Annotated in this window: 48 protein-coding genes and 1 riboswitch (1 of these 49 running past the window's edge); of the genes, 37 read left to right on the forward strand and 11 right to left on the reverse strand. The window is 36.7% G+C overall.

The window, feature by feature from the left end; genetic code table 11:
* Both ACTQ5K_RS16100 and ACTQ5K_RS16105 read left to right on the forward strand, forming a co-directional pair.
* On the forward strand, nucleotides 1–377 hold a 377-nt coding region (locus ACTQ5K_RS16100), incomplete at its 5' end, for a hypothetical protein (protein ID WP_441994072.1).
* Complete coding sequence (locus tag ACTQ5K_RS16105) at nucleotides 347–1,531, forward strand: MFS transporter (RefSeq protein ID WP_048719354.1); 1,185 nt, start codon at nucleotides 347–349, stop codon at nucleotides 1,529–1,531. The genes ACTQ5K_RS16100 and ACTQ5K_RS16105, both read left to right, overlap by 31 nt.
* 55 nt (nucleotides 1,532–1,586) lie before the next feature.
* Here the strand turns inward: ACTQ5K_RS16105 and fabF are convergent, their stop codons facing one another.
* On the reverse strand, nucleotides 1,587–2,819 hold the full coding sequence (gene fabF / locus ACTQ5K_RS16110; RefSeq protein ID WP_048719327.1) for a beta-ketoacyl-ACP synthase II: 1,233 nt from the start codon (nucleotides 2,817–2,819) through the stop codon (nucleotides 1,587–1,589).
* Nucleotides 2,820–2,925: 106 nt separating this feature from the next.
* On the opposite strand from fabF, the gene ACTQ5K_RS16115 reads away from it, so the two are divergent.
* Nucleotides 2,926–3,759 carry a helix-turn-helix transcriptional regulator gene (locus tag ACTQ5K_RS16115; protein WP_031536056.1) on the forward strand — a complete coding sequence of 278 codons (834 nt, stop codon included), beginning with the start codon at nucleotides 2,926–2,928 and terminating at the stop codon, nucleotides 3,757–3,759.
* A 49-nt stretch (nucleotides 3,760–3,808) separates the two neighbouring features.
* On the opposite strand, the gene ACTQ5K_RS16120 is transcribed toward ACTQ5K_RS16115, so the two are convergent.
* Nucleotides 3,809–4,663: an SDR family oxidoreductase gene (locus tag ACTQ5K_RS16120; RefSeq protein WP_441994073.1), complete on the reverse strand. Its 855-nt coding sequence runs from the start codon at nucleotides 4,661–4,663 to the stop codon at nucleotides 3,809–3,811.
* 175 nt (nucleotides 4,664–4,838) lie between these two features.
* On the opposite strand from ACTQ5K_RS16120, the gene ACTQ5K_RS16125 reads away from it, so the two are divergent.
* Entirely contained in the window at nucleotides 4,839–5,186 is a 348-nt protein-coding gene (locus ACTQ5K_RS16125) for a winged helix-turn-helix transcriptional regulator (protein ID WP_031536065.1), read from the forward strand.
* 35 nt (nucleotides 5,187–5,221) lie between these two features.
* Here the strand turns inward: ACTQ5K_RS16125 and ACTQ5K_RS16130 are convergent, their stop codons facing one another.
* The gene (locus ACTQ5K_RS16130; protein WP_031536067.1) at nucleotides 5,222–5,950 is read right to left on the reverse strand and encodes an amino acid ABC transporter ATP-binding protein; all 729 of its coding nucleotides are present in this window, start codon (nucleotides 5,948–5,950) and stop codon (nucleotides 5,222–5,224) included.
* Entirely contained in the window at nucleotides 5,937–7,385 is a 1,449-nt protein-coding gene (locus ACTQ5K_RS16135; RefSeq protein ID WP_235250788.1) for an amino acid ABC transporter substrate-binding protein/permease, read from the reverse strand. Before ACTQ5K_RS16135 ends, ACTQ5K_RS16130 begins: the two co-directional genes overlap by 14 nt.
* A 480-nt stretch (nucleotides 7,386–7,865) precedes the next feature.
* Between ACTQ5K_RS16135 and abc-f the strand changes: the two genes are divergently transcribed.
* Nucleotides 7,866–9,500 carry a ribosomal protection-like ABC-F family protein gene (abc-f, locus tag ACTQ5K_RS16140; RefSeq protein ID WP_031536071.1) on the forward strand — a complete coding sequence of 545 codons (1,635 nt, stop codon included), beginning with the start codon at nucleotides 7,866–7,868 and terminating at the stop codon, nucleotides 9,498–9,500.
* Nucleotides 9,501–9,530: 30 nt separating this feature from the next.
* Here abc-f and ACTQ5K_RS16145 read toward each other — a convergent pair whose 3' ends face one another.
* Complete coding sequence (locus tag ACTQ5K_RS16145; protein WP_031536072.1) at nucleotides 9,531–9,743, reverse strand: DUF5316 family protein; 213 nt, start codon at nucleotides 9,741–9,743, stop codon at nucleotides 9,531–9,533.
* Between the two features lie 124 nt (nucleotides 9,744–9,867).
* On the opposite strand from ACTQ5K_RS16145, the gene ACTQ5K_RS16150 reads away from it, so the two are divergent.
* Genes ACTQ5K_RS16150 through ACTQ5K_RS16160 form a run of 3 tightly spaced genes read left to right on the forward strand, consistent with a single transcriptional unit; the run spans nucleotide 9,868 to nucleotide 12,765 of the window.
* Nucleotides 9,868–10,833: a S66 family peptidase gene (locus ACTQ5K_RS16150; RefSeq protein ID WP_031536074.1), complete on the forward strand. Its 966-nt coding sequence runs from the start codon at nucleotides 9,868–9,870 to the stop codon at nucleotides 10,831–10,833.
* A gap of 22 nt (nucleotides 10,834–10,855) precedes the next feature.
* Complete coding sequence (locus ACTQ5K_RS16155) at nucleotides 10,856–11,926, forward strand: UvrB/UvrC motif-containing protein (RefSeq protein ID WP_441994074.1); 1,071 nt, start codon at nucleotides 10,856–10,858, stop codon at nucleotides 11,924–11,926.
* Between the two features lie 14 nt (nucleotides 11,927–11,940).
* Nucleotides 11,941–12,765 (forward strand): GNAT family N-acetyltransferase, encoded by an 825-nt coding sequence (locus ACTQ5K_RS16160; RefSeq protein ID WP_031536078.1) that lies wholly within the window; start codon nucleotides 11,941–11,943, stop codon nucleotides 12,763–12,765.
* 49 nt (nucleotides 12,766–12,814) lie between these two features.
* Here the strand turns inward: ACTQ5K_RS16160 and ACTQ5K_RS16165 are convergent, their stop codons facing one another.
* The gene (locus ACTQ5K_RS16165; RefSeq protein ID WP_235250784.1) at nucleotides 12,815–13,351 is read right to left on the reverse strand and encodes a CueP family metal-binding protein; all 537 of its coding nucleotides are present in this window, start codon (nucleotides 13,349–13,351) and stop codon (nucleotides 12,815–12,817) included.
* Between the two features lie 256 nt (nucleotides 13,352–13,607).
* Nucleotides 13,608–13,693: riboswitch (cyclic di-GMP riboswitch) on the forward strand.
* A 107-nt stretch (nucleotides 13,694–13,800) separates the two neighbouring features.
* Between ACTQ5K_RS16165 and ACTQ5K_RS16170 the strand changes: the two genes are divergently transcribed.
* The 9 genes from ACTQ5K_RS16170 to ACTQ5K_RS16210 all read left to right on the forward strand — a co-directional run bounded on the left by ACTQ5K_RS16170 (nucleotide 13,801) and on the right by ACTQ5K_RS16210 (nucleotide 25,900).
* Nucleotides 13,801–14,781: a sensor domain-containing diguanylate cyclase gene (locus tag ACTQ5K_RS16170; protein WP_235250782.1), complete on the forward strand. Its 981-nt coding sequence runs from the start codon at nucleotides 13,801–13,803 to the stop codon at nucleotides 14,779–14,781.
* Nucleotides 14,782–15,061: 280 nt separating this feature from the next.
* Nucleotides 15,062–16,174, forward strand: coding sequence for a sugar ABC transporter substrate-binding protein (locus tag ACTQ5K_RS16175; RefSeq protein ID WP_235250780.1), 1,113 nt, complete (start codon nucleotides 15,062–15,064; stop codon nucleotides 16,172–16,174).
* A 131-nt stretch (nucleotides 16,175–16,305) separates the two neighbouring features.
* On the forward strand, nucleotides 16,306–17,826 hold the full coding sequence (locus ACTQ5K_RS16180; RefSeq protein WP_031536087.1) for a sugar ABC transporter ATP-binding protein: 1,521 nt from the start codon (nucleotides 16,306–16,308) through the stop codon (nucleotides 17,824–17,826).
* A 16-nt stretch (nucleotides 17,827–17,842) separates the two neighbouring features.
* Nucleotides 17,843–19,009 (forward strand): sugar ABC transporter permease, encoded by a 1,167-nt coding sequence (locus ACTQ5K_RS16185; RefSeq protein ID WP_441994075.1) that lies wholly within the window; start codon nucleotides 17,843–17,845, stop codon nucleotides 19,007–19,009.
* A gap of 206 nt (nucleotides 19,010–19,215) precedes the next feature.
* A complete protein-coding gene (locus ACTQ5K_RS16190; protein WP_235250778.1) occupies nucleotides 19,216–20,202 on the forward strand; it encodes a sugar ABC transporter substrate-binding protein in 987 nt (328 codons plus the stop codon).
* Nucleotides 20,195–21,625: a sensor histidine kinase gene (locus tag ACTQ5K_RS16195; RefSeq protein WP_441994077.1), complete on the forward strand. Its 1,431-nt coding sequence runs from the start codon at nucleotides 20,195–20,197 to the stop codon at nucleotides 21,623–21,625. Before ACTQ5K_RS16190 ends, ACTQ5K_RS16195 begins: the two co-directional genes overlap by 8 nt.
* A gap of 11 nt (nucleotides 21,626–21,636) precedes the next feature.
* Nucleotides 21,637–23,184 carry a response regulator gene (locus ACTQ5K_RS16200; RefSeq protein WP_441994084.1) on the forward strand — a complete coding sequence of 516 codons (1,548 nt, stop codon included), beginning with the start codon at nucleotides 21,637–21,639 and terminating at the stop codon, nucleotides 23,182–23,184.
* A 66-nt stretch (nucleotides 23,185–23,250) separates the two neighbouring features.
* A complete protein-coding gene (xylF, locus tag ACTQ5K_RS16205) occupies nucleotides 23,251–24,330 on the forward strand; it encodes a D-xylose ABC transporter substrate-binding protein (protein ID WP_349204831.1) in 1,080 nt (359 codons plus the stop codon).
* Nucleotides 24,331–24,424: 94 nt separating this feature from the next.
* Nucleotides 24,425–25,900, forward strand: a complete 1,476-nt coding sequence (locus ACTQ5K_RS16210; RefSeq protein ID WP_349204832.1) for a protein adenylyltransferase SelO — start codon at nucleotides 24,425–24,427, stop codon at nucleotides 25,898–25,900.
* Between the two features lie 439 nt (nucleotides 25,901–26,339).
* On the opposite strand, the gene ACTQ5K_RS16215 is transcribed toward ACTQ5K_RS16210, so the two are convergent.
* Nucleotides 26,340–26,858, reverse strand: coding sequence for a cysteine hydrolase family protein (locus ACTQ5K_RS16215; protein WP_349204834.1), 519 nt, complete (start codon nucleotides 26,856–26,858; stop codon nucleotides 26,340–26,342).
* A 289-nt stretch (nucleotides 26,859–27,147) separates the two neighbouring features.
* Between ACTQ5K_RS16215 and ACTQ5K_RS16220 the strand changes: the two genes are divergently transcribed.
* The 4 genes from ACTQ5K_RS16220 (at nucleotide 27,148) to ACTQ5K_RS16235 (ending at nucleotide 31,982) form a co-directional block, all read left to right on the forward strand.
* Nucleotides 27,148–28,176, forward strand: a complete 1,029-nt coding sequence (locus ACTQ5K_RS16220; protein ID WP_349204836.1) for a TFIIB-type zinc ribbon-containing protein — start codon at nucleotides 27,148–27,150, stop codon at nucleotides 28,174–28,176.
* Nucleotides 28,173–29,030: a TPM domain-containing protein gene (locus ACTQ5K_RS16225; protein WP_048719339.1), complete on the forward strand. Its 858-nt coding sequence runs from the start codon at nucleotides 28,173–28,175 to the stop codon at nucleotides 29,028–29,030. The genes ACTQ5K_RS16220 and ACTQ5K_RS16225 overlap by 4 nt, the downstream gene beginning before the upstream one ends.
* A 33-nt stretch (nucleotides 29,031–29,063) precedes the next feature.
* Nucleotides 29,064–30,071, forward strand: a complete 1,008-nt coding sequence (locus ACTQ5K_RS16230) for an SPFH domain-containing protein (protein ID WP_031536107.1) — start codon at nucleotides 29,064–29,066, stop codon at nucleotides 30,069–30,071.
* 132 nt (nucleotides 30,072–30,203) lie between these two features.
* On the forward strand, nucleotides 30,204–31,982 hold the full coding sequence (locus ACTQ5K_RS16235) for a helix-turn-helix domain-containing protein (RefSeq protein ID WP_031536109.1): 1,779 nt from the start codon (nucleotides 30,204–30,206) through the stop codon (nucleotides 31,980–31,982).
* Nucleotides 31,983–32,110: 128 nt separating this feature from the next.
* Here ACTQ5K_RS16235 and ACTQ5K_RS16240 read toward each other — a convergent pair whose 3' ends face one another.
* On the reverse strand, nucleotides 32,111–33,322 hold the full coding sequence (locus ACTQ5K_RS16240) for a M20 family metallopeptidase (protein WP_349204838.1): 1,212 nt from the start codon (nucleotides 33,320–33,322) through the stop codon (nucleotides 32,111–32,113).
* A gap of 85 nt (nucleotides 33,323–33,407) precedes the next feature.
* Nucleotides 33,408–34,964 (reverse strand): AbgT family transporter, encoded by a 1,557-nt coding sequence (locus ACTQ5K_RS16245; protein WP_251628346.1) that lies wholly within the window; start codon nucleotides 34,962–34,964, stop codon nucleotides 33,408–33,410.
* Nucleotides 34,965–35,191: 227 nt separating this feature from the next.
* Between ACTQ5K_RS16245 and ACTQ5K_RS16250 the strand changes: the two genes are divergently transcribed.
* Together ACTQ5K_RS16250 and ACTQ5K_RS16255 are read left to right on the forward strand one after the other, a co-directional pair.
* The gene (locus tag ACTQ5K_RS16250) at nucleotides 35,192–35,320 is read left to right on the forward strand and encodes a hypothetical protein (protein ID WP_285846453.1); all 129 of its coding nucleotides are present in this window, start codon (nucleotides 35,192–35,194) and stop codon (nucleotides 35,318–35,320) included.
* A gap of 28 nt (nucleotides 35,321–35,348) precedes the next feature.
* A complete protein-coding gene (locus tag ACTQ5K_RS16255) occupies nucleotides 35,349–36,287 on the forward strand; it encodes a magnesium transporter CorA family protein (RefSeq protein WP_251628348.1) in 939 nt (312 codons plus the stop codon).
* Nucleotides 36,288–36,341: 54 nt separating this feature from the next.
* Here the strand turns inward: ACTQ5K_RS16255 and ACTQ5K_RS16260 are convergent, their stop codons facing one another.
* Complete coding sequence (locus tag ACTQ5K_RS16260) at nucleotides 36,342–37,157, reverse strand: AraC family transcriptional regulator (protein WP_251628350.1); 816 nt, start codon at nucleotides 37,155–37,157, stop codon at nucleotides 36,342–36,344.
* Nucleotides 37,158–37,272: 115 nt separating this feature from the next.
* On the opposite strand from ACTQ5K_RS16260, the gene ACTQ5K_RS16265 reads away from it, so the two are divergent.
* Entirely contained in the window at nucleotides 37,273–39,276 is a 2,004-nt protein-coding gene (locus ACTQ5K_RS16265; RefSeq protein WP_031536120.1) for a beta-galactosidase, read from the forward strand.
* Between the two features lie 502 nt (nucleotides 39,277–39,778).
* Here ACTQ5K_RS16265 and ACTQ5K_RS16270 read toward each other — a convergent pair.
* Nucleotides 39,779–40,693 carry an ArsR/SmtB family transcription factor gene (locus ACTQ5K_RS16270; RefSeq protein ID WP_031536123.1) on the reverse strand — a complete coding sequence of 305 codons (915 nt, stop codon included), beginning with the start codon at nucleotides 40,691–40,693 and terminating at the stop codon, nucleotides 39,779–39,781.
* 292 nt (nucleotides 40,694–40,985) lie between these two features.
* Between ACTQ5K_RS16270 and ACTQ5K_RS16275 the strand changes: the two genes are divergently transcribed.
* The 13 genes from ACTQ5K_RS16275 to ACTQ5K_RS16335 all read left to right on the forward strand — a co-directional run.
* Complete coding sequence (locus tag ACTQ5K_RS16275; RefSeq protein WP_441994078.1) at nucleotides 40,986–42,437, forward strand: alpha-N-arabinofuranosidase; 1,452 nt, start codon at nucleotides 40,986–40,988, stop codon at nucleotides 42,435–42,437.
* A gap of 1 nt (nucleotide 42,438) precedes the next feature.
* A complete protein-coding gene (locus ACTQ5K_RS16280; RefSeq protein ID WP_441994079.1) occupies nucleotides 42,439–42,675 on the forward strand; it encodes a DUF6171 family protein in 237 nt (78 codons plus the stop codon).
* Nucleotides 42,676–42,863: 188 nt separating this feature from the next.
* Nucleotides 42,864–44,603, forward strand: a complete 1,740-nt coding sequence (locus ACTQ5K_RS16285) for an ABC transporter ATP-binding protein (protein ID WP_031536128.1) — start codon at nucleotides 42,864–42,866, stop codon at nucleotides 44,601–44,603.
* Nucleotides 44,600–46,402, forward strand: coding sequence for an ABC transporter ATP-binding protein (locus ACTQ5K_RS16290; protein WP_031536130.1), 1,803 nt, complete (start codon nucleotides 44,600–44,602; stop codon nucleotides 46,400–46,402). Before ACTQ5K_RS16285 ends, ACTQ5K_RS16290 begins: the two co-directional genes overlap by 4 nt.
* Before the next feature lie 240 nt (nucleotides 46,403–46,642).
* Nucleotides 46,643–47,740, forward strand: a complete 1,098-nt coding sequence (locus ACTQ5K_RS16295) for a threonine aldolase family protein (protein WP_031536132.1) — start codon at nucleotides 46,643–46,645, stop codon at nucleotides 47,738–47,740.
* A complete protein-coding gene (locus tag ACTQ5K_RS16300) occupies nucleotides 47,740–48,162 on the forward strand; it encodes a GNAT family N-acetyltransferase (protein WP_031536134.1) in 423 nt (140 codons plus the stop codon). Before ACTQ5K_RS16295 ends, ACTQ5K_RS16300 begins: the two co-directional genes overlap by 1 nt.
* A gap of 254 nt (nucleotides 48,163–48,416) precedes the next feature.
* Nucleotides 48,417–50,495, forward strand: coding sequence for an ABC transporter permease subunit (locus tag ACTQ5K_RS16305; RefSeq protein WP_235250725.1), 2,079 nt, complete (start codon nucleotides 48,417–48,419; stop codon nucleotides 50,493–50,495).
* Nucleotides 50,467–50,964: a GNAT family N-acetyltransferase gene (locus ACTQ5K_RS16310; RefSeq protein WP_235250723.1), complete on the forward strand. Its 498-nt coding sequence runs from the start codon at nucleotides 50,467–50,469 to the stop codon at nucleotides 50,962–50,964. The genes ACTQ5K_RS16305 and ACTQ5K_RS16310 overlap by 29 nt, the downstream gene beginning before the upstream one ends.
* 428 nt (nucleotides 50,965–51,392) lie before the next feature.
* Nucleotides 51,393–53,222, forward strand: coding sequence for a methyl-accepting chemotaxis protein (locus ACTQ5K_RS16315; protein ID WP_441994080.1), 1,830 nt, complete (start codon nucleotides 51,393–51,395; stop codon nucleotides 53,220–53,222).
* Between the two features lie 233 nt (nucleotides 53,223–53,455).
* Nucleotides 53,456–54,673: an MFS transporter gene (locus ACTQ5K_RS16320; RefSeq protein ID WP_031536142.1), complete on the forward strand. Its 1,218-nt coding sequence runs from the start codon at nucleotides 53,456–53,458 to the stop codon at nucleotides 54,671–54,673.
* A 126-nt stretch (nucleotides 54,674–54,799) separates the two neighbouring features.
* Nucleotides 54,800–54,937, forward strand: a complete 138-nt coding sequence (gene sspO / locus ACTQ5K_RS16325) for a small acid-soluble spore protein O (RefSeq protein ID WP_031536143.1) — start codon at nucleotides 54,800–54,802, stop codon at nucleotides 54,935–54,937.
* A gap of 165 nt (nucleotides 54,938–55,102) precedes the next feature.
* Complete coding sequence (locus ACTQ5K_RS16330) at nucleotides 55,103–56,581, forward strand: NAD(P)H-hydrate dehydratase (RefSeq protein ID WP_441994081.1); 1,479 nt, start codon at nucleotides 55,103–55,105, stop codon at nucleotides 56,579–56,581.
* A gap of 24 nt (nucleotides 56,582–56,605) precedes the next feature.
* Nucleotides 56,606–57,671, forward strand: partial view of a hypothetical protein gene (locus tag ACTQ5K_RS16335; protein ID WP_441994082.1) — the 5' portion only. Its footprint extends 206 nt past the window's final position; 1,066 of the gene's 1,272 nt are visible here — the first part of the coding sequence; its start codon is at nucleotides 56,606–56,608; the stop codon falls past the right edge of the window.

A 57,671-nucleotide genomic window follows, 5' to 3' on the forward strand; every position in this document is an offset into this window, starting at 1 on the left:
AGCCAAACCGACAAGGATATCAGCCAAAAAAAGAATATATCAGCCAAACCACCAAGGATATCAGCCAAAAAAAGAATATATCAGCCAAACCGACAAGGATATCAGCCAAAATGGGAATATATCAGCCAAACCGACAAGGATATCAGTCAAAAAAAGAATGTATCAGCCAAACCGACAAGGATATCAGCCAAAAAAAGAATATATCAGCAAACCACCAAGGATATCAGCCAAAAAAAGAATATATCAGCCAAACCACCAAGGATATCAGCCAAAATAGAAATATATCAGCCAAACCAAAGAAAGTGGTGCTAGTTTGTATATTTTTCGAAATAAATCATTTACATATATGTGGATTGGTAATGGCATATCAGAATTAGCAGGAGCTTTTGGAACCTTTTGCAATTCGTTATTAATCTATGAAATAACAGACTCATCTTGGGCATTGGGGAGTATGTGGCTATTATATTTCCTGCCCTCCCTTGCGCTTCAGGTTTTTATTGGACCTTATATTGATCGTTGGAGTAGAAAATGGACCATGATTTTTGCACTTTGGAGCAGGGGACTTGTGTTTGTCATACCCCTTATCGGTGTTATGACAAACACATTAGTCCCATGGCATATTTTTATTGTCCAAATCATTATAGGATTAATAACACCTATTTATTCACCAGCCAATCAAGCGATACTATCCAGTATTGTTTCAAAAAAACAATTGCATACAGCTAATGCATACATAGAAGGAATGGCGAGATTAATGACCTTTACGGCTCCTGTTATGGCAGGGGTGGTCATTGAATATATCGGGGTTAACAGCACTTTATCTTTTATTTGCCTTTCCTTGATTATTAGCGGAAGTCTTTTATTAGGAGTTTCCGAAGAAAGAGAAAAGAGACCGGAGAGAAAAGCATGGGGTACTGAATTTATGGAGGGAATCAGTTACTTTTTTCAGCAAAGGACGATAGTGTGGTTAGGGGTTTTTCTAGCATTTGTCCAATTTGGAGTAGGGGTTACGATGGTAATTAATATCCCATATATCAAAACGGTTCTATACGGAAATAATGCCATGTATGGTTATTTTATGGCGGGATTTCCGTTAGGCTATATGATAGGGACATTATTGGTTGGGAAATTAAAATACGCCTCAAGACGAAGATTGATGCTAGGGGCACTTTTAATTGGAGGGTTGACTTATATTAATCTTGGGATAACTAGCTCGCTCATTTTTGCCATAGCAACAGAATTGATTGCAGGTATCGCGATGGCTTTTTTTAGTATCCATAATATAACGATTTGTCAGCAAACTGTTCCTAATCATCTAATGGGAAAAATTATTTCCGTGCGCTCTTTTATCATTCGTGCAATGATGCCGCTTGGCGTATTAATAAGTGGAGTTCTAAGTGAAGTATGGGGAATCCGACCTTTGTACATTTTAATTGGAACATTAATTGCTATTATTTCCCTACTAGGAATGCTACTACCATATTTTGCGTTTATAGATAACGTGAATACTGAGGAAAAGCTTGCTTCCTAAATTCCGATAAAAAAGACTAGGAAACGCTGATAGTGATTTTCCTAGTCTTTTCCCTTTAATACTTTTTCAACAAAATCGCAGAATTATGACCGCCAAACCCAAAGGAATTGGATAAACCAATAGATAAGGAAGCTTTTCTTGCTCCTTCTGGGACATAGTCTAAATCACAGTCAGAATCTGGAGTTTTTAAATTAATAGTTGGTGGAATAATACCTTCTCGCAAACTCTTAACTAAGGCGATTGCCTCCGCTCCACCCGCGGCACCAAGCATATGACCAAGCATCGATTTGTTCGCGGTTACTGGTATTTTATAAGCTTCCGCTTCAAATAATTTCTTAATAGCTAATGTTTCCGATAAATCGCCTACTGGTGTACTAGTCGCATGAGCACTAATTACATCCACATCAGAAGGGGAGACATTTGCTTTTGCTAATGCATTTTTCATGGCGAGATATGCGCCTCTTCCTTCTGGATGGGTTGCAACCATATGATGAGCGTCAGAGCTCGCTCCATAGCCAATAATTTCAGCTAATATCTTAGCATTTCTCTTAAGGGCATGTTCCAAGTCTTCAACGACCAAGATTGCCGCACCTTCACTCATTACAAATCCATCTCGATTTCTATCAAAAGGTCTGCTTGCTAATGTGGGTTCCTCATTATTAGTAGATAAGGCCCTTGCATTACCAAAGCTAGCTAAGGATAAATTTGTAATAGCTGCTTCCGCTCCACCGGCAAACATCACGTCTGCATCACCATTTCGAATGGTGTGAAAAGCTTCCCCAATCGAGGTATTTCCAATGGAACAAGCTGTTACAGGAGAAAGGGAAGGACCTTGGGCTCCGAATCTAATACTAATTTGTGCCGCAGCAGCGTTTGAAATCATCATCGGCACTAAATTAGGACTTACTCGATTAGGCCCTCGTTGATTTAATGTATTTACATTATCAATAAGGGTGGTTAAACCGCCAATCCCTGAACCTACATAGACACCTAGCCGCTCTTTGTCTACTTTATTTAAGTCTAGCTGAGAGTTAGATAAAGCTTCATCTGCTGCTGCTAATGCAAACTGGCTAAATCGGTCAAGCTTCTTCGCTTCCTTTGTACCCCATCTTTCTTCTGGATGAAAGTCCGTTACAACTCCAGCTATTCTTGTTTTTAATGAAGAGGCATCTAAATGCTCGATCATACTGATTCCAGATATTCCATTTAAAAGGTTCTGCCAATAATCATCTACATTGTTTCCTAACGGTGAAATGATTCCCATTCCAGTGATAACGACTCTTTTCACAAATTTTCCCCCATTCCTTTTTTATTTATTGTATGCTTTTTTTATCCTATTACAAGTTGTAGTTTATACTAGTATAATTAATACTAGGTTAAAAAGGAGAATGTATATGAATAGAGACATCCGATTAGAAGCGCTATCCGATTTTCTAAAAACAAAACGGTCAAAAATACAGCCACAAATGGTTGGACTTCCTGCTGGTAGTAGAAGAAGAACGGCAGGACTTCGTCGCGAGGAAGTAGCACAATTAGCTGGTGTAAGCACTACATGGTATACCTGGCTAGAGCAAGGTAGAGACATTAAAGTATCTATTTCAGTTTTAGACGCTGTTGCAGATGCGCTCCAATTGAGTTTAGATGAGAGAAAATATGTGTACGGATTAGCTTTTGAAGAAGGTGGTTCCTTCTTTCCAAAAGGAGAGGAAGAGGAAATGATTACGCCATCCTTGGAGAAAATTTTAAAAGAGCTTCGTTACTGTCCTTCGATTATTACCGATCGACGCTCCTTTATTGTAGGATGGAATGAAGCTGCTAAACAAGTATTCTTGGATTTTGAAAAAATTCCACTTGAAAAAAGAAATCTAATTGAACTGGTTTTTTCAAGAAAAGAGCTAAGAGCATTAGCTGTTAATTGGGAAGACTTTGTCAAAGGATTTCTCTCTATCTTTCGCACTTATTTAGGGCAGTATATGGCAGATGAGTGGTATGGAGAATTTATTGAAGAGATGAAAAAGAACTATCCGGATTTTAATAAAATGTGGAATGAAAGTGAAGTAAGTTCTGCGCCTGAAGTATTAATTGAATTTCGTCACTCCAAGGCTGGGAAAATGATTTATAATTTAACTTCTTTGCAAGTTCATGGCCGAAATGATTTAAGATGTAGCATTTATACGCCTGTTGATGGGACTGGTACAGAAGAGAAGATTAAGCATTTGATGAAATAGTTTAGAATAATAAAGGGACACAGCAGTGGTTGTGTCCCTAATGTTCCAATCAATTAATAAGCTGTCTAATTCCCTCTACAATAGGAGTTTCCGAACGTCCAAGCAATTTCTCAAAGTCTTCGCTTTCTATTTCTAGGGAACCTTCGCGAATATCCTTTTGAATTGCAACAAGCATAGGAACGACAAAGTCTGGTACGCCAGCTTTAGTCATTATTTCAGCATAAGTTGTGTCATCAACCTGTTGAACGGGTACTTCTTTTCCAATCACTGTGCTAACAGCAGCAGCGATATCTTCCTGAGATAATAGTTTGCCAGACAGCTCATAAATCGTATTCTCATGTCCTTCTCCTGCTAGTACTTCTGCTCCTGCTTCTGCGTAGTCTTGTTGTAAAGCCCAGCCGACTTTTCCCTCTCCAGCAGAGGTAATCCATGGTGCGCCCGCTTGAACACCTTGAATAGTAGAAAGTTCATTTTCAAGGTACCAGTTGTTACGCAAGAAAGAATAGGGGATGCCTGTTTGAAGAATAGCTTCTTCTGTTGCTTTGTGAACTTCAGCAAGGAAATTTGTGCTTTCTTGTGCATTTGCAATACTTGTATATGCGATAAACGAAACACCAGCATTTTTGGCTGCCGCGACTGCGTTACTGTGTTGACGAATTCTTGTTTCCGTGTCTCCATCTGCTGAAATAATCAATAATCGATCAATTCCTTTAAAGGCTGTTTCCAATGTTTCTGGCTTATCGAAATCTCCCTCGCGAACATCTACACCTTTTACACGTAAATCTTCTGCTTTTTCAGGATGACGAACACTGACTGCAAGCTGGTCAGCAGAAACTTTTGATAGTAAAACATTCACGATTTTAGAGCCGAGTTTACCAGTAGCACCTGTTACTAATAGTTTCATTTTATATTTCCTCCCATTCATTTTCTTATTTCATTATAACCAAATGTTTCTGACAAGATGTGTTGTTGTATATTCAATATAGGTATATAGTATATTCATAGTTAGAAAAATAAAAGTAGTTATTTTTTAATGACATAGTCACATAAATAGTACCATGGGAAAGGAGATAGATCAGATGGCTCGTTATTTTGTTCAAAGAACACCTGACTCGAGTGAAGAGGAAGGGTTCTGTCCTGTTACTTATACGCAAAATTTAACAGCGGGAAGATGGAAAATTATTATCTTATGGCATTTAAGTCAAGGAACAAAACGCTTTAATGAACTACAAAGGCTGTTACCAGGCATTTCAAAAGGAATTTTAACAAGACAGCTAAGGGAATTGGAAGCAGATCAAATGGTACATCGAGAAGTATATAAAGAAGTGCCGCCTAAAGTGGAGTATTCTTTAACAGAAAAGGGAGTAAGCTTTATCCCCATTCTTGATTTAATGGGGGAGTGGGGGAAGAAGCATTATAAGGACTAAAGAAAGATGGGGACAATTGATTGTCCCCATAAGCTTTACAATACTTTATTCAAGAAATCTTTCGTACGCTCATTTTGTGGGTTTCCAAAGATCTCTTGTGGTGTACCTTCTTCGACAATGTATCCATTATCCATGAAGATTACACGGTCCGCCACTTCTCTAGCGAAGCCCATCTCATGTGTAACGATAACCATGGTCATTCCTTCTTGTGCCAATTGTTTTATAACATTCAATACTTCTCCGACCATTTCCGGATCTAAGGCACTTGTTGGTTCATCGAATAGCATAATATCAGGATTCATGGCAAGGGCACGTGCGATTGCGACCCTTTGCTTTTGGCCACCAGATAATTTAGCTGGATTTTCGTTCGCCTTTTCTTTCAAACCAACTCGATCTAAAAGTGCTAATGCTTTTTCTTTCGCTTGCTGTGGCGTTGCTTTCTTTAAATCAACTGGTGCTAGCGTGATATTTTCTAATACCGTTAAGTGTGGAAAAAGATTAAAGTGCTGGAACACCATTCCAATATTTTCTCTAATTTTATTTATGTCATTTTTTTTATCGGTTAATTTAAAGTCATTTACTACTACTTCTCCACTTGTTACTTCTTCTAACATATTTAAACAGCGCAGAAGGGTACTTTTACCAGATCCAGAAGGACCGATTAAGCAAACAACTTCGCCTTCTGTTACCTGTAAATCAATTGATTTCAATACTTCGAGACTACCATATGATTTTTTCAGATTCGTCACTTTAAGCTTGGCCATTTTTTATCCTTCTTTCTAATACATTTGATACTTTTGTTAGAATCATAATGACAATAAAGTACATAATGCCGACAATTAGCCACATTTGGAATGATTCTAAGTTTCTTGCAATAATAATTTTTCCGCTTTGTGTCAATTCATTGATACCGATAATCGAAAGAATAGACGTATCTTTCAAGGTGATAACAAACTGGTTAATAAATGCTGGAATCATTAATTGAATCGCCTGTGGAAGGACGACTTTTCTCATTGCTTTTCCATAAGGAAGTCCCAGACTACGTGCAGCTTCCATTTGTCCTTTATCAACCGATTGAATTCCTCCGCGGACAATCTCAGCCATGTAAGCACCAGCATTTAAACTTAGGGTAATAAGACCGGCAGCAACAGCTGAAATACGAAAATCAAGAGCTGCTGGTATTCCAAAATAAATAAAGAATGCTTGAACGATTAATGGTGTTCCTCGGAATATATCGATGTAAATAATAGCGATTGTGTTTAACACTTTATTTTTTGCAATACGTAATAATCCGAAAATAATCCCAAGTACGGTTGCAATTAACAGAGAAATAACGGTTAAGATCAATGTCATTTTTAAACCAGATAGCAAGCTTGGGAAACTTTCTTTCAATAGACCGAAAAAGCCGCTTCCTTCTTCCACATCTGAGCCAGTTTCTAAGTATTTATCTAATATTCTTTGATATTCACCTGACGCCTTTAAATTAGCCAAACCAGTGTTAAACATCTCAAGAAGCTCTGTGTTTTGTCCTTTTGAGACAGCAAAACCATATGATGCTCCTGCTTCTTTATCTGTGACAATTTTTAATCCATTTCCTTGCTTGATTCCATATGCTAATACAGGATAATCATCAAATACAGCAACGGAATTTCCTGTTCTTACTTCTTCGTACATATTAGCAGAATCGTCAAAAGTCACGATTGAAAATCCGTATTCGTCTTTGATGCTCTCTGCAAAGCTAGCACCTTCTGTTCCTGTTTTCACAGCAACTTTTTGACCTTTTAAATCTTCATAAGAGGAGATGGTCTCATTATCACTATCAACCGCCATAATGATACCTGAATCAAAATAAGGATCAGAGAAATCAAACTTCTTTTGTCTTTCCTCTGTAATACTCATTCCGGCAATAACAGCATCTACTTGGTTTGATTCAAGCGCTTGAACAGCAGCGTTAAATCCAAGTGGCTTCATTTCATATTGGAAGCCTTGGTCTTTTGCAATAGCAGCGATTAAGTCCATATCAATTCCAACGAAATCACCATTTACATCCTGAAATTCAAATGGTGCAAATGTAATATCTGTTGCAATCTGATATACTTTCTCCTTTGCTTCTGCTTTTGTTATGGGAGAAATAATACTCAATATAGTTAAGATAACTACAAAGAATAAAATAAATTTAGACATTCTCTTTTGCTTCATTCGTGTAACTCCTTTTCGCATTATTCTTGATGTTGATAAGTTTTGGATATCTTATGTTAGATTATCTAACAAAAACATAATTAAAATAATACTAAACAATCGTGATATTGTACAGATAGGAATATAAAGTGAAATTTTTCCATATTTTTTGTCAGAAATGGATTACATTACAGAAAGTATGTTATACTACAGTTACTTACAACGAAAGGGATGATGGGTGAACGATGAAGAACTAATCTTATTTTTCAACAATTTGAATGAAAAAATTTCAAATTAACCAAAAATAGGATTAGTCTGCCCATTTTCATATAACGCTTTTCTGTGTATATCTCTAATGGTATGCGCACAATTAGTGGTCGATATGCACGGTTTTTTTGTATATGATCATGATTGGGAACGAGCGGATAATTAGGTACGGCTAATCCTTCCAAGGAAAATTGGGAGGATTTTTTTCTCCCTTCATAGAAAGGGTTTGATCGGATGACAGAACTATTTAAATTAGTGAATATCAGTTATGAAGTGTTGGATGCAACCATTTTTGAAAAAATAAATGCAAGTGTACGGCAGGGAGAGGTTATTGGGATTATTGGCAAGAATGGTGCAGGCAAATCAACATTATTGCAATTAATAAATCAAGATATAGCTCCTACAAATGGGCATTTGAAGTGGATAAAGGAAAATTTGGTTATTAGAATGGTTGAGCAAGAAACAGAAAACTATGACCTAGCGGAAGAAAATTCAACTGAAATGAAGCTGTTGGAAAAATGGCAAGTGCCAACAAATGATTTTCAGAATATGAGCGGTGGGGAAAAGTTAAAAGCTCGGCTTGCTAGAGGTTTTGCTGTTGAAGCAGACATACTGCTTTTAGATGAACCAACCAATCATTTAGATGAGCGAAGTATGAAACTCCTTCAACAGCAAATCAAAAAATATAAGGGTACCATTCTCCTTGTCTCTCATGATCGTTATTTTCTAGATAGTGTAACCACAAAGATTTGGTCTATTGAAAGTAGGAAGCTTATTGAACATAAAGGAAACTATTCCAGTTATATGGAAGCGCGCGAACAGAAAAGGTTAACCCAGCAGAGGGAATATGATAAACAACAAAAGAAGATTAAACAAGTCGAAGGACAAATGAAAGAGATTACCTCTTGGGCGCAAAAGGCACATGCGCAATCAACCAAACAAGAGTTTCCAAAGGAATATTATCGGGCAAAGGCGAAACGAATGGATGCTCAAGTGAAATCGAAGCAAAAACGATTGGAAAAGGAACTGGAAAGAAATAAAGTGGAGCGTGTAGAAGAAGAGTATACGGTATCTTTTTCGATTGAAGCGAATAAAAAGAAAGGAAAACGCTTTTTGGAGATTAAGGATTTATCGAAGAAATTTGGCTCTCGCGTTTTGTTTGAAAAAGGGAATATTACGATTCAATATGGCGAGAAGGTTGCTATTATAGGTCCGAATGGAAGCGGGAAGACAACCTTATTAAACATTATTTTAGGAAAAGAAAAAGCAGACGGGGAAGCCTGGATTTCTCCTACGGCCAATATGGGGTATTTAACACAGGAAGTATTTGATCTCCCTTTAGAGGAAACACCAGAACAGCTATTTTTTACTGAGACGTTTGCTGCAAGGGGAAAAGTACAAACGTTAATGAAACATCTAGGGTTTATGCCGTCCCAATGGAAGGAACCGATAAAAAATATGAGCATGGGGGAACGGGTAAAGTGTAAGTTAATGGCATATATTTTAGAAGAAAAAGACGTGCTTATTCTGGATGAACCAACGAACCATCTTGACTTGCCATCCCGTGAACAATTAGAAGAAACGTTATCGCAATATAATGGGACTCTTCTAATCGTTTCCCATGACCGCTATTTTTTGGAGAAAACAACAACAAGCAAAATAGTTTTAGCAGAAGGATTCTTAAAGAGGCAATGGACAGAATCGGAGAAGCAGGAAAGGGACAATAAAGAGGAACTGCGTTTAAAGCTAGAAACAGAAAGACAAGAAGTTCTAGGAAAATTAAGCTTTATGACACCAAAGGATAAAAAATATGCAGAATTAGATAGAAAGTTTCTGGATTTGACGAAGCGAATGAAGGAGTTGGAGTAGTGGGACGTGGGGCCGGGTTCCTTGTCCCACTCAATTTACAAAATAATAAATTGCTGTAGCTATTGCTAATGACACAATCCCAATCAAACCAACTACTATGGAAATCTTTGTGTTTAATGCGCGATCTTCTTTTGTTTCTGTGAAATAATGGTTTCTATGTTGCCGTCCATCGGGCCATGCGCCTACCATAGTTACAGCGATAAAAATCGCGATAATCCCAATGACTAAAAAAAATGTAAACATAGTTATTCCTCCTTTTCCAATGAAGCACCTTTTTCTTTTGTAAAATATACGTTTTGTCCTCCCTAAAAGTTACAGAAATATAAGATTATTTGTGTTTTAATAAAAAGAAAGAGGAGGAATAGGCATGAGAGTACCTGTTAAGCTACAAAAGGGGGATGAAATTAGAGTAATCGCTCCTAGTCGAAGTGCAAAAATTTTATCGGAAGAGGGAATTGTGCAAGCAAAGAAAAGATTAGAGGATTTTGGATTTGTTGTTACGTTTGGTAAGTATATTTTTGAATCCGACTTACAGTTTTCCACGACAATAGAACATCGAATAGAAGATATTCATGATGCTTTTCGGGATAAAAAGGTGAAAGGGATTTTAACTGTAATTGGTGGATTTAACAGTAATGAGCTATTGCCTTATTTGGATTATGAATTAATAAAAAACAATCCAAAGATACTTTGTGGGTATAGTGATATTACTGCTTTAGCAACAGCCATCACAACAAAGGCTGATTTTATTACATATTCAGGACCGCACTTTTCTAGCTTTCAAATGGATAAGTTACAGGAATACCAAACGGAATATTTCCAGAAATGCTTGATGGAATCACAGAAATTTATGGTTGAGCCTTCTGATGTATGGACAGATGATGCATGGTATTTGGATCAAGAAAATCGTAACTATGAACCTGGTGGCTGGGAAGTATACCAAGAGGGTAGGGCAAAAGGGCAAGTGTTTGGCGGTAATCTATGTACCTTAAATTTACTGCAGGGAACAGAATATATGCCAAATCTGAAAGACAGCCTTCTGTTTGTAGAAGATGATGAATTAACCATTCCAGAAACGTTTGCAAGAGACTTAACTTCTTTATTACAGACTGCTGGCTCCATAAAAGCGCTAGTAATTGGGAGATTTCAAAAAGCTTCTAAGATGTCAGAGGAGCAGCTTCTATTTATTCTGGATAAACATCCTCTTTTGAAAAAAATCCCTGTTCTCTATAATGTTGATTTTGGACATATTCAACCATTCTTTACTTTTCCAATTGGAGGAGAAGTAGAGATTGATACGATGACACATGGAATAAAGATGACTACTTTTTAAACAATCCAGAGGAGGAATCGACTTGGAGCTTAAAGAAAAAATAAAAAATCTGCCAACATCTCCAGGGGTGTATTTGATGAAAGACTCCTCTGGTCACATCATTTATGTTGGCAAATCAAAAAAATTAAAAAATAGAGTTTCTTCCTATTTCCAGCATTCGAAAAATCGGTTTGGCAAATGGGAGAAGCTTGTAAAGCATATAAAGGATTTCGACTTTATCCTAACAGATACGGAATTTGAGGCATTGATGCTGGAATGTAAGTTAATAAAGGAAATTCAACCTATGTACAATAGAATGATGAAAACAACAAAGGCTTATAACTACATCGTTTTTCGATGGCAGAAGGGAAACTGTCATATGGAGATCGCCAATGAGTTAGATAAGGACGATGTTCATTATTACTTTGGTCCCTTCACTAGTAAAGGAACAGTAGAAAATGTGATAAATGGAATAAAAGCATTTTATAAAATAAATTGCTCCCAAGAGAAGTGGAGTCAAAGTCCGTGCTTGAATTATTCCATCGGAAAGTGTATGGGGATTTGTTTTGATCCAATAGCCAAAGAAGCTCACCAACAAATTATTCATCGGCTTATCGCTTTATTTAATAAAAAGGATAATGGTGTACTAGAAGAGATGTCCACAAAAATGATTGAAGCCTCCAGTAATGTTGAGTTTGAGAAGGCAGCAGAAATTAGAGATACGATTACGAAAATAAATACGATTTTGCAAACAGAATCAGTAGTAAGTTTTATGGTGGATAATCATCTAATAATGGCAGTAGAATCCTTAGCTGACTATCGAATAAAGCTTTTTCTTATTAGACGAAATAAAATTATTTATCAACAAATATATGAAGTCAATCAGGTAGATATTCAAGAAGTGAAGAGAAGGATAGAATCCCTTTCTGTACCCAACCAACATATCAGTGCTTTGGGAAAAGAGGAAATAGATGAAGCATATATTATTTATAAATATTTAAACAGCGACAATTGTACGTATACTGTTATAGAGGATGATCGAGTAAGTAGCACTGAATGTGATTATTTGGAAGATGTTCTTAGGAGAATCCTTCCGATTCCTATCCAAAATTAGAGGAGAAAATAAATATGCTGTCAAAAGAGCAAATTGCAGAAATAAAATCACTTAAAGAAATTTGTGAGCAAGAGGAAGGATATGAGTTAAAGCTTAACTTCGATATGCTAGAAAACCGAAATGGAGAAAATAAAGAGGACTTTTTCCATAATGAAGACGGCAAACTAGTTGGATTTTTAGGAAGTTACTATTTTGGAAGAAAAGTAGAGTTTTGTGGCATGGTTCATCCACAGTATCGAAGAAAAGGGATTTTTACAGCATTACTGGCGGAAGGTCTAGAGGAGGCAAGAAGGAGAGGGGCGACGAGCATATTATTGAATGCTCCTGCTACATCCCAGAGTGCGAAAGCATTTTTAGAGAAAATTCCTTGTTCCTATACCTTTTCGGAGCATCAAATGAAATGGCAGAAGGCAAACATAATCGAGGACACAGCGATTAAGTTAAGACCCTATGATTATGTTCATGACAAAGAAGTAGAAATCCAGCTTGATGTCCGAGGATTTGGAATGGTGGAAGAGGATGTCAGAGCATATGTAGAAACAATAAGGGAACTGGATGATGATCACCGTATGATTATTGAGGTGGATGGAAAAATAGCAGGGAAAATCAGAGTTTCTGAAATGAATGGAGAAGCATGGATTTATGGTTTTGTGGTATTTCCAGAGTTCCGCGGGCAAGGAATTGGCAGAAGGGCATTATCGAAAGTAGTAAAACAAGAAGAGCAAAAAGGCTTGCCGATTTTTTTAGAAGTAGAAGCAAAAAATGCCCGAGCCCTCAAACTTTACGAGTCTTGTGGATTTCGAAGCTATCATTCTCAGGATTATTACGAAATTAAGTAACTGTCAAAAAAAGTAGGTAACCTAGAAAATAGGTTACCTACTTAGCATGTTAGGTTAAAGGAAGGGTAGTAATACAAGTGTTATCATCTTTAAAAGTAGCAAATTCGGTCTTAGCTGTCTTGCCATTATAAGAGATAGTCATTTTAAAATCCTTGTTGCGAGGAAGCCATACATCGATAAAACCATTTGCTTGGGATGTTATCTGTTCATCCACATAAACCTTTCCCTCTTGATCTTCAATATATACAGCAAATTCCTTATTAGCCAATTCTCCGCGGCAACCTGCTAGATTATGGATTGCGCAAGGGTGTGTATCAATTAAGTAAGGAGCAAATGATACGAAAAATTCATCTTTAGGCAACTGATAGATAAGTTCCTCGTTTTCAGGCGTGCTTACTGTTAGTGTATCGGAGCTAATCGAAGCAGAAACGGCTGATTTTTTGCCAGTACTATAATCATGGACGAGTTGTTTAACATCTCCACTTTCCATTTTTTCATAGCGATTGATTTGATTGATTAATAAATAGATAGTTATGGCAAATACTATTGTAATGAATATTGGGATGATAAGTTTATTTTTTTTCATCTTAATCGCATTCTCCCTTTTTTGTTTGATTGCTTATTTATTAAGATATCAAACTAAACCGCAAAAAAGAGGAAAGAGAAATGGAGATTTTGTGAATTTTTCAAATTAAATAGGAAGTGATATTTTTGCTAGTTATGTAAGAAAATGTGAAAAAAGTCCTTCCTATCTCTTGTGCATCTGACTATTTTCCTATAAAATTTGTAATAGAAGCTAGAAAAAGGAAAAAATGTAATGCAATAGTTCATTAAATATATTAAGGTGTTAAAGGCAAATTCATCGAAAGGTGAAGACGCAAAGCTATAGGGACTAAGATCTTGGAGATTAAGTCAGCCAGTTACCGATTTATCTTTATAAACGGAAGGCTAATCGGAAGAAGATTAGTTTTTTTCTGTATTTAGATCGTTGTAATATGCCGATGATAGTCTCACAAATTTAAGGTGAGGATGAAGATGGGGATTTTCTATTTTTTTAGCGGGATAATATTTGGTATTTTCTTTTGGAAGGTAAATGCCAAACGAAAACATAATAGCTGGAAAGTGAAAATGGAAAGGGAAGATATTATGTTTCGCTTAGTGGAAAGCTCGAAGGATATTGTTTACAGATATGAAGTAAGACCGCAAATGAGACATTCGTATATTAGTCCATCCACCGATTATATTTTAGGAGAGGGAATGGTTAAGGAATTCTATCGAAATCCCCATGCTCCTTTAGAATTAATCCATCCAGATGATTATCATATTATGTACAAAAAACTCATTGGAAAGATAGATTATAGTGAGCCATTGATCCAACGTATGAGATGTGTAGACGGTAATTATAAGTGGTTTGAGGAATATGCCACCCCTATTTATGAACTAGGGAATCTAGTAGCTATACATGGAATTATTCGCAATATTGATGAGAAAGTGCGACTGCGACAAAATTTAGAGTATCAACTGATTCATGATGCACTGACAGAGGTACATAATCGATTTTATTTTGAACAAAAGATGGAAGAATTTGATACAAAAATAGATGAGGCAATCGCTATTATTTTATGTGATTTAGACGAACTAAAGCAGGTAAATGATAAATATGGGCATAAACAAGGTGACGATCTAATCAAAGAAGCTGGAAAAATACTAAACACTTTTTCTTCCCCGTATATAACGGTCTCAAGGATCGGTGGGGACGAGTTTGTCCTACTAATACAAGGAATGGGAAAGGAAGAAATAGAAGAGTTGTACAAACGTATGTCCATGGAATTAAGCGGCGATGAGGAAAGGGATACGGATACTACTGTAAAAATGTCTATAGGCTATGGATTTGTTTCAAGCTCTCTTGGAAAAATGACTGCGTTATTTACAGAAGCAGATGATAATATGTACCAAAATAAAATGAAGAAAAAGAAAAATACCATACCTTACGGAAATAGAGTGATTGTAAAGTAACTGGTTGGATAGTTAGTATATTGGTTGAAAGAACTGCCTTCATTAATCGAATGAAGGCTATTTTTTTAACCACTATAAAAGATGAAGTGCTCCACTTTTGAAATATCCTTACCCTCAAGCATTGGCTAAGCCAAATAAAGTCTTTTAACCACCCCTATATTAAAAAAATACAGATGATATTAAAAGAGTACTATTGTTAACGCTTACAAAATAGCGGTTTTTCTCATACAATTTTAACTGTAAAGAAAGGAAAGAACCAAATTCAAAGGGGGAAAAATCAATGAAAAGATGGAAATCCATTTCCTTATTACTTGTAGTAGTGCTAATTGCTGCTCTGATGGGAGCTTGCAGTAACAGCACAGGTGGAAGCAGCAATAAAATTAGTGTGGGAATTGTCTTGCCAACGAAAGATGAGCCACGCTGGGTACAGGATGAACAGCGTTTTAAAGATGCTTTAAAAGACTCTGAATATACGACTGAAATTTTATTCAGCCAAGGTTCTTCTGCGAAGGAAAAAGAAAATGTGGAAACGTTAATTAATAAAGGAATTGAAGTACTTATTATAACTCCACAAGATGGAGCGGCAGCAGCGGCAGCTGTTGAGGCTGCTAAAAAAGAGGGCATTAAAGTTATTTCATACGACCGTTTGGTTACAGATACTGATGCAGTTGATTACTATGTAACTTTTGATAGTGTGGCAGTTGGTGCTGCACAAGGGCAATATTTGATTGAGCATTCAGAAGGAAAGGATGTCCCTTTGTATCTATATGCAGGAGCTGCATCAGATAACAATGCCTTTTTATTCTTTGAGGGAGCATGGAATGTACTTCAACCAAAAATTGCGGATGGAACATTCAAAATTGCTAACTCAAGTGAAGCAGAAAAGTTAAAAGATAAGCAAGAGCTTAGTCGTGATGAAATGAGTAAAATCTTAGGCCAGGTTACAACAAACTGGGATCCAAACGAAGCGAAAAATAAAGCACAAACTCATTTAACAGCGGTAGGAACAGACATGAAGGGCGATGTTGCTGTCTTAGCGCCTAATGATGGAACTGCCCGCGCAATTGCTGATGTTTTCGCTTCTGATGGAGATATTTCTAGTTATACCGTGACAGGACAAGATGCAGAAAAGGCATCTATTCAATATGTGATTGATGGAAAGCAATCCATGACCGTATTTAAAGATGTTCGTACCTTAGTAACGGACGCAATGGGGATTGCTGTTGATATCTTAGATGGAAAATCACCAGAAACTACAGGTTCTTATGATAATGGAGCGATTGAAGTAAGTGCGAAGCAAACAAATGTCATTGTTGTAGATCAAGATAATGTCCAAACAGAATTAATTGACTCAGGCTATTATGAAGCAAGTGAATTTACAGGATTAAAGTAATTTTATAGAAGGGACTTCCAAAAAAAATGTTCGACCTCCATTGGCTATATCGATTGCTTTTGGTGATTGATATATCAAGGGAGGTCGGCCCTTTCATCCATTCCCTTGTCAGCTTTTAAAGGAGGAAGAAAATGAGTGAATATATTCTTGAAATGAATGGGATCACAAAAGAATTTACAGGAGTTAAGGCGTTAAGCAATGTGAATTTCAAGGTTAATAAAGGAGAGATTCATTGTTTAATAGGAGAAAATGGAGCTGGTAAATCGACTTTGATGAAAGTGTTGAGTGGAGTCCATCCATATGGAACGTATGAGGGGGATATTGTCTTTGAAGATGAAATTCAACAGTTTCATAAAATTAGTGACAGTGTGAAAACAGGGATTGTCATTATTTATCAAGAGCTTGCTTTATTTCCTGATTTATCAGTGTATGAAAATATTTTCGCTGGCAATGAAGTGAAGCAAGGTGGAGTAATCAATTGGAACCAAACGATTGTAGAGTCAAAGAAATTACTAGAAAAAGTAAAACTGGATGTTGCTCCAGACACACTTGTAAAAGATTTAAGTGTCGGGAAAAGACAGCTAATTGAAATTGCTAAGGCATTAAGTAAAGATGTAAAGCTTCTTATCTTAGATGAACCGACAGCTGCATTAAATGAGGATGATAGTGAAAATCTTCTTCGCTTGTTAAAGGAACTAAAGCATCAGGGGATTACTTGTATTATGATTTCCCACAAGCTAAAGGAAGTTATCTCGATAGCAGATAAAGCGACTGTCCTTCGAGATGGCCAAACGATTTGTACCCTAGAAGCTGCTAAAGGAGAAATTACAGAGAATTTTATTATTAAAAACATGGTTGGTCGAGAAATTGAGGATATTTATCCAAAACGAAATAAGAAAGAAAAAGGAACCCCTATTTTAGAGCTGAAAAATTGGAGTGCCTTTGATCCTCAATTAGGGAGAGATGTGGTAAAGAATATTAATCTCCATGTGAAAAAAGGGGAAATAGTTGGGATAGCAGGCTTAATGGGGTCAGGACGAACGGAGCTTGCATTAAGTATATTTGGAAATGCAAAATCGTATAAGATTCAGGGTCAAATGTATTTGAATGGGGAACCGCAAAAATTTAAACATACGAGTGATGCTATTCAAGCGGGAATAGCGTATGTAACAGAAGATCGTAAAGGAGACGGATTATTCTTGCTGCAAGATATTAAGAGTAATATCTCCGCTGCAAATTTGAAAGGAATTGCGCAAAAAGGAGTCATTAATGAAAATGAGGAAATTAAGGTTGCTGACTCCTATAAAAAGTCGCTTCATATAAAAGCTTCATCACTTGAACAGTTCGCAGGTAATTTAAGTGGAGGAAATCAGCAGAAAGTCTCACTTGGAAAGTGGCTCTTTGTTGCCCCAAAACTATTAATCTTAGATGAACCAACCCGTGGCATTGATGTTGGTGCTAAATTTGAAATTTATACTGTTATGAATAAGCTGATTGAAGAAGGATTAAGCATCATCATGATTTCTTCTGAGCTAGGAGAGGTGCTTGGCATGAGCGACCGAGTGTATGTCATGGCGCAAACAGAATTAAAAGGTGAATTGTCTATAGAAGAAGCGAATCAAGAAAACATTATGCAGCTGGCAACACAATAGGGAGGGTGGAAGGATTATGTATCAAGAAGCAAAAGCACTTATTCGAGCGAATATTCGTGATTATGGAATGTATATCGCTTTGTTTGTTATTATTCTTACGTTTACGATTATGACAGACGAACTATTTATCTCTTCGCGAAATATAAGTAATTTACTAGACTCAGCAGGATATATAGCCGTGCTTGCAGTTGCGATGACATTGATTATAGTTATTCGTCATATCGATTTATCTGTTGGATATGTTGCGGGATTTCTCGGGGCGATTGCCGCAATCCTACTGACACAGGCAGGCGTATCTGTATATATTTCCATCCCCATCATTCTCATTCTAGGAATTGTAGTAGGATTATTTAATGGGCTGTTAGTAGCACAAGTAGGCATACCATCCTTTGTGGCTACTTTAGCAGGAATGCTGATTTTTCGGGGTGCTTTATTGCAAGTAACGGAAAAAACAGGAACTATTATTATTCAAAATGATGCATTTAATGCAATTGGCAATGGATATATTCCATCCATGTTTGAAGTAAATGGACTGCATTTTTTATCCTTATTGGTAGGGTTAATAGGGATTCTGCTCTATATTTATAGCGAAATAACAAATAGAAGGAAAAAATTAAACTATCAATTCGATGTATTGTCTAAACCGATGTTTATTTTAAAATTAGCATTTGTTTCAATCATTATTGCTTATATTACATGGATTCTTGCTGGGTATAATGGATTTTCTTGGACCGTTATTGTAATGCTTGCAGTTGTTTTTGTGTATCATTTCTTGACTACGAAAACAGTACTTGGAAGACATATTTATGCAGTCGGAAGCAATCCAGAAGCTGCTCACCTTAGTGGGATTAATGTCAAAAAAATTACTTATATTGTTTTTGGATCCATGGGAATGATGGCAGCATTATCCGGTATTTTATTCACGGCTCGTCTTCAATCAGCAACCACAACAGCCGGTACTCTATTCGAATTAGATGCCATCGCTGCTGCCTATGTAGGGGGAGTTTCAGCTGCTGGAGGAGTTGGAAAAGTAACAGGTGCTATTATTGGTGCAATCGTTATGGCATCACTTTCAAGTGGGATGAACTTACTAGGTGTTGGAATATCTTATCAATATATGATTAGAGGCGGAGTTTTAGCAGGTGCGGTTATATTTGATGTAATGACGAGAAAGTCAAAATAAACTAGAAGGAGAGACAGCGGTCTCTCCTATTTTCCGCTTTTTCACTAGGACAAGCCTATGCCACGTTTTTCACTAATCCCTTTTTTGCTGTTATTTCCCACTAGATAAATGACATTACTTTTCCCAGAAAAGATAACTATTGAACAATTTACAAAGGATGCTATGATGAGTTTGTGGGATACAATTAATGGAAGGAGACTGATCTTTTGCGAAAAACAATTATGGTTATATTTTTAACGGTCATCCTAATTCTTTGTTATTTTACATTTGATGCAGCAAAAAATGTTTTTCGTGCGGATTGGCAATTCCCCTCTGATGATAGGATGAACAATCAAGATCAGCAGCGTCTTGTCTTAATCACTCAGGAAAGGGATACTCCTTTTTGGGATAAAGTAGCAAAGGGTGCGAAGAAGCAGGCGGAAATTGAAGAAGTTAGTCTTGAAGTTTGGGGGAGCTATAGCCATAATCAGGAAGATTTTCTGAAAAACGTCGAAATAGCGATTCAATCGAAAGTAGATGGAATTATTGTTCAGGGGTTAGATACGGATGAGTTTAAGAATTTGACAAAAATAAAAGCCTCCTTTTATGGAGTTCCTATCATTACTGTTGCCAATGATGTTCCGATAGCTGACAGTTTGCGAAGAACTTATGTAGGGTCCGATCAATTTTCAGCTGGAAAAATGATTGCAGAGCAACTAGTAAGGGATATGGGATCAAAGGGGAAGGTTGTTCTCATGCTTGAATCCCAGGAGGAATATTTTCAAAAACAACGATTGAAAGGCATAGAGGAGATACTTAAACAATATAAAGATATTAATGTTGTGTATGCAAAAACAATTGATACAACGAAAGAGCAAGTAGTTGTGACAACACAGGATATTTTAAATAAGGAACCTGATACGAATGCGTTCATTGCTATTAATGCAAATGTTTTGGGAACTTTGGTTAAAGAAATTAGTAAGCGTTACCAAATAGATCCTTATTATATATATTCCTTTGATGATGGACCGGAATCCATCTCCCTATTAGAAGAGGGAACCTTAGATGCCATGGTAGAGCAAACTCCTGAAGCAATGGGAGAACAGAGTGTCCAGTTAATGATGGAATGGCTGAACGGTGAAAAAGTTCCGTTAGATAAAAATGGCTATCTTACAGATATAAAGATACAAAAGGCGGAAAATACAAATGAATAGTATTCAGAAAAAAATTCTTCTGCTCACAACCATTGTCTTGATTATCATGTCTGTTATATGGATTGCGCTTACTTACTATAATCACAAGACGCAACAACAGTATAATGAGATTTTGCAGCGTTATTTAAAACTAAACGAAGTTACCACTAGTAGCCAGAATGTCATTACTGATATAAATAACTACATGATAAAACCATCTGAAGAAAATATGTCTCAGCTTAACCAAAGTAAGAAGAGAATGGAAGAAGCAAAGCAAGGTGTTATTACACTAAGAAATGAAGAAAACAATTTTACCTTAACAAACTATGTTCATTTAATGGATAGTTTTATTGAAACAACCAATCGACTTCTGCTATTTTTATCAGAAAATGACAGTGAAGCGGCAGCTCAGGAATTTTCTGAAGTAACAAGCATATCAACATATATTTCAGAGATGTCTTTATCTTTAGTAGATACAGAGCTAAAGACCTATGACCGTTTTTATAGAGGTATTATTAAACAGTCAGGTGAAGTAATGAAATTAGGAATCTTCCTTTTATTATTAATCATGTGTGTATTGTTTTTGGTAACATATTGGTTTTCTCTAACTATTACTAGACCAATATTTAAGCTAACCCAGGCAGCAAACGAATTGTCTAAGGGCCGATTTGATTTGCAGGTGAAAGTAGAAACAAAAGATGAGATTGCCTTTCTAGCGAGAACCTTTGATCGAATGAGAAAGAACATTAATATGCTAATTTCAGAAATAAAACATAAGGCACAGTTAGAGCATGAATTACAGCAGAGCAAAATATTACTGCAAGAAAGTCAATTTAAAAGTTTACAGAGTCAAATCAGTCCCCATTTTCTGTTTAACACCTTAAATACGATATCTAAAAAGGCTTATTTAGAAGGTTCAGAAGAAACAAGTGATTTATTAGTTAGTGTAGCAGGAATTCTGCGCTACAATTTAAAGCAATTAGATCGGTCGGTGACACTGCGAGAGGAAATAATGGTGGTAAGGCAATATATGGATATACAAAAAGCAAGATTCACAGATAGATTACGATTTTTTATGGAGATAGATGAATGCTGTCTAGATTGGAAAATTCCGTCGTTAACTTTACAGCCAATTATTGAAAATGCAGTTATTCATGCAGTGGAACCAAATGAGGATGGTGGAACAATTTGGGCAAGAGTAATCGATGAGAGGGATACAGTCCTAATCGAAATTGAAGATGATGGGATTGGAATACATAAGGATAAAATAAACCTATTACTTACAGAGGATTCACAGCTAGTTGAAAATAAATCAAAAGGCATTGGAATAGGATTTAGCAATGTAGTAAAAAGATTACGACTGTTTTACGGCGAGGAAGATGTCATAACGATTAAGAGTGAGATTGGCTCAGGAACTAAGGTGATCATTCAAATTAAAAAATAGGGTGTGGGATGATGATAAAACTCCTCATTGTAGATGATGAACAAATAGAGAGAGATGGAATGGAGGCAATCATAAAAAAAGGTTTTCCTGATACAAAGATAATGCAAGCGAAAAATGGAAAAATGGCAATCGAATTAGCGGAAACATTTCGACCTGATTTAATACTAATGGATATTAAAATGCCTGGCATCAATGGCTTGGAAGCAATGGAAAGGATTATCGCAAGCAATTCAATGGTTCGTTTTATTATGGTCACTGCTTTTGATACGTTTGAATATATGCGTCAATCCATAAAGCTAGGAGTGAAGGATTATATTCTTAAACCGAGTAGAGCAAGTGAAATTATTACAACGGTCGGAAAGGTTTTTCAGCAGATTAAAGAGGAACATAGAGCAACTATCGTCAGAAAATATCAAGAGGAAGCATTTTTGAAAGCGTTATCTCTAGTGGAGACTGATGTAGTAACACAATTATTATTCGATCATGTCCACGAAGTGCATGTTGATATGCTTGTAGAAATGTTAGAGACGCCATCTACACAGGAAATGTTTGTCATGCTAGTGCTAATGCCAACAGGGGGAGAGTCTCTTTATTCGGTCATAAAAGAGAAAATTAGAGAAACGAAAAGCTGCTGGGTAGGTGCCCTTTATGGTAGTCATCTTCCTATCATTGTGTTTAGAGACGAAAAAGTTTCTTATCGTTCACAGGCAACTTCTCTAGCTCAACAAGTGCTTTCCATTGTTAAACGTACGAAGAAAGCGGATTGTTTTATTGGAATAGGGAATGTTTCGGATTCCTTAGAGAAGGTTCGCCAGTCGTACCATGAAGCTCTATTTGCGACGATGGATATTTCCTTACCAACAAAATATCGTTTTTATTCAGAAGAAGCAGCATCTTCAAGTGATGCGATGAGTGGAAGATTAATAGAGCACCGGAAAAAGGAATTTGCTGACCAAATTCGAATGGGGCAATGGGAGAATGTACGAAAATATATTTTATATGTTCTGCAGCACTATGAAAGAGAAGCGGCAGACGTATTGCATACACAGCAACGAATATTAGAAATTCTTTGGATTATATCGCGAGTGATGGAAGAAATGGGAATGGAGACAGATCCCCCTTTATATGCATATAAGCCTTTAAACTATCGAGAATTGCAAGTAGAAACAACGAGATTACTCGATGAAATGGTTCATTCTTTTAGACAAAGAACAGAACGATTGGAAGCAGATGCGATTCATCAGTTGAAGCAATATATTCTTTCCCACTCTCAAGAAGATATATCCTTAGATTCATTGGCTAGGAAAGTCGGTCTTAGTCCTATTTATATAAGCAAGATTTTTAAAGAAAAGCAAGGGGTTAACTATATTGATTTCTTAACAGAATGTCGAATTGAAAAGGCAAAGGAATTAATAAGAGATACGGATAAAAGTATAAAAGAAATTACCTTCGAAGTTGGCTACCATGATCCCAACTATTTTAGTAAAGTCTTTAAAAAGCTGTGCAATATGTCACCAAAGGAATATCGGAAGTTATTATTAGCGAATAAGACATCCTAGATACTTCTTTGATTAACAAGACCATTAGAAGAAAGAGCTAAAGTGATTAAAATAGGAGAGAGTTGGATGAGACGGATAGGAAAACAAACATTGTTCATTCTGTTACTATGCTTAACAGGTATTTTTGCTGGCTGTTATAAGGAACAAGGAAAACAGGAAGGGTATTTGCCGTCTAAGGCTACTTCCAAAACAATAGAAGCAAAAGAAGAGACTAAAAAGCTTAAAATAGGATTTTCAATGGATACCCTGAAAGAAGACAGATGGCAAAGAGACAGAGATTTATTTAAAGAAGCAGTGGAAGAACTAGGTGCAGAAGTAGAAAGCGTTGCTGCGAATGGTGATGACGCTTTGCAAATTCTACAGGCAGAGACGTTAATAAGCAAAGGGGTCGATTTATTAGTCGTAGTCCCACATAATGCAGAAGCAATGGCAACTATTGTGAACAAAGCTCATTCGTCTGGAATAAAGGTTCTCTCGTATGATCGATTAATAAAAAATGCCGAAGTCGATTTATATATTTCCTTTGATAATGAAATGGTTGGAACATTGCAGGCGGAAGCAATTACAAAATTAGTGCCAAAAGGGAAGTATGTATACATTGGAGGAGCAGATACGGATAATAATGCCCATCTTATTAAAAGAGGCGTATTTCAAGTTTTACAACCTTTTATAGATAGAGGTGATATTACCGTAGTGTATGATCAATGGTCAAAAAACTGGAATCCAGAATATGCATACAGTAACATGGAAGAGGCTTTAAAAGCAAATGACAATAAAATAGATGCTGTTATCGCGGCAAATGACGCAACTGCTGGAAGTGCCATTAAAGCACTTAAAAAATATGGACTCGAAGGGAAAATTCCTGTTGCTGGACAAGATGGCGATCTTCCAGCAGCACAACGGATAATCCAAGGAACTCAAACGATGACTGTATATAAGCCAATTAAAGCATTAGCTGAAGAAGTAGCTCAAATTGCTGTTCGGATGGCAAATGGAGAAATGATCCCTGTGGAGAATAAGGTGAATAATGGGAAAATAGAGGTTCCGACTATCTTGCTTTCACCAGTTGCTGTAACAAAAGAAAATATGGAAGAAACAATCATAAAAGATGATTTTCATTCAAAAGAAGAAGTGTATAACAAATAAACGATTTCGTACCTATTTAGAGGTTATTGCATGTTCCATATGAAGAAGAGGGTATAATAGAAAATATCCAAATAACGATTGGAAGGGAGCTAATATGAGTAATAGTGAAATGAAAATAAATGCTGGCTGGAATTTTGATAACAGCTATGCTCGTCTTCCAGGTGTTTTTTATTCTGAAATGACGTTAAATCCAGTCAGTTCGCCAAGCTTGGTGAAGCTAAATTACGATTTGGCAAAGACATTAGGATTAAATACGGAACAATTGCAAAGCCCAGAGGTGATACAAGTATTAAGTGGTAATGAGATTCCGGAAGGAGGCTTTCCTCTTGCACAAGCGTATGCAGGGCATCAATTCGGCCATCCAACGATGCTTGGAGATGGAAGGGCAATGTTGATTGGTGAGCATATTACGCCGACAGGTGATAGAGTTGATGTTCAATTAAAAGGTTCTGGCCGCACTCCGTATTCTCGCGGAGGAGATGGGCGAGCTGCTCTTAAGCCAATGCTGAGAGAGTATATTATAAGTGAAGCAATGCATGGACTTGGTATTCCAACAACAAGAAGTCTTGCAGTCTTGGCAACTGGAGAAAAGATTGTTCGTGAAACAGATTTGCCAGGAGCAATTTTAACGAGAGTTGCAGCAAGCCATCTGCGCGTAGGGACCTTTCAATATGCAGCTTCCCTTGATTCGAAGAAGGAACTAAAAGCCCTTGCAGATTATGCGATTGACCGCCACTTTCCAACGATTGAGAAAGATGGAAATCACTATTTAGCAATGTTTAAAGAGGTGATTAAACGTCAAGCTATCTTAATTGCAAAGTGGCAGTTGGTAGGATTCATCCATGGTGTTATGAATACGGATAATATGACAATCAGCGGAGAGACGATTGACTATGGTCCTTGTGCATTTATGGATACCTTCCATCTAGAGACGGTGTTTAGTTCCATCGATGTCCAAGGGCGTTATGCATATGGAAATCAGCCGAAAATCGCTGGCTGGAACCTGGCGAGGTTTGCGGAAGCCTTGTTGCCATTACTGCATGATAATGTGGAAAAAGCAGTGGAACTAGCCCAAAATGAATTATATGCATTTAATACGTATTATCAAGAGCATTGGCTTGATGGCATGAGAGGAAAGCTAGGATTACAAGCCAAAGAAGAAGAACAAGATGCAGAACTAAGTGAGAAGCTCCTTGGCATCATGCAAAATAATCGAGCTGACTTTACCGATACTTTCCGCTTTTTAGCATTAGGTGAAGTAGATAAATTGGAGCTAAGTAAAAATCAAGCATTTATTGATTGGCACAAGGCTTGGAAGGAAAGAATAGAGAGCCAAGAAGGTGGGGAAGTAGGCGCACGTAAAAAAATGAAAAAGCATAATCCAGTCGTCATTCCTCGTAACCACCTTGTAGAAGCAGCTCTTGATGCTGCAGAAGACGGGGATTTAAGTGTAATGGAAGAATTATTGCAAATGCTTTCTAATCCATATGCTTATACAAAAGAACAAATAGAATACGGCATAGCCCCACAGCAAGTAAATCCAACGTATAAAACCTATTGTGGGACGTGATAAAGATAGTTACAGAAAAAGGAACTGTCCAAAGAGTTCCTAAAAAAGAAATCGAGAATAAAGTTCGTCAGTAAGTGTTGAAAAGAACTTTGATGGCAGCTTATTTGTTATGTTAACTGCTAGGACCTTGTTTAATTAAAGCGACACAAAGAGAAACACTCTCTGAGCCCGAACAGAAGAAAAAAGCCGTCAATGATAACAGAGAATCGCTCTCTGTGCCCCAACACAAAAAAAACAACAGCCAAAGGTAACAGAGAAGGCACCTCAAAGTCCATATAATCAAAACGAACAAGAAGATTGGCCGAACATTGTTTGATAAGCTGAAACTGATATAATGCCTCGCCCGATAATGCTATGATATCAACATTATCGGGTTTTATTTTGGTTGAAAATTCGATGAAAAGACTTTAAAAAAGCCAATCCCCTTCGATCAAAGTGTTTAAAAACTTATCTTCGAGCAAGGAAAAACATCTGCGAACCATCGCAGCACTTCGTTATGATGTCCAATAATCTGCTCTGCTGTTAATAAATTCGTATCCCAAGTGCTATGGGCATCAGACACGAGGGTCACTTTAAAATCATTGCTAAAAGCACTTCTACAAGTTGTATCCACACATGCTTCTGTTTGAATCCCAGTGATAATTAAATGCTCCCTTTCTAACTTCTTTATTTCTTTCTTTAAAGAAGTGTGAAAAAATGCATCTGGCGTTGTTTTCTGAATGATAATATCCTCCTTTTCTGGAGCGATTTCGGGATGGATTTCCCAACCATGTGTACCATATTCCAGCGGTTTACCAATTGCTGATTGATGCTGTATGTAAAAGACAGGTGTTTTTGTGAAGCGTGCTTGATCCAGTAAAGATTTGATACGACGAAGTAATTGCTCGCCATTATGTACGACATTCCCTTTTTGAAACATGCCATTTTGGACATCAATAATCAAAAGTGCTTTTTTCATTCTTTTCCCCCTATATATAAGTTTCGAAAGTACCCAATTGTTTATTGTGATACACCACATCTAACGTTCGCTTTTTTTCTCCTTTTCTCCTTATTATGCCAGTTCTTTATGAAAATTAGAATAAGAAGTGATTGGGCCTTGATTCTAAGGAGAGAATAGGAAAATGAAACTTTTTCTACATCCAATCAGTATATGTATATATCATCCTTTTTCAAGGGTAGGAAAGCAGTAAGAGGATAATTAAGTTATTATTAGTATATTGATAGATAAATAAATTGAGGTGATTAACTTGATCCTTCATTATAAATGTCCAAATTGTGGGGGAGACATGAGCTTTAATGCAGATACTGGCAGTTTATCTTGCCCTAGCTGCGGAAATGAAGAGAATATTGAAAACTATCCAGAAAACTTAATGTCTGCATCATTTGAAGAAAATGAAGTAAAGGAGTACCATTGTGACAACTGTGGTGCAGTGTTATTAACAGAAGCAGATACTACGGCAACCAATTGTAGTTTTTGTGGTGCGGGAATAGTGATCGCCGATCGGTTGGCAGGTGTGCTTGCCCCTAAAAAAGTAATTCCTTTTACCATCAGTAAAGAAGAGGCCATCATAGCCTTTCGAAAATGGTGCAGAAAAGGACTTCTAACACCAAAAGGATTTATGAGTGCAGATCGGATAAAAAGCATTACAGGTATGTACGTTCCATTTTGGCTTTATGATTTAAATAGTGATGTGGATGTAACAGCATCATGTACGAAGGTTCGGACTTATACAAGTGGGGATTATATTTATACGGAAACGAAGTATTATGAAGCCTATCGGAAAATAAATTTAGATTATGTGAAAATTCCAGTAGATGCTTCTGAAAAAATGAATGACGAGCTAATGGATAAATTAGAGCCTTTTCCTTATGAACAGCTAAAAGATTTTAAAACACCTTATCTTGCTGGCTTTATATCGGAAAAATATAATTATACAGATTCAGCGTTATTGCCGAGAGCAAAAGATAAAATTAGTGATTATGTTGATTCCTTTGTGCACTCCACTTTCGCTGGATATCATTCGATTCATTATCGAGATAAAAATATTGATACGAGAGCGGTGCGAAGTGACTATGTGTTACTTCCTGTATGGATGGTAAGCTATGATTATGAAAACCAAGAGCATATTTTTGCGATGAATGGGCAAACAGGAAAAGTAGTAGGAAAACCGCCAATTAGTAAAGGAAAAGTGGCATTATGGTTTAGTGGAATTGCCGCTAGTTCCTTCCTAGCATTAAAATGTGTCTCCTTCTTTATGGGAGGTGGCTTCTTTTGAGAAAGTTGTTAATCAAGTATAGTAGTTTCCTTTTTATTGCCTTGGCAATAATGTCCATTTTTTCTGGTATGACAGTAAAGGCGGCTTCAGAAAACCAAAAGCAATTTGTTTTTGATCAAGCAATGCTTTTAACAGATACGGAAAGAACAGAACTAGAAAGCTTGGCAGTGGAATTAGGGGAAGAAACGGAAACGGCATTATTGGTACTAACATTAGATGGTATAGATGGAAAAGACATCAAGAAATACGTTGAGGATTATTATGATGATGAGGCACCTGGCTATGATCAGCCTTTTGGAAATACAGCTATTTTGGCAATTGACATGGAACAAAGGGATATTTATTTGGCCGGCTTTAAAAAGGCAGAAGATAATTTGGATAATGCTACTTTAGATTATATTCGGGAACAAATAACGCCAGCTTTATCTGAAGGTGACTATTTTGAGGCGTTCTCAACCTTTATGCATGAATCAGCCTATTATTTGGTTGATGATCCAGCAAATTTAGAAAATGATTATGATTACAGTGGAATTGCTGACTCTCGAAATGAATATATCGAAGGAAATAGTTCAAATGGGATGCTAGGACTTCTTTCTCATTGGGGCTTCCAATTGATTGTTTCTATTGTGCTTGCGGGAATTGTAGTGAGTATTATGGTCTTCCGATCAGGCGGAAAAGTAACGGTAAATGGCAATACGTATATGGATAAACGAAATTCAAAGATTATAAATAGACATGATCGCTTTATTCGAAAAACAGTGACAAAACAACGAAAGCCACAAAATAATTCAGGTGGTGGTGGAGGGATTACTGGTGGTGGTCACTCCCATAGTGGAAGTAGAGGGAAATTCTAAACAGTTATTTGAATAATGAAAGGGGATAGAACGATGTCATTTTTTCGCAATCAATTTGCAAATGTTGTGGAATGGGAAGAATTCAGAGAAGATATGATCTTCTATAAATGGAAAAACCGTGAAATTAAGAAGGGCAGTAAATTAATTATTCGCCCAGGGCAAGACGCTATCTTTTTAAACAATGGCAGTATAGAGGGAGCATTCCAAGAAGATGGAGAGTATGATATTGAGTCACAAATCGTCCCATTTTTATCAACTTTAAAAGGTTTCAAATTTGGATTTAACAGCGGAATGCGTGTAGAGGTGCTATTTGTCAATACAAAGGAATTTACGGTTAAATGGGGTACGAAAAATGCGATAAATATACCAGCAACTGGACTTCCTGGAGGAATGCCAATTCGAGCGAACGGAACCTTTCAATTTAAAGTAAATGATTATATTTCTTTAATTGATAAAATCGCAGGAATTAAGAACCAGTATTTAGTGGAAGATGTAAAAATACGCATTATCTCCGTTCTAGATCAGCTTCTTATGAAATGGATTGTCACAGAAGGAAAGGATATGTTTAATCTGCAGGCAAATGCCTTTGAAATTGCTAAAGGCATAAGAGAAGATTTAGATAGTCAAATGGCCGAAAGCGGACTTTCTATCACAGGCTTCCAAATCATGAGCTTTAGCTATCCGAAGGAAGTACAGGATATGATTAATAAAAATGCATCCCATGGAATGGTTGGCAATATTGATAAATATCAACAAATCTCCATGATAGATAGCATGTCTAGTGGGAAAAATTCTGGTGGTGGAACGGCATCTGACATGGCTGGAATGATGATGGGCATGAATATGGCTAATCAAATGATGGATAAAATGAATAAGCAAAATCAAAATCAGCAGCAAAATCAACAACCAGCATCGGAACCAGCATCGGAACCAGCACCACAGAGTCAGGAGAAAAAGCAGCGACCGAATTTCTGTCCAAATTGTGGGACGAAAACAGGGGAAGGGAATTTTTGCTCCAATTGTGGACATAAGTTAGTATAAAAATGGATACAGGACGGTTCTACTCGTTAGCGAGCCGTCCTGTTTTTTTGCGTGAATGTTCTTAACAAAAAATAAATTTAAGGGGATAATACTAATATCTTAATAAATAATTTGTATTAAAGAGGGAAGTAAATGAGCAACGAGAATAATATGGAGCGACGATTAAACACATTTATACAAGTATCGAAAAATATTACGACAAATGATAGTCTAAAGGAATTGATTCAGCAAATTATCGAAGACGTTATTGGCGCTATTGATAAGGCAGATGCAGGATTTTTATTGCTTTGGAATGAGGAAAATCAGTATTTGGAAATTGAGGCTGCCGTTAATTTTAAGGAAGATATTTATTTGCAAAATAAGCTGCTAGAAGGAGAAGGGATTAGCGGAACCGTTTTTGCAGAAGGTAGAAGCATGTTAATCAATACAATCGACGAAATTGAAAAAGCAATGTCCAATATGCGGAATAAGACACTTCAATATTATCTGAAATCGACGGTTCATGCTTTAATGCCAGTTAGCTGTATGTCTGTGTTGCTTGTTTATCAGCAGCAAAAAATTGGCGTTCTTACGATTGATAACTTTAAAAATGAAGGCTTTTTCACAGAAGAGGATTTACGATTTCTAGAAGCAATCGGGAGTCAAATAGCCATCTCTATTGTAAATGCACGTGCTTTTTATGAAAAACAACAAAGAGCTCTACAGTTAGAAACAATTCTTAAACTGCATAATCAATTAAATGAGACAGTGCTAGAAGGAAACGGGATGCAATCACTTGTAAAAAGTCTTGCCCGAAATCCAAATGATTGCATTTATTATTTTGATTCATTAGGTCGGCTTGATATATCTCATCCAACCTCTAGCGGCGATGTTTCATTTTTAAGCGACTGGCTTAGGGAAAATCGGAAAGTCCTGCAAATCCAGCAGCTACAGAAAATATATAAAAGGGAGGAGTTGTTTGGACAGGCATTATCTGTGCAATCTTCATTTGGAACAATTGGTTATTTAGTGATTACAGGAAAAAGCGTTCCACTCGATATTGTGGGAGAGCTTTCCTTTCAGCATGCTGCTTCTATTATTGCGATTGAGCAAATAAAGCTCCAAGAACAATTAAAGAGCAGACAAGCGGAAAAGGAAGCTTTATTAAAAGATATTTTAAACTTGAATTTAACTACAGAGGTTCAAGGCTATTTAAAAAAACAGGAGATGATTCCTTCCAAGTACTTTGTCTTTCTTGTAATCAAAAGCAAGCAGCATTCTTTTGAAGAACTAACGCAGTTTCATTTGCTAGAGGAAGGGATGCGGCAAGTATTCAAAAAAGAATTTTCAGTGATGATTTTCCCAAATCGAAATAAACTATTTCTGCTGTTAGGCGCAAAGAAGGAAGATTCGGGGAATGTTCAAGTTGTTAGACAATATATAGAACGATTACAAGCGAGCTATAAGGATATACTCGTTTATATTGGCCGTCCGGTTTACTCGATGCGTCACCTCCCCATCTCCTATAAAGATGCTGAATTATTAGAGAAAGAGATGGATCCCATTCAAAAAGAGGAATCGGTGTTTGACTTTCAAGCTCTTGGCTATAAGCGCTACTTATTTAATGTACCAGAAGAAGAAGCAGAATACTTTGTAGAAAATATTTTGGGACCTATTCTTTCCCAAGTAAATAATCGAACAAAAAATGAATGGTTGAGTACCTTACAAAGCTACTTATATTCGAATAAAAATGTCTCAAAAACAGCTGAAATAATGCATCTTCACCAAAATACGGTCTACTATCGAATTCAACAAATTCAGGAAAAATTGAACTGTGACTTTGATAATCTAGACCACTTAACTAATTTAAAGGTAGCATTGTTTTTGTATGAACGACAAGAACAAGGAACGATGGGGAATGAAGAGTATTAACAAACAGCATTACGGAAACATTCCTCTTAAAAAGCTATTGAAAAGCCAAACAATCATACGAAAACTTTCGTGTAATTGTTTGGCTTTGTCTTTGGCTAAAATACATATGTCCCAGCTTCTTTTTCCTTTTATTCGTTAATCAAGCTTTCTTGTTTAATTTCGACAGACTCATTCTTTAAATAGTGTAATGCTGCAGTTCCTAGTGTCTTGGCTGCGATTAAAAGTGACCGCTCATCAATATTGAATCTAGGATGATGATGTGGATATACTTCTTTCCAATTAGGATCCATGGCACCTGTAAAGAAGAAGGCGCCTTTTACATGCTGTAAGTAGTATGCGAAATCTTCTCCGCCCATAAGTGGATCACAAATTCTTACTTGTTGCACTTCTTCTATTTGTTCTGCATGCTTGATAATAAAGTCTGTTTCTTCTTGATGGTTCACAACAGCAGGATAGCCACGTTTAAAATGATAATCATAAGTTGCATCAACCATCTCACAGGATGCCTTGATGACATTTCCAATTTCCTTCTCGATTAAGTCACGAGCTTCATCGTGGAATGTTCGCGCTGTTCCGCTTAATTTTACAGTATCAGCAATAACATTAAAGGGATTCTGCGCTTCAAAGCTACCAATAGAAACAACAGCAGGGTGTAATGGATTTACTCTTCTTGAAACAATTTGCTGTACATTTGTAATAAATTGGGCACCAATCATAATCGCGTCTTTCGTCATATGTGGCTCGGATCCGTGGCCGCCCTTTCCTTGAATGGTAATATCGAATTGGTCGGCAGCTGCCATAATAGGACCTGCGTTAATCATAATATTTCCAAGTGGTTCTGTTGCCCATAGATGGGTACCGAAAATAACATCCACCCCTTCTAAACATCCATCCTCAATCATTGCAATCGCACCACCTGGAGATAGCTCTTCCGCAAATTGATGAATAAAGACAATGGTTCCTTCGAAGTCTGCCTGCAGCTTGTTTAATGCTTTTGCTAATACTAATAAAGTAGCAGTATGACCGTCATGGCCACATGCATGCATGACCCCATCTACTTTAGATTTATAAGGAATATCATTTTCTTCCTGGATGGCAAGTGCGTCAAAGTCTGCCCGTAATGCAACTGTTTTACCTGGTTTGTTCCCTCTTAGTGTAGCAACTACACCGCGACCACCAACGCCAGTTCTAACTTCATGCCCTAATTTTTGATGATATTCTGCAATATAAGCAGGTGTATATACTTCGTGATAGGATAATTCTGGATGTTCGTGAAGATGACGACGAATTTCAATCATCTCCTGTTCGTATTCTTTTAAGAGTGAAAATAAAGCTTCCATGTTACTTACCCCTCATTTCCATTTTTTTAAAATTATATGTAGCATGGCAACCTAAATTTCAGGTTGCACATGGTGAATGTCTAAATTATTTTAAGAAGATAGGGTCTCCTGGTCCTAATGGAAGTCCACATAAATACCAGACTGAGAACAATAAAATCCAACTAATCGCAAAGAAGATAGAATAAGGAAGCAATGCTGATATTAGAGTTCCAATCCCAATCGACTTATCGTGTTTTCTAGCAAAAGCTAAAAGGATCGCAAAGTAGGCAAGCATTGGTGTGATTGGATTTGTGATAGAATCTCCAATTCGATAAGCCATTTGCGTTAATGCTGGGCTATAGCCTAAATACATAAACATCGGAACAAAGATTGTAGATAGTAATGCCCATTTTGCAGATGCGCTGGCAATTAATAGATTAATAAACGAACAAATAATGATGAAACCAATAATCATTGGCAGACCAGTAAAGTTCATCGCTTGAAGCAATTCTGCACCTTTAATCGCAAGAATCGGACCAATATTGCTCCAGCTAAAGTAAGCAATCATTTGTGCAGCGACAAAAGCTAGCACGATAAACGGAGCTAAGTCTGCAATGGATTTAAATAGTTTTTCCGCAATATCTTTATCACTTTTAACCGTTTTAGAGCCAATACCATATGCTAAAGCAGGTAATAAAAAGAAAAATAGCATGAGTGGAACGATTGAGGACATAAATGGCGAGTTAATAACAGAGCCTGTCTCTAAATCGCGTAGCCAACCATTTCTTGGAATAACCATTAATAAAATGACAGCTAAATAGATGATTAAGGTAATACCGGCAAAACGTAATCCTCTTTTTTCATTTGCAGTTACTTGGTCTAGTTGTTGTACTACACCTGTGTATTTGCCAAAGCGAGGTTCCACAAATTTTACGGTAACCCAAGTAGTGACAGCAACTAATAAAAAGGTAGAAATGATTAAGAAATAATAATTCATCGTAGGATTTCCAACATAATTAGGATCTACCGTTTTTGCAGCTTGTTCTGTAATGCCGGCTACTAATACATCTAAAGAATTAAGAATCAGATTTGCACTATAGCCACCAGCAATAGCTGCATAAGTGGCAATAAGACCCACAATAGGACTTCTTCCCACACTCATAAAAATAAGCGCTGCAATTGGTGGGAACACGATAAATGCCGCATCTGCTGCAATATTGCCAAGGACTCCTGTTAAAACAATAACAGGAAGGATTAATTTTTTTGGTGCACTTAACACCGTTTTTTTCATAACCGTTTGGATAAGACCTGTCGTTTCTGCAAGACCAACCCCTAGCATAATGACTAATACTAGTCCAAATGGAGGGAAGGAAGTAAAGTTGCTCACCATACTTGTTAAGATTTGAATAATACCTTCTCGATTCAGTAAATTAACTACTTCAATAGTCTCGCCTGAGCTAGGATTAGTAGCAGAGACACCAATTAAAGATAGTAAATAAGAAGCGACTAAAATAATGGCTGACATGATGACAAACAACGTAATAGGGTCAGGTAACTTATTACCTGCACGTTCAATGATGTTTAAAAACTTGTCCACTAGTTTTGTTTTACTAGGCGGTGTTGGTTCGGAATAGTTTGGATGTTTTTTTGCAAGTTCGCTCATATGTACCTCCGTGTTGTGAAGTGTTTTTGGATTTTTTAAAATTATACGAATATTTAAGAAAATAATCTATGGAATAAATTCTAAATTTCTTCCTTATTTTTGTGTTCAAATACAAAGAAGTAGTCGGATAGAGGCTTAGGAAAGATGCACCTTTACGGTTTACAATAAATAAAATATAAAGTAGTATGTAATAGGTTTAAAGATTACTAGCAAGGAGTTGAATTTTTATGAGTACTCGAATGTGTAAGGAACCTGATCCGGAACCCACGGCCATGAAAGAGGGAGTCATGAATAACCCTTCCTTTAGAAGTTTGAATGCTGATAAAGATTCAACTTTATTTGGCAGAGCATTTTGACTTCCTCTAAACAAGAGGAGGTAAGAACATGAGAAAAATTTATATTTCTACTGAAGAAGGAATGCTGAAAGAAACGGATAGCATGATGGATGGCTGCTGGATTAATTTAATTGCACCAACAGAAGCGGAAATTACAGAAATTGCTACCGGTTTAGATATTCCATTAGCGTTTATGAAAGATCCCTTGGATGAAGAAGAGCGTTCAAGAATTGAAAAGGATGGGGAAAATGTCTTAATTATCGTGAATCTTCCCCTTGTTTCCTTTGATGAGAAAAATATGCCTATTTATGACACAATCCCATTAGGTATGATTATTGCCAAGAATTGCTTTATTACGGTTTGCTTAAAGGATAATCCGATATTTCACCAGTTTTCTGAAGGCAGAATGAAGAGCTTTTTTACGTATAAAAAGACACGATTCTCCCTGCAAATATTATACTGTATGGCAACTGCCTATTTAAAATATTTAAAGCAAATTAGCAAGAAGACAGATACTATTGAAAAAGAACTTCACCAATCTATGAAAAACAAAGAGCTATTTTCCTTGCTTAATATCGAAAAAAGCTTGGTGTATTTTACCACTTCCTTAAAATCAAATAATATTGTCATGCAAAAAATGCTCAAAAGCAATTATTTGAAAATGTACGAAGATGATCAAGAATTGCTAGAAGATGTAATTATTGAGAATCAGCAGGCAATTGAGATGGCTGAAACCCATATGTCTATTTTAAGTGGGATGATGGACGCTTTTGCTTCTGTTATTTCAAATAATGTCAATATTGTCATGAAATTCTTAACATCTTTCACGATTATTTTGTCATTACCAACAATGGTTGCAAGCTTTTATGGAATGAATGTTCATATTCCATATCAAGATGTACCATATTCTTTTACAATTGCGATTATGATTTCCTTCCTATTATCAGGCGTAACTGCTTTGATCTTTTGGAAGAAGCGGTTTTTTTAATAAAGGGGCCTGCTCGTTGTCTCTAACTCCTCCATTTTGAAGTGGAGGAGTTTTCTAATAAAAGGAGCGGAATTCTTTAGGAGTATATCCTGTTTCTTTTTTAAAGGTGGCAACAAAGTGACTTGTATCATTGAATCCAGTTAGAAAGGTAATGTCTTTTATTTTTACATCTCTTTTTGTAACTAAAATTTCTTTAGCCTTTTTGATTCGATAAGCAAGTACATATTGATAGACGGAAATGCCAACAAATCGTCTAAAAAGCTTGTTCAAATACTGTGGCGATATAAAGAGCCTTCCTGCTATCTCGGAAATATCACATTTTTCTCCATAATTTGTTTCAATCCATTCGATAGTAGGGGAGATATATTGATGATATAAATCATTCTTTTGAAACGTTCTGTGTAAACCATGATCCCGGATATTTAGTAAGAAGTTATACACGTCAACGGAAAGCTTTTGCTGTACAGAGTTTTTGTTTTCGTTTTTTATATGTGATAACATCCTCTGCGTCCAATCACTATAGGAAAAATCAGGACAGTCATTTGCTAGATAGTAAGAGGAAGTACCAAGTATCTCGGCTATACTTGCGGAAAAAGTACCGTTAATTGTCATAAAGTTTGTGCGCCATCCTTTTGCTGAAATCGATTCATAAAAGTGGGGAACAAATGGTGCGATAAGTATCCCTTCTTGAGGATGCAATTGGATTTTTTCATTTGCAATCGTTACTTCCCCTAATCCTTCTGCTGTTTGTAGCCAGTGATAGTAAGGATATCCCTCTTCTCTTAAGACCATTGGTTGTTCCCACATATACCCAATGCTTTCAATGGAAAAAGGATTGAAATGATCTAGTAAATTAAAATATACTTCCATTTATGTATCCCCTTACAATAGTTTCATAATTTTATATAAACTAGTTACTCTTATTATACTTTTTCTCCATTTGCCTTTCTATAATGAATGTATAAAAAGTGCGGAGGGATGAAATATGGAGAAAAAATTGTTTAATCGTTTTTTGTATGGAGGAGATTATAATCCGAATCAGTGGCCAAAGGATATCTGGGAAGAGGATATGCGCATTTTTAAAAAGGCAGGAATTAATTCGGCAACAATCAATGTTTTTTCATGGGCAAAAATTCAGCCTTCGGAAGAAGTATATTATTTTGATGAGCTAGACGAAATCATAGAAATGCTAAGTAAGGATAGGTATGACATTATTCTCGCTACTTCTACTGCTTCTTTGCCTGCATGGATGGTAAAAAGATATCCTGAAGTGGCGCGAACCGATTATGAAGGAAGACATCATAAGTTTGGACAAAGACATAATGCTTGTCCGAACAGTCTTGTTTATCAGAAGTTTGCTAGCAAATTGGCAGGAAAACTTGCAGAAAGATATGGAAGCAATCCCCATGTAACCTGTTGGCATATTAATAATGAGTATGGGGGCGAGTGCTATTGCGAAAACTGTGAGAAGGCCTTTCGTGTATGGCTAAAAAATCGCTATAAAACGATTGAAGCACTAAACAAAGCATGGAACTTAGAATTCTGGGGTCATACTATTTATGAATGGGATGAAGTAGTATTGCCGAATGCACTAAGTGAAGGAATTGGCAGCGATAAAACCGCTTTTGCAGGAATATCTATAGATTATCGCCGTTTCAACTCGGATAGCATGCTGGAAAATTTCAAGATGGAACGAGATTCGATTCGGAAATACGATACTGAAACGCCAATCACTACAAATTTAATGGGTACTTACAAAAATTTAGATTACTTTAAATGGGCAAAAGAGATGGACATTGTTTCCTGGGACAATTATCCAAGCTATAATACACCATTAAGCTATACAGCGATGTGCCATGATTTGATGCGCGGGCTTAAAGATGGGCAACCATTTATGCTAATGGAACAAACCCCAAGTCAACAAAACTGGCAGCCTTATAATTCCTTAAAAAGACCAGGGAAAATGCGTGCGCAAAGCTACCAGACAATTGCCCATGGAGCTGACACCATCCAATTTTTCCAGCTACGCCGTTCAGTAGGGGCATGTGAAAAATTTCATGGTGCTGTCATTGAACATGTTGGACATGAAAATACACGAGTGTTTCGAGAAGTGATGGAGCTTGGAAAAGAACTACAGCAATTAGAGGAAATTCTAGGATCAACAATAAAAAGTAAAGTCGGCATCATGTTTGACTGGGAAAATTATTGGGCGCTGGAGTATACGAGTGGACCAAATAAAGATTTAACCTATGTAGACCAAATCCATCAGTACTATCAATATTTTTATAATGAAAATATTCTAGTCGATATGATTTCGGTCGATAGTGATCTCTCTAAATATGATGTGGTGGTAGCCCCAGTTCTTTATATGATGAAAGCAGGCTTGGCAGAGCGCATTACAGCGTTTGTTGAAAATGGAGGACAGTTTGTCACTACCTTTATGAGCGGTATTGTGAATGAATCAGATAATGTATACCTAGGAGGATACCCAGGACCATTGCGCAAAATAGCTGGAATATGGGTAGAAGAAATAGATGCATTAGCGCCAGAGCAAAAAAATGCCGTTGCATTTAATGATGGAAATGCATATACCTGTACGTTGCTATGTGACATTATTCATCTCGAAGGTGCAGAGGCCATTGCCACCTATAAAGAGGATTTCTACAGTGATACTCCAGCAATTACGAAAAATTCGTATGGGAAAGGGAATGTCTGGTATGTTGGCACACAAGTAGAGCAAGAGGGCATTGCCCATTTATTCGATCAAGTGATAGCAGAAACGACTGTAAAACCAATCTGCACGAACGGAAAAGGTCTAGAAATTACGAAAAGAGACACAGCAGATTCCTCCTATTATTTTGTTATTAATCAACATCCAAAGATACAGAAATTGCCAGAAGAGCTTGTTGGCAAACTAAATCTATTAACCGGAGAAGTAGTAAAAGAAGCACTAGAGCTAGAGCAATTTGCTGTGCTTTTATTGAAATAATAATTTTGCTGCACCGATGTTGGTGCAGCTTTTTGCTTTGGAGGTTTAGAGGGGGAGATTGGTGATTGATCCTGGATGAAGGCCGGGAGCTTTGGGGAAGCGGGAAAAGTGGTGTTTATGGAGGAGATGAAAACCAAAAATGATGACAGGAGAGGGAAAAATGGAGTTCATCCAGTCGATGAAAACCAAAATTGATGACAGGAGAGGAAAAAGTGGAGTTCATCCAGTCGATGAAAACCAAAATTGATGAAAGGAGAGGGAAAAGTGGTGTTCATCAAGCCGATGAAAACCAAAATCCATGCCAAAAGCTGGAAAAGTAGTGTTCACCAAACCAATGAACACCAAACCTCATGCCAAAAACAAAAAAGGTTTTCATCCCAAGCATGAAAACCGAATTTACAAGTGTAAAAGAAAAAGTGTCTTTACTAAACAGCTTTTCTCCAAAAACGAAAGAACCATTAACCGTGCAGTTTATTCTTCAACAGAGGAGTTTCCCATTCCATCACACAGGATTACTGTAATAAGTAATAAAATTAATATCTTGATTGTAATTTCCAAACCCTTTTCCAAATAAAGTAACGCCACCAAGATTGTGGGCATCTTCTTTTATTTCTACCTTTAAATCCCACATTCCACGTTGTTCTTCACGAAACTCGTCAATAGTAGTGTCTGATAATTTTTTCCCATCTGCATAAACACCATGCTTGGTAATGCGAATTGTTAGCAAGATGCCGTATTGATTGGTTTCATTCGGCCACCAATCAGGGGTGAAGCGACCTCTTGTATCAGAAAAGTCTCCTGGGCTAGTCCACATACACAGCTCTTTTCCATTTAAGGAGAACGTAATGTCAGATGGCCAAACATTATTGGAAAAAGGGAATTCTGATGATGCCTCTAATACAATATCAATCATCTCTAGCCTATCCGTCTTTTTTAAAATAGATGGAATGCGATATTCAATAAATCCCTTTGTAAACCAAAGGATAGCTGCTTGATTTTTTTGTGGATCCATAAAGTATTTGGGATCATCGTATTCGCCAATTGGATGTGTTGTGGTAGCAAGTCCGCATGTTGGATAAACATCAAAATTAAAATAATGCCCAACAGGAATTTCCTGTTTATAGCTTTCATAAGCAGAGTAGATCTTTTGTGGAAATTGTATTTCAATTCGATCTACTTTTAAGATAACAACTTTTTGCAGACCAGATTTACCAGGGATTGTTTCGGTTTTTACTAACCCTGCATCGCTCATTTTTGTAATATGTCTACTCACTATCGCACTACTTATATTCAATTCCTTCGCTAGTTCTCCAATATTCATTTTTTTCTTGGATAATAATTTAATAATGTTGATTCGAGTAGGACTGGATAGAACCTCGTACACAGGGATAGAATTTTCCGAAATATCTAATTGCATGTGTGATTCCCCCTTTTATTATTCTTATATTACTACAGGAATAAATTAATGGCAAAATAAATTATTTTACATAACCGAATGGTTAACAAAGATGATGAAAATTATTAAAATAGTATACTATTAAGTTATTGGCAACGGTTACAAAATATAATATATTTTAGTCGTAAGTTTATCTTTGAAGTATGTAACTGGCAATGGATAATGAGTTAGACGCAAAGGAGGAATTAATACATAGAGTAGCCTATTATCTGTTCACATTTTTCCAAAAAAACAGTAATGGAGGAATAACAATATGCAAGTAAATTTATTATTAGATAAACAAGGACCGAAAATTAGTAAACATATTTATGGACAATTTGCAGAACATTTAGGGCGATGCATTTATGAAGGAGTATGGGTTGGCAAAGATTCCGATATTCCTAATGTAAATGGAATTCGTAAAGATGTAGTGGCAGCATTAAAGGAAATTCAAGTACCAGTAGTTCGCTGGCCAGGTGGTTGCTTTGCGGATGAATATCATTGGAAGGATGGAATTGGACCAGTTGAGAATCGAAGTACAATAGTCAATACACATTGGGGTGGCGTAACAGAAAATAACCACTTTGGAACACACGAGTTTTTTGAATTAATTCGTCAGTTAGAATGTGAAGCATATATTAACGGTAACGTTGGTAGTGGAACTGTTCAGGAAATGCAAGAATGGGTTGAGTATATGACGATGAACGGTGAGTCGCCAATGGCAAATCTTCGTAGAGAGAATGGTCAAGAGGAAGCCTGGAAAGTAGAGTTTTTTGGAGTAGGAAACGAAAATTGGGGCTGTGGCGGAAATATGCGTCCCGAGTATTATGCGGATTTATACCGCAGATATCAGACGTATGTCCGCAAGTATGGAGAACATAATATTTATAAAATTGCCTGTGGCGCAAGTGTAGATGACTATAATTGGACAGAAGTATTAATGAAAAATGCCGCAAACTTTATGGATGGACTTAGTTTACATCATTATTCCATTCCAACAAGAGTATGGCAGGATAAAGGAAATGCCTTAAACTTCCCAGAGGAACAATGGTATTCTTTATTAGAACATGCACAGTATATGGACGAGTTAATCACGAAGCATAGTACTATTATGGATAAATACGATCCAGAAAAACGAGTTGGTTTAATCGTAGATGAATGGGGTTCTTGGTACAACGTAGAACCTGGAACAAATCCAGGCTTCCTATATCAACAAAACACGATTCGTGATGCAATGCTTACTGCGATTACGCTAAATATTTTCCATAAGCATGCAGACCGCGTTCATATGGCGAATATTGCCCAAATGGTGAACGTATTACAAGCGATGATTTTAACAGAAGGGGAAAAAATGATTAAAACCCCTACTTATCATGTTTTCGATTTATATAAACATCATCAGGATGCAGAGCTTGTCGACTCTTATGGCGATGAGACTAATCATGTCACATACACAGCTTCCAAGAAGGACGGCAAAGTAGCGATCTCCTTATGTAACTATGATGTAACAGAAACGAGAGAAATTACGCTTTCTAGAAAGAATGGAGAATTTGTTGTCCTAAAAGCGGAATATATTACAGCTGATGTAATGGATGCACATAATACATTTGAAGAACCAGATGTTGTAGCAAAAAAAGAGTTTACTAGTTATCTAGTAGATAAAGAAACGCTAAAAGTTACATTGCCTCCAATGAGTGTTGCAAGCATCTTAACAAAGGAAAATTAAGATGGCTTGTGTAGGCTGCGAGATAAAGGAACAGGTTGGTCGAATAGATGTTGAAGCACTTGTTCGAGAACAGCTTTCCTTCGAAATAGATTTAGCCCAGGAGGAAGTAAGAGATCAGCGGTTAAGCATATGTGAACAATGTGAGTACCTAAATCAACATACATGTGGAAAATGCGGATGCTTTGTGCGCTTCCGTGCAAGCTTAGATAAGAAGAGCTGTCCAGATCGAAAGTGGTAGAGCTATAGATAGTAAACAATCCTAGATATCACTTAAAAAAATTGGAATAATATTTTGCGAAGGTTAGCAATTGCTGCCTTCTTTTTTAATGTACAAAAATAAATTTCATAATCCGAAATTTTTTCGTAAATTATAGTGAATATTTTCATTATTTGTAATACAATAACTCTTTGTGGGGAGGAAAAAGAATGAACTTATTAAGAACTACTTTACAGCATTTTAAACCATATTGGCGTAAGTTATTGATTGCTTTATTTTTCTCATTAATTGGTGGTGCCTTTACGATTTTGCCTCCAATTCTTGTAGGGAAATTGGTAGATGAAGTAATCGGAGACAAAGCAATAGCATTTATTTTATGGATTGTTTTCGGAATATTAGCAGCATTTTTAGGGAAGGCACTATTTGAATCTTTACAAGAATTTGTACAGGTGAAAATTGGCTTTGATGTGATTACAGATATGCAAATTCGTGCATTTAAAAGACTTCACAGAACGCCGATGTCCTTTTTTTCAAAGACACCTCGTGGGGATATGCTATATCGACTAACCCATGATGTAGAATCGATACAAAATTTAAATAATACGGTTGTACCACGGATACTTCAACAAGTAATTAGTGCAGTAGCAGCTTTTATCACGGTATTTGCGATATACTGGCCAGCTGCGATTGTGATGTTCATTGTATTTGCTATTTACATTCTCCCATCCTTTAAATTAGGGAAAACAATGCGGAAAATGAGTGCGGTACAAAGAGATATGAGTGCAGACATGTATCAGCATTTGCAGGAAAGTATCGAAAGTGTTCGTTTAGTAAGAACCTATCAAACGCAAAAAGAGGAAATTGCTACACAGGAAAAGAAACTGACCAATTGGAAAAATTATTCTATTCGGGCGGCTTTAATTGGAAAAGTCAATTGGCGTCTAGGAAATTTATTTAATATTGCTACTCCTGGTGTTGTGATGCTAATTGGTGGATTATCGATCTGGCAAGGGAATATTACCGTTGGAACACTCGTTTCTTGCTTGAACTTTATTCCAATCATGTTCCAGCCCGTTCGTTCCTTAGCAGAAAATGCCTTAACGATTCAACAAGCCATTCCAGCATTGCAAAGAATATACGAATACTTTGATTTGCCAGAAGAGCATGAACAAAATCTTCCGAACTTTGGTGTAGTTCAAGGAAAAATAGATTTAGATAATATTTGGTTTTCCTATCCAGGAAGCGATAAGCAAGTGCTAAAGGGTGTATCTGTTTCTGTGGAATCCGGTAAGCATATCGGCATCGTTGGAACAAGTGGCGGAGGAAAAAGTACACTAATTCAAATTTTGCTAGGGCTTTATGAACCGGAGAAAGGCTCAGTGACCATTGATGGGAAAAATTTATTTGCTTATAATCGCAATAGTTTTCGCAGGCAGGTTGGAGTAGTATCACAGGAAACCTTCCTGTTAAATAGTACACTTCGCAATAATCTTCTTTATGGAAAGCCTGATGCGACGATGGAAGAGCTGGAGCAGGCTGTTGAAGCGGCAGGATTAAAAGAGCTAATTGATTCCTTGGAGGATAAGTATGAAACGGTTGTTGGAGAACGTGGCTTGAAGCTTTCGGGGGGACAAAGACAACGGGTTGCCCTTGCAAGAGCAATTTTGCGCCAGCCACCAGTGTTAATTTTTGACGAAGCTACATCATCCTTAGATGGGGAAACGGAAGAAAAGGTTCAAGACTCACTAGAACAATTAATTCCAGGAAGAACGACGATTACGATTGCCCATCGATTGATTACAGTCAGAAAGGCAGATACAATTCTGCTACTTGATCAAGGGATGGTTGCCGAACAGGGTACACATGAAGAACTGTTAGCTTTAAAAGGACAATATTATCAATTATATCGAGCACAATATAGCGAGCTGGAGAAGGAGATGATTGGATGAGTAAACTGGATATCTCCAAACAAAAGAAAATCGGTGATGGCAAACGTGTTATTCAATTTTTAATGCCTTATAAAAAATGGGTCATAGGCGATTCCCTAGTTATTGCTATTAGCCAAGTCTTTTCTGCGTTAATACCAACTTTAGCCTTAAGCTGGCTAATTGATACCATTCTCCCAAGTGAGAATAACACCTGGCTATGGGGATTAATGTGGCTATTGGTATTATCTGCTGTATTAGATTTAGGCATGATGATCATTGATGAATACTTTTGCCATATTACTGCGAAGTCTGTGACAAATAGACAAAAGCTACGATTATTTGGGCATTTGCAAGTACTCCCTTTTTCGTTTTATCAAAATAATTCATCTGGGGAATTATTAGCACGAACTTCTGATGATCCAGATACCCTTCATAATTTTTTAGCATGGGAAGGGTCAACCTTTATGGCAAGTGCTCAAGGGGTAGTGATTTATAGTATTGTATTGCTGTTCATTCACCCTTATTTAATGATCACAAGTGTTGTTCTTGGAATTCTGTTTTACTGGGCATCCAACTATGTAGGGGCTAGAACGCGAGCTGCATCAGCAGACGCTAGGGCAGAAGCTTCCAAATATTTAGAGAGATTAAGAGAATCTGTTACAGGTATTCATCTATCACGAGTAATGGGTGTTTCCGATAGTGAAGTAAATAGTGTCGTTTCCATTAGGGATTCTTTTGTAAAACATTCACTACGAGAATTAAAAGCAAGAATGCAATCAGTAGTTGTGATTGCAAGCTATAATGGTTTTGCATTAGGACTTGTTTATTTTATCAGTACGCTCCTTATCTGGAATGGGGATTTAACTAGCGGTCAAATGTTAACAGCAGGAGGATTAGTAACGATTGCGGCAAATGAAATGCAACGTCTCCTAAGAAATTGGCTTTCAGTTAGACGAACAGGCCCTGCTTTAGACAGATCAGATATCTTGCTTTCACAACCTGTATCAGAAGCAGAAACGAAGCAAGGGGTAAGGGGAGAAAGAGCAAGTGGCGATGTGCGCTTGAAAGACGTGTCCTTCGTTTATCCAGATAAAGAAGAGAGCGTATTAAAAGGTGTTTCTTTTGCTATTAAGGCAGGAGAGAAAATAGCGTTAGTTGGGCCGAGTGGTTCTGGGAAATCAACGATTATTGACTTACTCTTTCGATTATATGACACAACAAAGGGTTCTATTGAAGTAGATGGACGAGAGATTCGAGAATGGGATACGGACTGGCTTCGTTCGCAAATGGCAATCGTTACACAGGATGTACTAATGCGAAGTGGCACGTTGGCAGATAATTTACGGATTGGAAAATCAGATGCAACAGAGAAAGAATTGTATGATGTTCTCCGTGCGAGCGGTTTAGGCGAATTACTAGAAACCCTTCCAGATGGGTTGAACACAAAGGTTGGAGAAAGAGGAAGCTTACTGTCAGGCGGGCAGAAACAGCGTCTATCTTTAGCGCGGGCAATTTTGAAGGATGCCCCAATCCTTGTATTAGATGAAGCAAGTTCAGCGCTAGATCCTATTACAGAAGCAAAAATTAATGAAGCTGTTTTAAAAACGACGAAGAAACAAACGATTTTCATCATTTCCCACCGACTATCTACGGTATTATCTGCAGATCGTATTATCGTATTAGATAAAGGGGTAATAGTCGAAGAAGGTACACATAACGAACTATTAAAAAATAATAACGGTGTATATTCACGATTATTCAAACGAGAAGCAGATATTGGAGAGGCAACTGTTAATCAGAAAGAAACACAGCCTATTTAAATAACATCAAAGAACAGTATTTCTTATGAGGATTACTGTTCTTTGCGTATGTTTGATTTTTTAGAGAAAGCGCCTCTTAAGCCCATTTCGTCAAAAAAGGAAAGCAAAAGGTAACAGAGTCGCCCTGTAAGTGCCCGTTTCCTATTTTCAAGAAAGCTAATAAAAATCCATTGCTAGTTTTAAAAAATGCTATAGTTATTATATAGTCGAAATATTCTGATCGAGAGTAGGGAGAGTAAGATGGCAATTACATTAAGAGATTCATATAACAAAACCACCTATAAATTAGGCAATCATGGCAAAAGAAATGTACAAGTACTAAAAGAAGCATTGCAGGAAATAGACGGAAATGTAGAAAGTGATATGTATGGACAAGGAAAAATAATAGGAGATTTTCAGCAAAAAATGGCCAATCTTTTCGGAAAGGAAGCAGCAGTCTTTTTTCCAAGTGGAACGATGGCACAGCAAATCGCCCTACGAATATGGTGTGATGAAAAAGATTTAGGGAAAGTCGCCTATCATCCATTAAGTCATTTAGAAATTCACGAGCAAGATGGATTAAAGAAGCTTCATAAAATCGAAACAATTCTATTAGCAGATAAAACGAGAGTAATAGAATTAGAAGATATTATGGAAATGGAGAATGGCGTTGCCTGTGTGCTGTTAGAATTGCCACAGCGTGAAATTGGTGGTCAATTACCAAGCTTTGAGACATTAGAGAAGATTTCACGTTATTGCAAAGAGCATGGAATGAAGCTCCATCTTGATGGGGCTAGATTAATGGAAGTGCTGCCCTATTATCAAAAAACAGCAGCAGAGGTATGTGCGTTGTTTGATAGTGTTTATATGTCTTTTTATAAAGGAATAGGCGGCGTTGCTGGGGCAATCCTAGCTGGGAGTAAAGAATTTACAAGCCAGTCAAAGGTTTGGAAACGAAGATATGGCGGTGACTTAATCAGTTTGTATCCATATATTTTGTCTGCTGATTATTATTATGAAAAACGAGTTAATAAAATGGCTGAATACTATGAATCTGCCAAACAGCTAGCAGCGTTTTTTAACAGATGTGAAGGGGTTCAAACACTTCCAATTGCGCCAGTTTCTAATATGTTCCATGTTCATTTTGATTTGGAAAAAGAAGCAGTAGAGACTATTTTGACAGATATTCAAGAGATAATGGGAATTGGTATAAGTGGCTATGTAAAAGAGCTAGCTGAAAATAATTGTTCTTTTGAAATTAGCTTAGGTGATGCTTATCAAGAAATTCCGACAGAGACTGTCAGAAAAATGTTTGGTTTACTTGCAGAAAAAATAAGCGAGAAAAGGAGCGGTGAATAATGGAAATAATCCAGCAATGGGTTCAAGAGGATAGTGATTATATTCGAAAAAAACTGGTTGCTTATAATATGGAGCAGCTGCCAGAAAAATTGAAAAGTCCCTATGAAAATATTAGTTTTGTTGTAAGAGATGATAATGGCACAATCGTGGCTGGTGTTACGGGTCATATGTTTTGGCATCATATGCATGTTGATTTCTTATGGGTGGATGAGAGTGTAAGGAAAGCAGGATATGGCAGCAAGCTTTTAGAGAAGATGGAACAAGCTGCGGAGAAAAATGCATGTGCATTTATTTATCTAGATACTTTCAGTTTTCAAGCACCAGATTTTTACCAAAAGCATGGCTACGAAGTATTTGGAACTTTAGATCATTTTCCAGAAGGAGTAAAACAATACTTTTTGCAGAAAAGATTAGTGGAATAGAAAAAGTATGATAGTGAAGAAGAGGATTGGCTGATAAATCGAAATTTTGGCTGATAACCCCTATGGATTGGCTGATAAATGGAAATTTTTGCTGGTATATCATAAATTTCACTGATGTTAGATTAAGAAAGCCTTATCTCCCTATCCCTTCACACTGATTTGGAAAAAATGGGGTTGATTAGCAATCGATATATTCATATAATTTGAATAGTATAAATTTTTAGATAGAAAGCGATAAGAAGGAAAGGGGATCTATGAGAAAATTTGCGAAATTAATCATCTATTATTTACTTGGAACGATGGCGATACTCGCATTAAGCGTTTTTCCAAAATACTTTCAAATGAGGGATTTTCCAGAGGGAGAGGGATATTTTTCAACCCTGCTATCTTTTTTATCGGAGGAATTTTTTCAGAAGGATGGATGGGTATATTCCTTAAATGGAGTAGATGAAAAGCCGATATTGGATATACTATTTCCGGCGTTTATTTATTCGATGGAAATTTTGTTTGGTGCGTTGTTATTAGGGAGCATTGCTGCATTTGTATTATCACTTGTCTCTTTTTTTCTACCCAAATTTCTTTTGCAGCCAATAAAAAGAATCTTAGATTTAATTGAATCGATTCCAGATATAATTATAGCAACACTTCTGCAATCTTTCGTTATCTTTATTTTTGTGCAAACAGGGGTAGAGATATTTGAAGTAGCCAGTTATTCAGAAAAGGCATATTTAGGGCCAATTCTAACCCTTGCAATTATTCCTGCTGTTTCTTTATTCAAAATTCTTATCTTGATGATGGAAGAAGAATATTTGAAGATGTATGTAAATTTTGCAAGAAGTAAAGGTATCCATAATTTTCCTATTTTGTGGAAACATATTCTCCGAAATATTATTCCCGTTTCCTTTCATCATATGAAAATTATCATTTGGGGATTGCTATCAAGTCAATTTATTATTGAACGACTCTTTAATATACATGGATTTACATATTTTCTAGTAGAAAGCTTTACACCAATGACGATTGCTGTTTCCTTGCTGCTTATATTTACGCCATTTTTTATTATTTTTCAGTTAGGCGAAATAGTATTGAAAGAGGAGAAGGAACCAGCACGGGAATTGAAAAAGGAATCGTGGAGAGAGAAGATAACCGTTACATCCTTCGTTTCCTCCTTTAAGGTATTTTTAATCAATTTAAAGGACGGATTCCAACGGTTTAGCTGGAAAAGCCTTTCTTTGCTTCGTCCAGTAATGTGGGTAGGCAAGACGTTTGGCATCCATATGAAGAACTGGAAATTTGCAGTGGGGAGCTTGTTTTTTATCATCGTAATTGGGTATAGCGTTCTTTACTCTGTCACAACTAATAATCATGTCGACAAAATGCGCTTACTGTATGCAGAAGATGGAGCGACCCTCCTTGCTGCCATGCCGTTTGCACCAACAGAACCTTTTTTCTTTGGTTCTGATAGACTTGGCTATAGTATCTATGATCAAATTGTTATTGGCGCAAAGTATACCCTATTTTTTGCCCTGCTTATAGCATTTTTGCGTGTTGTTGGTGGATTATTGCTTGCTATAGTTTATTCATTTTTTGTGAAATCTCAAGTACAGCAATGGCTGGCAAAGATGGTGGATTCAATTCACTTTATGCCATTAAGCTTGCTTGCCTATATTTTACTAAGACCGATTCTATTACCAACTTTTGACGGATTCAGCTATTCCTTTTGGGAAAGAGTCTTTTTAGAAACGATGATTTTGACTTTACTAGTTGTCCCTTTAACTACTGTATTATTAGGAAAAGAAATCAATCGTGTACTTGATTATGAATTTATCGCAAGTGCTAGAGTTATGGGTGGTGGGAAATTTCAAATTTTTATTCGCCATATTCTCCCCCATTTAGGCCCAAGACTTACCATTCTTTTTGGACAGCAATTTATCCAAGTGCTATTAATCTTTATGCATTTAGGCATTTTTGATTATTTCTTTGGAGGTACAAAATTATCCATGGATCCTATGTTTTCAGATCCTCCTAAATCCTCTACCTATGAATGGTCTGGATTAATAGGGCAGGTTGGCAGAAGCGCACTTGCTTCTGGACGGTACTGGTATTTATTTATACTTGTTCCCTTTATTATTGCCATTTTTGCGATGCAGCTGATTGTACAAGGGGTAAAAGAGGTTCAGCAAGTAAAAGTGGGAGTAGTCTTTAAACAACCAAGGGCTGAGCGGAAAAAACAAAAGCCAGAAATAAATGCTGTAGCTCCATCTATTTCGAAAGAAAGTTTTACACAGATAAGGAGAGATTCAAATGGAAATCAGGCAATTACACCTCCGTGATGCTAAAGCATACTTTTCATTAAGATTAGAGGCTCTGAAGACAAATCCAGAAGCATTTGGGTCAAGCTATGAGGAAGAAAAAGACTATCCCATTAGTCGAACAGAGAACCGCTTAACGGATTCATCTGCTTATGTCTTCGGGGCATTTGCGGAAAATCATCTAATCGGTGTCTTAACCTTAATGAAAGATGGGAAACAAAAAATGAATCATCGTGGCCATTTATATGCAGCCTATGTTACTCCTTTACACAGGGGCAAAGGAGTCGGCAAGCAATTAGTGCAAATAGCCATTAATAAAGCAATGGAGTTACATGACATAGAACAGCTATATTTAGAAGTAGTAACAAATAATATAGCGGCCAAAAAATTATATGATTCCTTAGGATTTGAAACATATGGAATTGATCGAAAAGCATTAAAAATTAGTGGGAAATATTATGATGAAGCATTAATGGTTCTTTATTTATAATAAATTTTAGACTGTGGTTAAACTTTTAAAAAAAGTTTGATCACAGTTTTTATTTTTTAATAGGAAAACAGTTTGAAAAAAATAAATATTATCATAAAAAAATATTTAAATATAAACAATTGAGCAAAAAGTCCGATATATTATTTGTAAATAAAATTGAATTATTCTGTAAATTACTTTAATATTGTACATACAAAGTAAAAAAGTACCATGTTTTTAGCGAATCTAATTCTATTTTACTAGTTAGCGGTAGGGTAATGAAATAGATGAAGACACAAACAGAGCATATTATTTTTTTGAAAGAGGAGGTAGTAGTCATAAAGAATCAAAATTACTATTTTGGAATATATTAGAATTTTTTAGAAAACAGTAAAGAGAAGATAAATTTAGTAAAAGTGGTCCCAAATCTACAAGGGGGAGAACTGGTAATGGCAAAAATAAAGTTTAGAAAACCAAAAATAACTGGTCCAAAGAAAGAAAAAAAACCTAAGAAATCTAGCAAGGTAAGAAATGGGAAGTTTAAGATTTTTGAAAAGTTAAAATTAAATAATCGTCAGCTACATAAGTTAAATAATGTATCAATCGGTTGGAAATATGGATTTACTTTATTGCTTGTTTTCGCACTCTTAACCATTACAACAATTCTAGTAACGACACGTTTAATCCATATCAATGGCAGTATTGAGCAATTGAATAAAACCGATGAAAGAGCACTTCTTATAACAGAGATGGGGTCTATTACTCGTGAAAAGAGTATTAGTATCTTAAATTATCTCGACTATCAAAATCCTTCCTATGTAGACGAATATCAAGTGAGCATTACGAAATTTAATGAATATGAAGAAGAGATTAAAAAAGATATCCGAAATGAGGAAGAGCAAGCTTTATTTGATGAAATCGTCGATCGTGATCAGAAAATGAATGAACTATTTAACGATCAAATTATCCCTGCTATGCAAGCAAATGATCGATCTGCTATTAATTCCTTAAGCCTAACGAATACAACGATGCGTAATAGAACGATAACGGCTTTGGATAAACTGCAAGAATTGGTACAAGTTAGTCGTACCAAAGCAGCAAGCGATGCGGTTAATAGTGCGAGTGTTGCAACGAAAACGTTAATTATTTCGATGATAACGGCACTAATTATTGGTACAATCTTAATTATCATTATAAGTCGGATTATTTCTCGTAATTTAAAGCAAGTTGTTCAAGTTAGTGATACGATTGCGAATGGTAATTTAACAGCTGAAAACATTAATTATCAAGGCAAGGATGAGATAGGAAAACTTGCTCAGTCCATGAATAAAATGAGTAGTAACCTTCGAATGGTCATCCAAAAGATATCAGAAGTATCAATCACTGTTAACAAACAGAGTGAGAACTTGTCCCAATCTACGAATGAAGTGACTGCCGGAAGCCAGCAAGTAGCGACTACTATGCAGGAATTATCATCTGGAGCTGAAAGCCAAGCGAATACGGCAAGTGCTTTAGCAGCATCTATGGAATCCTTTTCTGGCACAATAGGTGATGCATATACACAAGGGGAGTTAATTTATCAATCATCTAATAAAGTGCTCGGCATGACGAATGATGGAAGTCAATTAATGGAATCGTCTATTGAGCAAATGAATAATATCAATAAAATTATGAAGGAATCTGTGGAAAAGGTCCGCGGCTTGGATACACAGTCTCAGGAAATATCGAAGCTAGTTTCCGTCATTAAAGGAATTGCCGATCAAACAAATTTACTTGCTTTAAACGCAGCAATTGAAGCAGCACGAGCAGGAGAGCATGGGCGAGGGTTTGCAGTGGTAGCGGATGAAGTAAGGAAGCTTGCAGAACAAGTTGCATTCTCCGTCACAGACATTACAAACATCGTAGGTAGTATTCAAAAAGAGTCAAGTGTTGTTACGGAGTCTTTACAAGGTGGATACGAAGAGGTAATGAAAGGTACGGAACAAATCAAAACTACGGGTGCAACATTTAATGGAATAAAAAATGCTGTAAACGATATGGCAAATAGCATTGAAGTTGTTTCAGAAAATCTCGCTTCCATTTTAGAAACAAGTAAAGAGATGAATCGTTCTATTGAAGATATAGCAGCTATTTCAGAGGAAGCTGCTGCAGGTATTGAGCAAACATCTGCTTCTGTTCAACAAACAAGCAGCTCGATGCAAGAGCTTGCCGATAGTTCACATGAATTATCTAATTTAGCAGTAGAGTTAAATGGACTAGTGAAGGAATTTAAAATTTAGTAATGTTGGAAAGTTGAGAAACGAGATAAAGTTTCTCAACTTTTTTAATGGTTAAGAAGTATACGTTTTTAAAGTTCATTCAGTGTCTAGCTACGGGTACCTTTTGCAGTTATTATTTTTTCGGATAATAAAAATTTCGGGTATAAAAATAAATGGTAGTATGCTATGATGGAGGAAAATAAATCTCATTGGCTTGGTACTTGATTGCTGATGTCTTAGGAGAGCGATACTAAATGGAAATTTGGAAGCGGAATTTACTTGTTTTATGGATAGGGGTTTTCTTTACCTCTGCATCATTTAACATGGTAATTCCCTTTTTGCCAATTTTTCTTCTAGAATTAAATGTTCACGAAAACACAGAAATTTGGTCCGGATTATTGTTTAGTGCAGCGTTTTTTGCAGGAGCATTTGCTTCTCCATTTTGGGGAAGGCTAGCAGATAAATATGGAAGAAAACCGATGATTATTCGAGCTGGATTTGTGCTTTTTGTGGTATATACTTTAGCCGCTTTTGTTACGAACCCATACCAATTATTAGTACTTCGAATAATGCAAGGGTTATTATCTGGTTTTATTCCTGGAGCAATTGCATTAATTGGAACGAATACCCCTTCAGATAAAACAGGGTATGCTTTGTCGATGATCTCTACAGCATCTGCATCAGGAGGTATAATGGGACCACTAATTGGAGGCGTACTTTCGCAATTAGTTGGAAATCGGCTATCCTTTGCGAGTGCAGGACTTCTTGTTTTCATTGCAACATTCTTGATTATTTTCTGGGTAAAAGAGGATAATTTTTCGCCAAGTAAAGAAAAAGGATCTGTAAGAAATGACTTGCGAATAGCCTTTTCCAATAGACCCCTTATGCTAGTACTTCTATTAACAGTGGTCACATCTTGTTCTATTATGACCATTGAACCGATTCTCCCTCTTTATATTTTAGAGGTTGGTGGGTCGATGGATAAAGCTTCCTTATTAGCGGGGATTATCTTCTCACTTCCTGGTATTGCAAGTGTCATCATGGCACCATATTGGGGGAAATGGGCGGATAAGGTTGGATTTAATCGTATCTTATTTATTGGATTATTAGGTGGAGGACTTGGAACATTCTCGCAAATAATATTCAGCAATATTTGGGGCTTCTCGATTACTCGTTTTATTTTTGGCCTTTTCTTTTGTGCTGTTTTTCCAGCATTGAATGGATTGGTTGTAAAATCAACAGCAGAGAATTTCCGTGGCAGAGCATTTAGTCTTAACCAAACAGCAACTCAGCTAGGCGGAATGTTTGGACCGATGATAGGAGGATTTCTTGGAGGGATTTTCCCTGCACAATCTGTTTTTATCGTCACCGGTATGTTGTTGTTAGTAGCAACAGGAATAGCCTATAAAAAAGGAAATGTGTTTAGAACAACCATTAAGCAAAAAGTAAAAATAGTGACGCATGGCAAATAACAGACAGAGACTTCGAATGCATTAAATAGCATGGTAGGAAGTCTCTTTTTTTGTCGCAAAAATTTCACAATTCCTCTTACATATTTCTATTGGGTCAAGAAAGAATAAAAGGTGGAGGTGACAATCATGGCAAAAAATAAAAATAAAAATGCGAAACAAGCAGTGCAGGATGATACATCTCGTCAATTTGACCATGAATTTGCAAATGAGCCATTAACAGCAGCGGAGAAATTAAATAATAAAAAAACGAAGAAAAGACAATAAGCGTAGCTAAAAAGTATCCTTCTAGAAGGGGTACTTTTTTTCTGCTTAATGGGAGGTAAGATTGATTCCTTCTTATAGGAGGAAAATATATGGGGGAAATAGAAGGTAATATCATAAATGATATGGTAATTCGTAATTAGGAATTTTTAGAAAGTGTGGAGAAGGATGGAATATTTACTGAATTGTGAAGAAATGAAAAGATGTGATGTAACGACGATTCAAAAAATTGGCATGCCATCTATGGTTCTCATGGAAAGAGCTGCTCTTTCTGTTGTCGAAGAATTGGACTCATTTGATTTAACTAGAGTACTCGTTGTATGTGGTTCTGGGAATAATGGGGCAGATGGGTATGCAGTGGCAAGGTTATTGCATTTACAAAATATTAAGGTGGATGTTTTATTTGTAGGAGATGAACAGAAACGAACAACAGAAAATAAACAGCAACAGAAAATAGCCGAGTATTATGGGGTAAGCTCAGTAAAAAAGATAGAGAATAATCCATACACAACGATTGTGGATGCCTTGTTTGGAATTGGGTTATCACGTCCGTTAAGTGGAAAATACCTAGAGATAATAGAGCAAGTAAATCAAGCTGAAGGGGAAATCCTCTCTGTAGATATTCCTTCAGGTATTTCAGCAGATAATGGAAAAGTGATGGGAAACGCTATAAAAGCGACACGAACAGTAACATTTGCATTTCGCAAATTAGGTTTAGTCCTTTATCCTGGAGCAGATTATGCTGGGGTTGTGAAGGTCAAAGATATTGGGATTACGGCTAGGGGATTTGAAGGAAGATTTCCTAAAATATATACCTATACAAGGAAGGATTTAGAGAGAATTCCGAGACGGCAATCTTATTCTAATAAAGGTACATATGGGAAAATACTAGTGGTTGCTGGGTCAAAAAATATGAGTGGTGCAGCTTATTTTTCTGCAAAAGCAGCTTATCGGATGGGAGCAGGTCTAGTAAGAATCGTGACTCCAGAAGAAAATCGACAAATACTTCAAACCTTGCTTCCAGAAGCCATTGTAACGACATATCAAAGAAGTCAACTAGATGGAGACTGGCTAACAGAGGCCATTAATTGGGCGAGTGCCATTGTAATAGGACCTGGAATGGGTATATCAGAGGAAGCTAAATATTTGTTAAGCAAAGTTCTGTCTATTAGCAAAGTTCCGCTAGTGATAGATGCTGATGCCATTACACTTGTCGCCAAGGAACCGGAGCTTTTGCACGATCATGAACAAAAAATTATTATGACCCCACATGTAGGAGAGATGTCTCGCCTCACTGGTAAACCAATTCCCAAGATTGCAGATGATATTATCGAAGTAGCAGAAAAATTCGCGGCAGAAAAGAAGCTAACATGTGTATTAAAGGATGCAAGAACAATCGTAACAGAGGGTACTGAAGATACGTATGTGAATACATCTGGGAATAATGGGATGGCGACAGGTGGAACAGGAGATGTATTAACAGGAGTGATTGTTGGTTTACTAGCACAAGGCTTAAGGGAAAGAGAAGCCGCTCGCTTAGGTGTTTATATTCATGGGTTGGCAGGGGATGCGGCAGCTGCCCAAAAGGGACCTTACGGAATGTTGGCAGATGATGTATGTGATGCGATAAATGAGGTAGTGAGATAAAATAATAGTAAAGGGGAAAGAAAAATGGACGCGCGGATTAAAGAACTAGTAGACTTGGCAAAAAAACAATGGGGACTAGCGGAATATTACCTAGGGAGGTATCGATTATTTAGAAGGATAATGTTAGATGGGGAGACATTGTATCTCTTAAATATGGAATGGTTTCCTAATATATATGCCGATTGGACAGATGAGGAGAATCCTGAAGGGACAGCTTCTATCGATATAAACATCCATACAATGGAGTTCCAATCTGTTATTTTTGTACAGGGGGTGACCTATGCGGAAAATGGAGTTGTTTTTGCATATAAAGATATAAAAGAGGTGAAGGATTGGCTCACTGCTTTCACTGGGTTAAATATTGAGAAAGATTTTGTTTGCAAGCAAACAGACGAAAGGAGGTATTATTTTGAGGAACAGTGGAATGGTGTTCCGTTATCCCCATCTTGTTCGATAAATGTAGAGTTTAATGAAAACGGAGAGTTAACATTCTATTCGCAAAATATAAGTGTGTTAACGAATAAGAAAGAATTAGAGGAAGAATATTCCTTATCGCTAGATGCCATAGAGGATATAGCGAGAGAACAGGTTGTTTTAGCTAATTTTCCTGAAGAGGATGGTAGGAAAATCGTATATGGAGTAGAAGAAACATACATCAGAAATGATGATAAAGGTAAGCTGCCATTTATGCAGCAGCATGTTGGTTTTCAAAAAAATTTCAACAAAGAAATCAAATGGCAGAAAACAAAGAAGGATTGCTTTAAGAGAAAGTTCTTACATTGGGAGGATGAAGTGAGTGTAGAGGATGCTTATTTAAAAGTGAAGCATCCAGACTCCTTGCCAATCACGGATGAACTTGCAGAAAAATGCATCCAAGAAGTAACAGATTTTTTGCGCATGAAGTATCCGAATGATTCAGGAAAATGGACACTTACTTATTTATCTCGGGAAAATTCCTATTTGCATGCATACCTAGAGCAAATTACTGCTTCAACGCTTTTTCCAGGGAAGCTAATCGTTTTTCTAGATACAGATGGAGAGGTAGTAAATTATATGAACAAGAAGGAATTATGGGATGAAATAATGGATG

Source organism: Niallia sp. Sow4_A1, from assembly GCF_052116745.1.
GTDB classification, from domain to species: domain Bacteria; phylum Bacillota; class Bacilli; order Bacillales; family Cytobacillaceae; genus Niallia; species Niallia hominis.

Coding starts and splice junctions, on each gene's coding strand:
- ACTQ5K_RS16105 (WP_048719354.1), top strand. CDS start 347: ATGTGGATTGGTAATGGCATATCAGAATTAGCAGGAGCTTTTGGAACC.
- ACTQ5K_RS16115 (WP_031536056.1), top strand. CDS start 2,926: ATGAATAGAGACATCCGATTAGAAGCGCTATCCGATTTTCTAAAAACA.
- ACTQ5K_RS16120 (WP_441994073.1), bottom strand. CDS start 4,663: ATGAAACTATTAGTAACAGGTGCTACTGGTAAACTCGGCTCTAAAATC.
- ACTQ5K_RS16125 (WP_031536065.1), top strand. CDS start 4,839: ATGGCTCGTTATTTTGTTCAAAGAACACCTGACTCGAGTGAAGAGGAA.
- ACTQ5K_RS16130 (WP_031536067.1), bottom strand. CDS start 5,950: ATGGCCAAGCTTAAAGTGACGAATCTGAAAAAATCATATGGTAGTCTC.
- ACTQ5K_RS16135 (WP_235250788.1), bottom strand. CDS start 7,385: ATGAAGCAAAAGAGAATGTCTAAATTTATTTTATTCTTTGTAGTTATC.
- abc-f (WP_031536071.1), top strand. CDS start 7,866: ATGACAGAACTATTTAAATTAGTGAATATCAGTTATGAAGTGTTGGAT.
- ACTQ5K_RS16145 (WP_031536072.1), bottom strand. CDS start 9,743: ATGTTTACATTTTTTTTAGTCATTGGGATTATCGCGATTTTTATCGCT.
- ACTQ5K_RS16150 (WP_031536074.1), top strand. CDS start 9,868: ATGAGAGTACCTGTTAAGCTACAAAAGGGGGATGAAATTAGAGTAATC.
- ACTQ5K_RS16160 (WP_031536078.1), top strand. CDS start 11,941: ATGCTGTCAAAAGAGCAAATTGCAGAAATAAAATCACTTAAAGAAATT.
- ACTQ5K_RS16165 (WP_235250784.1), bottom strand. CDS start 13,351: ATGAAAAAAAATAAACTTATCATCCCAATATTCATTACAATAGTATTT.
- ACTQ5K_RS16170 (WP_235250782.1), top strand. CDS start 13,801: ATGGGGATTTTCTATTTTTTTAGCGGGATAATATTTGGTATTTTCTTT.
- ACTQ5K_RS16175 (WP_235250780.1), top strand. CDS start 15,062: ATGAAAAGATGGAAATCCATTTCCTTATTACTTGTAGTAGTGCTAATT.
- ACTQ5K_RS16180 (WP_031536087.1), top strand. CDS start 16,306: ATGAGTGAATATATTCTTGAAATGAATGGGATCACAAAAGAATTTACA.
- ACTQ5K_RS16185 (WP_441994075.1), top strand. CDS start 17,843: ATGTATCAAGAAGCAAAAGCACTTATTCGAGCGAATATTCGTGATTAT.
- ACTQ5K_RS16195 (WP_441994077.1), top strand. CDS start 20,195: ATGAATAGTATTCAGAAAAAAATTCTTCTGCTCACAACCATTGTCTTG.
- ACTQ5K_RS16200 (WP_441994084.1), top strand. CDS start 21,637: ATGATAAAACTCCTCATTGTAGATGATGAACAAATAGAGAGAGATGGA.
- xylF (WP_349204831.1), top strand. CDS start 23,251: ATGAGACGGATAGGAAAACAAACATTGTTCATTCTGTTACTATGCTTA.
- ACTQ5K_RS16210 (WP_349204832.1), top strand. CDS start 24,425: ATGAGTAATAGTGAAATGAAAATAAATGCTGGCTGGAATTTTGATAAC.
- ACTQ5K_RS16215 (WP_349204834.1), bottom strand. CDS start 26,858: ATGAAAAAAGCACTTTTGATTATTGATGTCCAAAATGGCATGTTTCAA.
- ACTQ5K_RS16230 (WP_031536107.1), top strand. CDS start 29,064: ATGTCATTTTTTCGCAATCAATTTGCAAATGTTGTGGAATGGGAAGAA.
- ACTQ5K_RS16235 (WP_031536109.1), top strand. CDS start 30,204: ATGAGCAACGAGAATAATATGGAGCGACGATTAAACACATTTATACAA.
- ACTQ5K_RS16240 (WP_349204838.1), bottom strand. CDS start 33,322: ATGGAAGCTTTATTTTCACTCTTAAAAGAATACGAACAGGAGATGATT.
- ACTQ5K_RS16245 (WP_251628346.1), bottom strand. CDS start 34,964: ATGAGCGAACTTGCAAAAAAACATCCAAACTATTCCGAACCAACACCG.
- ACTQ5K_RS16250 (WP_285846453.1), top strand. CDS start 35,192: ATGAGTACTCGAATGTGTAAGGAACCTGATCCGGAACCCACGGCCATG.
- ACTQ5K_RS16255 (WP_251628348.1), top strand. CDS start 35,349: ATGAGAAAAATTTATATTTCTACTGAAGAAGGAATGCTGAAAGAAACG.
- ACTQ5K_RS16260 (WP_251628350.1), bottom strand. CDS start 37,157: ATGGAAGTATATTTTAATTTACTAGATCATTTCAATCCTTTTTCCATT.
- ACTQ5K_RS16265 (WP_031536120.1), top strand. CDS start 37,273: ATGGAGAAAAAATTGTTTAATCGTTTTTTGTATGGAGGAGATTATAAT.
- ACTQ5K_RS16270 (WP_031536123.1), bottom strand. CDS start 40,693: ATGCAATTAGATATTTCGGAAAATTCTATCCCTGTGTACGAGGTTCTA.
- ACTQ5K_RS16275 (WP_441994078.1), top strand. CDS start 40,986: ATGCAAGTAAATTTATTATTAGATAAACAAGGACCGAAAATTAGTAAA.
- ACTQ5K_RS16280 (WP_441994079.1), top strand. CDS start 42,439: ATGGCTTGTGTAGGCTGCGAGATAAAGGAACAGGTTGGTCGAATAGAT.
- ACTQ5K_RS16285 (WP_031536128.1), top strand. CDS start 42,864: ATGAACTTATTAAGAACTACTTTACAGCATTTTAAACCATATTGGCGT.
- ACTQ5K_RS16290 (WP_031536130.1), top strand. CDS start 44,600: ATGAGTAAACTGGATATCTCCAAACAAAAGAAAATCGGTGATGGCAAA.
- ACTQ5K_RS16295 (WP_031536132.1), top strand. CDS start 46,643: ATGGCAATTACATTAAGAGATTCATATAACAAAACCACCTATAAATTA.
- ACTQ5K_RS16300 (WP_031536134.1), top strand. CDS start 47,740: ATGGAAATAATCCAGCAATGGGTTCAAGAGGATAGTGATTATATTCGA.
- ACTQ5K_RS16305 (WP_235250725.1), top strand. CDS start 48,417: ATGAGAAAATTTGCGAAATTAATCATCTATTATTTACTTGGAACGATG.
- ACTQ5K_RS16310 (WP_235250723.1), top strand. CDS start 50,467: ATGGAAATCAGGCAATTACACCTCCGTGATGCTAAAGCATACTTTTCA.
- ACTQ5K_RS16315 (WP_441994080.1), top strand. CDS start 51,393: ATGGCAAAAATAAAGTTTAGAAAACCAAAAATAACTGGTCCAAAGAAA.
- ACTQ5K_RS16320 (WP_031536142.1), top strand. CDS start 53,456: ATGGAAATTTGGAAGCGGAATTTACTTGTTTTATGGATAGGGGTTTTC.
- sspO (WP_031536143.1), top strand. CDS start 54,800: ATGGCAAAAAATAAAAATAAAAATGCGAAACAAGCAGTGCAGGATGAT.
- ACTQ5K_RS16330 (WP_441994081.1), top strand. CDS start 55,103: ATGGAATATTTACTGAATTGTGAAGAAATGAAAAGATGTGATGTAACG.